The 56,558-nt window shown below is 72.6% G+C and carries 52 protein-coding genes and 1 pseudogene (2 of these 53 only partly in view); 10 read left to right on the top strand and 43 right to left on the bottom strand.

The annotated features are described in order from the left end of the window. The 14 genes from QFZ64_RS25130 to QFZ64_RS25065 form a co-directional block, all read right to left on the bottom strand. Positions 1-807, bottom strand: the 5' end (the start) of a protein-coding gene (locus QFZ64_RS25130) for a YifB family Mg chelatase-like AAA ATPase (RefSeq protein WP_307069377.1). 819 nt of this gene lie to the left of the window's left edge; the window shows 807 of its 1,626 coding nt (coding positions 1-807); the start codon lies at positions 805-807; its stop codon lies off the left edge, out of view. Then, on the bottom strand, positions 807-1,193 hold the full coding sequence (locus QFZ64_RS25125) for a YraN family protein (protein WP_307071855.1): 387 nt from the start codon (positions 1,191-1,193) through the stop codon (positions 807-809). Before QFZ64_RS25125 ends, QFZ64_RS25130 begins: the two co-directional genes overlap by 1 nt. A 268-nt stretch (positions 1,194-1,461) precedes the next feature. Then, positions 1,462-1,770 carry a DUF2469 domain-containing protein gene (locus QFZ64_RS25120; RefSeq protein ID WP_006139554.1) on the bottom strand — a complete coding sequence of 103 codons (309 nt, stop codon included), beginning with the start codon at positions 1,768-1,770 and terminating at the stop codon, positions 1,462-1,464. Between the two features lie 55 nt (positions 1,771-1,825). Next, positions 1,826-2,332, bottom strand: coding sequence for an NUDIX hydrolase (locus QFZ64_RS25115; RefSeq protein ID WP_307069363.1), 507 nt, complete (start codon positions 2,330-2,332; stop codon positions 1,826-1,828). 4 nt (positions 2,333-2,336) lie between these two features. Further along, the gene (gene lepB, locus QFZ64_RS25110; RefSeq protein WP_307069361.1) at positions 2,337-3,080 is read right to left on the bottom strand and encodes a signal peptidase I; all 744 of its coding nucleotides are present in this window, start codon (positions 3,078-3,080) and stop codon (positions 2,337-2,339) included. A 79-nt stretch (positions 3,081-3,159) separates the two neighbouring features. Further along, positions 3,160-4,206 (bottom strand): signal peptidase I, encoded by a 1,047-nt coding sequence (lepB, locus tag QFZ64_RS25105; protein WP_307069360.1) that lies wholly within the window; start codon positions 4,204-4,206, stop codon positions 3,160-3,162. Beyond that, positions 4,091-5,209, bottom strand: a complete 1,119-nt coding sequence (gene lepB / locus QFZ64_RS25100; protein WP_307069358.1) for a signal peptidase I — start codon at positions 5,207-5,209, stop codon at positions 4,091-4,093. Before lepB (QFZ64_RS25100) ends, lepB (QFZ64_RS25105) begins: the two co-directional genes overlap by 116 nt. Further along, positions 5,202-5,918, bottom strand: coding sequence for a signal peptidase I (gene lepB, locus QFZ64_RS25095; RefSeq protein WP_307069357.1), 717 nt, complete (start codon positions 5,916-5,918; stop codon positions 5,202-5,204). Before lepB (QFZ64_RS25095) ends, lepB (QFZ64_RS25100) begins: the two co-directional genes overlap by 8 nt. Positions 5,919-6,014: 96 nt before the next feature. Further along, positions 6,015-6,365: a 50S ribosomal protein L19 gene (gene rplS, locus QFZ64_RS25090; protein ID WP_006139561.1), complete on the bottom strand. Its 351-nt coding sequence runs from the start codon at positions 6,363-6,365 to the stop codon at positions 6,015-6,017. Positions 6,366-6,502: 137 nt separating this feature from the next. Beyond that, positions 6,503-7,336, bottom strand: coding sequence for a tRNA (guanosine(37)-N1)-methyltransferase TrmD (trmD, locus tag QFZ64_RS25085; RefSeq protein WP_307071854.1), 834 nt, complete (start codon positions 7,334-7,336; stop codon positions 6,503-6,505). After that, positions 7,336-7,956 carry a ribosome maturation factor RimM gene (gene rimM, locus QFZ64_RS25080; RefSeq protein WP_307069354.1) on the bottom strand — a complete coding sequence of 207 codons (621 nt, stop codon included), beginning with the start codon at positions 7,954-7,956 and terminating at the stop codon, positions 7,336-7,338. The genes trmD and rimM overlap by 1 nt, the downstream gene beginning before the upstream one ends. A gap of 160 nt (positions 7,957-8,116) precedes the next feature. Further along, entirely contained in the window at positions 8,117-8,356 is a 240-nt protein-coding gene (locus tag QFZ64_RS25075) for an RNA-binding protein (RefSeq protein WP_003973401.1), read from the bottom strand. A 5-nt stretch (positions 8,357-8,361) separates the two neighbouring features. Next, positions 8,362-8,790: a 30S ribosomal protein S16 gene (gene rpsP / locus QFZ64_RS25070; protein WP_307069352.1), complete on the bottom strand. Its 429-nt coding sequence runs from the start codon at positions 8,788-8,790 to the stop codon at positions 8,362-8,364. Between the two features lie 356 nt (positions 8,791-9,146). Continuing rightward, positions 9,147-9,749 (bottom strand): hypothetical protein, encoded by a 603-nt coding sequence (locus tag QFZ64_RS25065; protein WP_307069350.1) that lies wholly within the window; start codon positions 9,747-9,749, stop codon positions 9,147-9,149. A 631-nt stretch (positions 9,750-10,380) separates the two neighbouring features. Here QFZ64_RS25065 and QFZ64_RS25060 point away from each other — a divergent pair. Further along, positions 10,381-11,304, top strand: coding sequence for an SAM-dependent methyltransferase (locus tag QFZ64_RS25060; protein WP_307069348.1), 924 nt, complete (start codon positions 10,381-10,383; stop codon positions 11,302-11,304). Positions 11,305-11,362: 58 nt separating this feature from the next. On the opposite strand, the gene ffh is transcribed toward QFZ64_RS25060, so the two are convergent. The 5 genes from ffh to QFZ64_RS25035 all read right to left on the bottom strand — a co-directional run bounded on the left by ffh (position 11,363) and on the right by QFZ64_RS25035 (position 19,082). After that, positions 11,363-12,928 (bottom strand): signal recognition particle protein, encoded by a 1,566-nt coding sequence (gene ffh / locus QFZ64_RS25055; protein ID WP_307069346.1) that lies wholly within the window; start codon positions 12,926-12,928, stop codon positions 11,363-11,365. A 103-nt stretch (positions 12,929-13,031) separates the two neighbouring features. Then, positions 13,032-15,503, bottom strand: a complete 2,472-nt coding sequence (locus QFZ64_RS25050; RefSeq protein WP_307069344.1) for a [protein-PII] uridylyltransferase — start codon at positions 15,501-15,503, stop codon at positions 13,032-13,034. Positions 15,504-15,694: 191 nt separating this feature from the next. After that, the gene (locus QFZ64_RS25045; protein ID WP_307069342.1) at positions 15,695-16,033 is read right to left on the bottom strand and encodes a P-II family nitrogen regulator; all 339 of its coding nucleotides are present in this window, start codon (positions 16,031-16,033) and stop codon (positions 15,695-15,697) included. Then, positions 16,030-17,376 carry an ammonium transporter gene (locus tag QFZ64_RS25040; RefSeq protein ID WP_307069340.1) on the bottom strand — a complete coding sequence of 449 codons (1,347 nt, stop codon included), beginning with the start codon at positions 17,374-17,376 and terminating at the stop codon, positions 16,030-16,032. The genes QFZ64_RS25045 and QFZ64_RS25040 overlap by 4 nt, the downstream gene beginning before the upstream one ends. A 227-nt stretch (positions 17,377-17,603) precedes the next feature. Next, the gene (locus QFZ64_RS25035) at positions 17,604-19,082 is read right to left on the bottom strand and encodes a hypothetical protein (RefSeq protein WP_307069338.1); all 1,479 of its coding nucleotides are present in this window, start codon (positions 19,080-19,082) and stop codon (positions 17,604-17,606) included. Positions 19,083-19,603: 521 nt separating this feature from the next. On the opposite strand from QFZ64_RS25035, the gene QFZ64_RS25030 reads away from it, so the two are divergent. Next, on the top strand, positions 19,604-20,278 hold the full coding sequence (locus tag QFZ64_RS25030; RefSeq protein WP_307069336.1) for a bifunctional DNA primase/polymerase: 675 nt from the start codon (positions 19,604-19,606) through the stop codon (positions 20,276-20,278). 194 nt (positions 20,279-20,472) lie between these two features. On the opposite strand, the gene ftsY is transcribed toward QFZ64_RS25030, so the two are convergent. From ftsY to QFZ64_RS25005, 5 genes are all read right to left on the bottom strand, one after another. Beyond that, positions 20,473-21,678, bottom strand: coding sequence for a signal recognition particle-docking protein FtsY (gene ftsY, locus QFZ64_RS25025; RefSeq protein ID WP_307069333.1), 1,206 nt, complete (start codon positions 21,676-21,678; stop codon positions 20,473-20,475). Positions 21,679-21,910: 232 nt separating this feature from the next. Next, complete coding sequence (locus QFZ64_RS25020; RefSeq protein ID WP_307069331.1) at positions 21,911-23,329, bottom strand: sugar porter family MFS transporter; 1,419 nt, start codon at positions 23,327-23,329, stop codon at positions 21,911-21,913. Between the two features lie 242 nt (positions 23,330-23,571). Further along, complete coding sequence (smc, locus tag QFZ64_RS25015; protein ID WP_307069329.1) at positions 23,572-27,132, bottom strand: chromosome segregation protein SMC; 3,561 nt, start codon at positions 27,130-27,132, stop codon at positions 23,572-23,574. A gap of 317 nt (positions 27,133-27,449) precedes the next feature. After that, positions 27,450-27,653 carry a hypothetical protein gene (locus QFZ64_RS25010; RefSeq protein WP_006139578.1) on the bottom strand — a complete coding sequence of 68 codons (204 nt, stop codon included), beginning with the start codon at positions 27,651-27,653 and terminating at the stop codon, positions 27,450-27,452. A 376-nt stretch (positions 27,654-28,029) separates the two neighbouring features. Next, positions 28,030-28,311, bottom strand: coding sequence for an acylphosphatase (locus QFZ64_RS25005; protein ID WP_307069326.1), 282 nt, complete (start codon positions 28,309-28,311; stop codon positions 28,030-28,032). 195 nt (positions 28,312-28,506) lie between these two features. On the opposite strand from QFZ64_RS25005, the gene QFZ64_RS25000 reads away from it, so the two are divergent. Both QFZ64_RS25000 and QFZ64_RS24995 read left to right on the top strand, forming a co-directional pair. After that, on the top strand, positions 28,507-29,535 hold the full coding sequence (locus QFZ64_RS25000; protein ID WP_307069324.1) for a CAP domain-containing protein: 1,029 nt from the start codon (positions 28,507-28,509) through the stop codon (positions 29,533-29,535). Between the two features lie 96 nt (positions 29,536-29,631). After that, on the top strand, positions 29,632-30,036 hold the full coding sequence (locus QFZ64_RS24995) for a helix-turn-helix domain-containing protein (protein WP_307069322.1): 405 nt from the start codon (positions 29,632-29,634) through the stop codon (positions 30,034-30,036). Between the two features lie 89 nt (positions 30,037-30,125). Here QFZ64_RS24995 and mutM read toward each other — a convergent pair whose 3' ends face one another. The 9 genes and pseudogenes from mutM to QFZ64_RS24950 form a co-directional block, all read right to left on the bottom strand. Continuing rightward, the gene (mutM, locus tag QFZ64_RS24990) at positions 30,126-30,998 is read right to left on the bottom strand and encodes a bifunctional DNA-formamidopyrimidine glycosylase/DNA-(apurinic or apyrimidinic site) lyase (protein ID WP_307069319.1); all 873 of its coding nucleotides are present in this window, start codon (positions 30,996-30,998) and stop codon (positions 30,126-30,128) included. A 114-nt stretch (positions 30,999-31,112) separates the two neighbouring features. Then, on the bottom strand, positions 31,113-31,904 hold the full coding sequence (gene rnc, locus QFZ64_RS24985) for a ribonuclease III (RefSeq protein WP_307069317.1): 792 nt from the start codon (positions 31,902-31,904) through the stop codon (positions 31,113-31,115). 19 nt (positions 31,905-31,923) lie between these two features. After that, complete coding sequence (gene rpmF, locus QFZ64_RS24980) at positions 31,924-32,097, bottom strand: 50S ribosomal protein L32 (RefSeq protein ID WP_033321093.1); 174 nt, start codon at positions 32,095-32,097, stop codon at positions 31,924-31,926. A 2-nt stretch (positions 32,098-32,099) separates the two neighbouring features. After that, positions 32,100-32,744: a DUF177 domain-containing protein gene (locus QFZ64_RS24975; protein ID WP_307069314.1), complete on the bottom strand. Its 645-nt coding sequence runs from the start codon at positions 32,742-32,744 to the stop codon at positions 32,100-32,102. Between the two features lie 216 nt (positions 32,745-32,960). Further along, complete coding sequence (locus QFZ64_RS24970; RefSeq protein WP_307069312.1) at positions 32,961-34,136, bottom strand: ATP synthase F0 subunit B; 1,176 nt, start codon at positions 34,134-34,136, stop codon at positions 32,961-32,963. Between the two features lie 145 nt (positions 34,137-34,281). Next, on the bottom strand, positions 34,282-34,761 hold the full coding sequence (gene coaD, locus QFZ64_RS24965; protein ID WP_307069310.1) for a pantetheine-phosphate adenylyltransferase: 480 nt from the start codon (positions 34,759-34,761) through the stop codon (positions 34,282-34,284). Between the two features lie 26 nt (positions 34,762-34,787). Further along, positions 34,788-35,375 carry a 16S rRNA (guanine(966)-N(2))-methyltransferase RsmD gene (gene rsmD, locus QFZ64_RS24960; RefSeq protein ID WP_307069309.1) on the bottom strand — a complete coding sequence of 196 codons (588 nt, stop codon included), beginning with the start codon at positions 35,373-35,375 and terminating at the stop codon, positions 34,788-34,790. A 216-nt stretch (positions 35,376-35,591) separates the two neighbouring features. Next, a pseudogene (locus tag QFZ64_RS24955) lies at positions 35,592-38,581 on the bottom strand (tetratricopeptide repeat protein). A 23-nt stretch (positions 38,582-38,604) separates the two neighbouring features. Further along, entirely contained in the window at positions 38,605-40,467 is a 1,863-nt protein-coding gene (locus QFZ64_RS24950; RefSeq protein WP_307069307.1) for an HSP90 family protein, read from the bottom strand. 203 nt (positions 40,468-40,670) lie between these two features. Here QFZ64_RS24950 and QFZ64_RS24945 point away from each other — a divergent pair, with 203 nt between their 5' ends. Continuing rightward, the gene (locus QFZ64_RS24945) at positions 40,671-43,601 is read left to right on the top strand and encodes a helicase-related protein (RefSeq protein ID WP_307069305.1); all 2,931 of its coding nucleotides are present in this window, start codon (positions 40,671-40,673) and stop codon (positions 43,599-43,601) included. Between the two features lie 6 nt (positions 43,602-43,607). Here QFZ64_RS24945 and QFZ64_RS24940 read toward each other — a convergent pair whose 3' ends face one another. Next, positions 43,608-45,203: a DAK2 domain-containing protein gene (locus QFZ64_RS24940; RefSeq protein ID WP_307069302.1), complete on the bottom strand. Its 1,596-nt coding sequence runs from the start codon at positions 45,201-45,203 to the stop codon at positions 43,608-43,610. A gap of 235 nt (positions 45,204-45,438) precedes the next feature. On the opposite strand from QFZ64_RS24940, the gene rpmB reads away from it, so the two are divergent. Beyond that, a complete protein-coding gene (rpmB, locus tag QFZ64_RS24935) occupies positions 45,439-45,624 on the top strand; it encodes a 50S ribosomal protein L28 (protein ID WP_004924906.1) in 186 nt (61 codons plus the stop codon). Between the two features lie 313 nt (positions 45,625-45,937). Here rpmB and thiD read toward each other — a convergent pair whose 3' ends face one another. Both thiD and QFZ64_RS24925 read right to left on the bottom strand, forming a co-directional pair. Beyond that, entirely contained in the window at positions 45,938-46,735 is a 798-nt protein-coding gene (gene thiD, locus QFZ64_RS24930) for a bifunctional hydroxymethylpyrimidine kinase/phosphomethylpyrimidine kinase (RefSeq protein ID WP_307069300.1), read from the bottom strand. Next, positions 46,732-47,697 carry a thiamine-phosphate kinase gene (locus tag QFZ64_RS24925; RefSeq protein WP_307069298.1) on the bottom strand — a complete coding sequence of 322 codons (966 nt, stop codon included), beginning with the start codon at positions 47,695-47,697 and terminating at the stop codon, positions 46,732-46,734. Before QFZ64_RS24925 ends, thiD begins: the two co-directional genes overlap by 4 nt. 209 nt (positions 47,698-47,906) lie before the next feature. Between QFZ64_RS24925 and QFZ64_RS24920 the strand changes: the two genes are divergently transcribed. Both QFZ64_RS24920 and QFZ64_RS24915 read left to right on the top strand, forming a co-directional pair. Continuing rightward, positions 47,907-48,140: an Lrp/AsnC family transcriptional regulator gene (locus QFZ64_RS24920; protein ID WP_006139599.1), complete on the top strand. Its 234-nt coding sequence runs from the start codon at positions 47,907-47,909 to the stop codon at positions 48,138-48,140. A gap of 20 nt (positions 48,141-48,160) precedes the next feature. Next, positions 48,161-48,688 (top strand): DUF3515 domain-containing protein, encoded by a 528-nt coding sequence (locus QFZ64_RS24915; protein WP_307069295.1) that lies wholly within the window; start codon positions 48,161-48,163, stop codon positions 48,686-48,688. A 24-nt stretch (positions 48,689-48,712) separates the two neighbouring features. Here QFZ64_RS24915 and QFZ64_RS24910 read toward each other — a convergent pair whose 3' ends face one another. From QFZ64_RS24910 to QFZ64_RS24900, 3 genes are all read right to left on the bottom strand, one after another. Further along, positions 48,713-49,870: a D-alanine--D-alanine ligase family protein gene (locus QFZ64_RS24910; protein ID WP_307069294.1), complete on the bottom strand. Its 1,158-nt coding sequence runs from the start codon at positions 49,868-49,870 to the stop codon at positions 48,713-48,715. Positions 49,871-50,079: 209 nt separating this feature from the next. Continuing rightward, positions 50,080-51,090 (bottom strand): NAD(P)H-dependent glycerol-3-phosphate dehydrogenase, encoded by a 1,011-nt coding sequence (locus QFZ64_RS24905; protein ID WP_307069292.1) that lies wholly within the window; start codon positions 51,088-51,090, stop codon positions 50,080-50,082. Then, positions 51,087-51,956 carry a 1-acyl-sn-glycerol-3-phosphate acyltransferase gene (locus QFZ64_RS24900; RefSeq protein ID WP_307069291.1) on the bottom strand — a complete coding sequence of 290 codons (870 nt, stop codon included), beginning with the start codon at positions 51,954-51,956 and terminating at the stop codon, positions 51,087-51,089. Before QFZ64_RS24900 ends, QFZ64_RS24905 begins: the two co-directional genes overlap by 4 nt. A gap of 197 nt (positions 51,957-52,153) precedes the next feature. On the opposite strand from QFZ64_RS24900, the gene cofC reads away from it, so the two are divergent. Both cofC and QFZ64_RS24890 read left to right on the top strand, forming a co-directional pair. Next, positions 52,154-52,834 (top strand): 2-phospho-L-lactate guanylyltransferase, encoded by a 681-nt coding sequence (cofC, locus tag QFZ64_RS24895; RefSeq protein ID WP_307069289.1) that lies wholly within the window; start codon positions 52,154-52,156, stop codon positions 52,832-52,834. A 9-nt stretch (positions 52,835-52,843) separates the two neighbouring features. Beyond that, positions 52,844-53,047: a hypothetical protein gene (locus tag QFZ64_RS24890; RefSeq protein ID WP_307069287.1), complete on the top strand. Its 204-nt coding sequence runs from the start codon at positions 52,844-52,846 to the stop codon at positions 53,045-53,047. Positions 53,048-53,383: 336 nt separating this feature from the next. Here the strand turns inward: QFZ64_RS24890 and QFZ64_RS24885 are convergent, their stop codons facing one another. The 4 genes from QFZ64_RS24885 to leuC form a co-directional block, all read right to left on the bottom strand. Next, positions 53,384-54,046 carry an HU family DNA-binding protein gene (locus QFZ64_RS24885; protein ID WP_307069285.1) on the bottom strand — a complete coding sequence of 221 codons (663 nt, stop codon included), beginning with the start codon at positions 54,044-54,046 and terminating at the stop codon, positions 53,384-53,386. 139 nt (positions 54,047-54,185) lie between these two features. Beyond that, positions 54,186-54,416 (bottom strand): hypothetical protein, encoded by a 231-nt coding sequence (locus QFZ64_RS24880; RefSeq protein ID WP_307069284.1) that lies wholly within the window; start codon positions 54,414-54,416, stop codon positions 54,186-54,188. A 411-nt stretch (positions 54,417-54,827) separates the two neighbouring features. Next, positions 54,828-55,421 carry a 3-isopropylmalate dehydratase small subunit gene (gene leuD, locus QFZ64_RS24875; protein WP_307069282.1) on the bottom strand — a complete coding sequence of 198 codons (594 nt, stop codon included), beginning with the start codon at positions 55,419-55,421 and terminating at the stop codon, positions 54,828-54,830. 6 nt (positions 55,422-55,427) lie between these two features. Further along, positions 55,428-56,558 carry the 3' portion of a 3-isopropylmalate dehydratase large subunit gene (gene leuC, locus QFZ64_RS24870; protein ID WP_307069280.1) on the bottom strand. It continues 294 nt past the right edge of the window, so the window shows 1,131 of its 1,425 coding nt (coding positions 295-1,425); its start codon lies beyond the right edge, outside the window — the gene reads right to left on this strand; its stop codon occupies positions 55,428-55,430.

The raw sequence follows: 56,558 nt of genomic DNA, 5'->3' as shown, positions 1-56,558 counted from the left end.
GAGTGATTCCTGGCGGGTGAGCGGGGGCAGGACGGCCGGCAGCCGTTCGGCGAGCATGGTCTTGCCGGCACCGGGCGGTCCTTCGAGGAACAGGTGGTGTCCGCCGGCGGCGGCGACCTCGACGGCGGTGCGGGCCGCGTGCTGGCCGATGACGTCGGCGAGGTCGTGGCCGTTGTCCTGGGCGGCGGCGCCGGTGGTGTGCATGCCGGTGGCGGCTCCGGCGCCGGGCAGGCGGAGTCCGGCAAGGAGCGGGTCGGGCCGGCCGGCGGTGTCGGGGTCCTCGTCGGGTACGGGTTCGTCGGCGAGGACGGCGATGAGCTGCCGGAGGCTGCGGACGCCGAGGACGGAGACGCCGGGCACCAGGGAGGCTTCGGCTGCCGCGCTCTCGGGGACGACGACCTGTTCGTACCCGGCGTCGGCGGCGGCGAGGACCGCGGGCAGGACGCCGCGGACGGGGCGGACGCGGCCGTCGAGGCCGAGTTCGCCGATCATGACGATGTCGGCGAGGACGCGGGGGTCGATCCGTTCGCAGGCGCCGAGGACGGCTGCGGCGACGGCGAGGTCGAAGCCGCTGCCGCTCTTGGGTACGGAGGCGGGGCTGAGACCGACGGTGAGTTTTTTCTGCGGCCAGGCGGAGCCGGAGTTGACGACGGCCGCCCGGACCCGGTCCTTGCTCTCGGTGAGGCTCTTGTCCGGCAGGCCGACGAGGGTGAAGGCGGCGACTCCGGGTTCCAGGTCGGCCTGGACCTCCACGACGACGCCCTCGACGCCGACGAGTGCCACCGAGCACGTGCGGGCGAATCCCATCACGCCACCCCCCGTACGTGTTCCACGACGGGTGCGCCGCGCCGCGGGAGGACGACGCCCACCAGGTCGACGCGGACGCCGCCGGGTGGTGCTCCGCCGTGCTCCTGCACCCAGCGTTGCGCGAGGTCGCGCAGGCGTTCGGCCTTGGCCGGGGTGATCGCGGCCATGGGGTGTTCGAAGGGGCCGGCCCTGCGGGTCTTGACCTCGCAGATCACGAGTGCGTCGCCGTCGCGGGCGACGATGTCGATCTCGCCGGTCCTGCCGCAGCGCCAGTTGCGCCGCAGGACGGTCATGCCGGCTTCCGTCAGCCGGCGGGCCGCGAGCGCCTCCCCGTACCGTCCGAGCGCGCTGCGGGCCGTGCGGGCGCCGAGCGCCTCACGGGGCATCCCGCAGGGCGTCGAGCGGGGCGTTGGGCGTCGCGTCGTTCCGCTCCGGTCACCGTCCCCTGTGGTCGTGCCGTCGTTCTCATACGTCTCTTCGTACGTGTCTGCCATGTCGGCACCTCCTCGGCGCCAACACTGCGGGCAGAACGGCAATAAAGTGGATCTTGGTGGACAACCGGCCGATTGTGGATATCTCCGCCACCCGCAGGGGTTAAGCGCGGCTCACGCGTTGACGTGAGCCGCGCAGCCCGGCCGCTCCAGCCCAGCGCGCTCAGCTCCCCGGCAGTTCGAGGTCACTCTTGTTCAGCTCCTCGATGTTCACGTCCTTGAACGTGAGTACGCGCACCTGCTTGACGAAGCGGGCGGGCCGGTACATGTCCCACACCCACGCGTCCGCCATCGTCACCTCGAAAAACACCTCACCCTGGACGGAGTGCACCTGCATCTCGTAGTCGTTGGTGAGGTAGAAACGCCGCTCGGTCTCGATCACATATTTGAACAGACCGACGACATCGCGGTACTCCCGGTAGAGCTTCAGCTCCATCTCGGTCTCGTACTTCTCGAGGTCCTCGGCGCTCATGGCATGTTCCCCTTCAGCCGTGCGTCCCCCTATTGTGCGCCAGCCCCGCGTGCCCCTAGACGATTTCGGTGTCGAGGGTCTCGGGTTCGGCCGGGGGGCCGTCGTCGAGCAGCCTGCGCAGCAGCCCGGCGAGTCTGGTCGGATACACCGTCTCACGGGTGACGGCCAGTTCCCGGCACGTCCACCACCGTGCACCGAAGACGCTGCGCCGCTCCAGCTCCGTGAGGGCCGTCGGCCCCGTCTCGGTGCGCCGGGTGCGGGCCAGGTAGTACCACTCGTCCTGGTCCCAGCGGTGTCCGGCGAAGGGGAAGGAGCAGCGGCGCCGCCACAGCACCGGGCCGAGCTCGACCTCGGTGATGCCGGTCTCCTCGGCGAGTTCCCGCAGGGCGGCCTCCTCGCGGGTCTCCTCGCCCTCCAGTCCGCCGCCGGGGGTGAACCACCAGTCGTCGGCGGGGTCGTCGGGTTCGTGCCCGTGCAGGAGGAGGATGCGGTCCTGCGGGTCGAGCAGCACCACACGGGCCACCTTGCGCGGCTCCCCCGCGGCCGCCGGCTCAGTGGACACCGGCTCAGTGGACACCGGCCGGCTCCCTGCGGGACGCCGGGCGCCTGCGTCCCAGGAGCTTGGCGAGGGGCCCGTACGCCGCTCCGCCCAGGATCAGCACCACTCCGGCCACGATCGCGGCGAGGACGAGCCGGAGCGGTCCGGGCGAGGAGAGCGGCCCGAGGGCCTCGAACCCGGTCGGGCGGATCAGCATGCCGTCCATCGGCCACGCGACGGCGTCCACGCGGGAGTCCACCGCGCTGCGCGGCACCGTGCCGCTTCCGGCCTCGGTGAGGTGGGCGGTGGAGTCGAGGGAGCCGCTGCGCTCGTCACCGAGGAGGAACAACCGGTCCTCGGGGACGGTGAGCGTGGGGATCTTCTTGGACTCGGCGGACTGTCCCGCGGGCAGGTAGGGCTCGTCGATCTGTTTGCCGTTGACGGTCAGCTTGCCGTGGGTGCAGCAGCCGACGGTGTCGCCGCCGACCGCCACGACCCGCTTGACCAGGGGGGCGTTGCCCCAGCTCTTCTGCCGGAAGACCACGACGTCACCGCGTCGGATGTCGTCGCCGTCGACGCGCTGGGCGAGCACCCGGTCGCCGGCGTGGATGGTGGGCGTCATGGACGAGGTCGGCACCGTGTACGGCTTGTACGCGACGGCGCCCCAGGCGAAACCGCCGAGGAAGAGCACACAGCCGAGGGCCACGGCGATGTTCGACAGCACGCTGCCGAGCCGCCCGCGGTCCCCGCCCGTACGACCTGTCCCGCTCATCCCAGTGCTCCCCCACGTCGGAGATGTGTCCCCCGGCGTCCGGAGGGGACGCGGGGGATCGGAGTGACGGGACGGCACCCTACCCGGCGGTACCGCCGCCGGAAACCCGGGTCTTTCCGCCGGTAACACGCTCGGACCGGCGGCGCCTGCGCCACAGGACCAGCGGGGCGACGCCCACGAGAGCCAGCGCGTCCGGCGCCGCGGCGGCGCTCAGGTTCTGGTCGAAGTCGTCGGGAACGGGCAGCGTGTCCCAGCGGGTGGGGGGCCAGGCGATGACGATGGCACGGCCCACGACGTTGCCGACGGGCACGAAGCCGCCGTTCTTGTCGGAGCGGTGGTAGCGGGAGTCCAGCGAGTTCTGCCGGTGGTCACCCATGACCCAGATTTTGCCCTCGGGTACCGTGACCTTGAACTTCCCGCCCTCCTCGTCGACGCTGCAGGGGGTGTTCCCGGCGTACACGTACGACGTCTCGTCGAGGGGCTTGCCGTTGACCTTCATCGGGCCGGTGCCGTTGCACTCGATGGTGTCGCCGGCGACGCCGATGACCCGCTTGATGAGGTCCTTCTCGTTGGCCGACGGCATCAGGCCGATCCAGCCGAGGACCCGCTGCACCGGGTTCGGGGTGGGCGCGGGTTCACCCGCGAGCCAGTTGGCCGGGTCGTGGAAGACGACGACCTCGCCCCGCTCGGGCTCCGAGCCGAACCATGGCGTGAGCTTGTCGACAAGGACCCGGTCGCCGATCTGGAGGGTGTTCTCCATCGAGGCGGAGGGGATCGAGAATGCCTGCACCAGGAAGGTCTTGATGAGCAGCGCGAGCACCAGCGCGATGCCGACCAGGAGCGGGAGTTCCTTCCAGAAGGAACGCTGTTTCTTCTGGTTCTTCGGGTCGGCCGGCCGCGAGCCGCCGCTCTTCGCGGTGGGGGGGCCGCCGTCCCCCGAGCCGCCGCCCGAACCGTTCCTGGGCTCGTTCGCCGCTTCGGCGGGGCCGCTCTGTTCGCCGTCCCCGGGGTCACTCCCGGGATACGCGGTGTCTTTCATTGCCGGGGACGCCGTTCCGTCGGATCGCTCGGGTTGGTCTTCCGGACCATCCTGTCCGGACCGTGCGCCGACCGCCAAATCCCCCACATCCACTCCTCACCTCGTGCCGCCGCCCACGCCGTCGTCGGCGCAGGCCCACCACTCCCATAACGAGCGGGAGTTCCGCAGGGCTCGGGAGAGGGATCATTCCGTTTCGATCCGCGGACGCCACCCTATGCGACGCGGCGGACACCGAGGCGGTCCCGCTCGGTACCGACGCATAGGTGTGCGGTTCGCGCAGGCGCGTCATGTGCCCGAACGGCCAGACGATGCCGACCGCACGGCCGACGACCGATTTCTCGGAGACCGTGCCGCCGTACTTCTCCGAGCGGTGGTAGCGGGAGTCGGCCGAGTTGCCGCGGTGGTCGCCCATCACCCAGAGCCGGCCCTGCGGGACGGTCAGGGAGAAGGTCAGTTCCGAGGGTTTGTCCCCCGGATGGATGTACGGCTCGTCCAGCGGCATGCCGTTCACCGTCACGCGGCCGTCGCTGTCGCAGCACTTGACGGTGTCGCCGCCGACCGCGACGACCCGTTTGATGAGGTCCCGGTCGTTGTCCGAGGGCAGCAGGCCGATGGCGACGAGGCCCTGCTTGACCTGCTTGACGACGATGGGGTCGTCCTTCTTGGTGGTCTTCTCGCCCGCGAGCCAGTTCCCCGGGTCGCGGAACACCACCACGTCGCCGCGCTGGGGCTCGGAGCCGAACCAGGGCGTGAGCTTGTCGACGGCGACCCGGTCGCCGATCTGGATCGTGTTCTCCATGGAACCCGAAGGGATCACGAACGCCTGTACGAGGAAGGTCTTGAGGACCAGCGCGATCAGGACGGCGACACCGACGAGGAGCGGTATCTCCCGCACCGCGCTGCGTCGTCGTTTGCGCTTGACCTTGCGCTGCAGTTTCCGCCGCTCGGCGCGGCTGCGCCCGGTGGGCCCGCCGGACCCCGCGGACCCGCCGCCGGTCGGCGCGCCGGCCCGGCGCAGCCCGGTGGGCAGCAGGTTCTCGGCGGCGGTCCCACTGGGACCCGTTCCGCGCGGTCGGCCCCGGTTACCCATGGGCACCGTCCGCGGCCGGCACCCGCGCGTAGGCGTCGGGCCGTTCCAGGTGTGTCCAGTGCCCCGCGGGCCACACGATCCAGTCGGCCCGCCCGATCACGTCGCCGACCGGGACCATGCCGCCGCCCGGAGCGCCCAGGCGGTCCCGGGAGTCGCTGGAGTCCGCACGGTGGTCGCCGAGGACGAAAAGCCTGTCCGGGGGCACGACGACGTCGAAGGGGACGTCGGACGGACTGTCACCGGGATGCAGAAACGACGACTCGTCGACCGGCCGGCCGTTCACCTCGAGCCTCCCCTCCCTGCCGCAGCAGACCACGTGGTCGCCGGCCACCGCGGCGACGCGTTTGACGTAGTCCCCGTCTCCGAAGTTTCCCGCTCCGTCGAACACGACGACATCGCCGCGGCGCGGCGGTGCACCGAAACGGTACGCCAACTTATTTACGAGAACGCGGTCCCCGATCCTCAATCCGTTCTCCATGGAACCGCTGGGAATTTCGAACGGCTGGGCGACGAAGGTGCTGAAGAGGAGGAGGGCCGACAGGCAGATCAGCGCGCCGAGGGTGAGGCGTCCGCCCGGGAGCCACCGCGCGGCCCGGTCGACGTACGAGAAACGCGACCGCTCCTCCGGCCTCTCCGTGTCCGAGGGCTGCTCGGAGTCGGGAAGGCGGGAGGAACGGTCGCGTTCTCCGCGCTGTGTTTCGGTGTCCATCGCGGGTCAGATGCTATCCGGCCCGCGATGTGGACCATGTCAGTGTGCTCGGCGGCACACTCGCCGACGCGCCGTCCGGCGCGGCCGACAGCGCGCTCAGTTGTCGCGCTTCTCCTTGATCTTCGCGGCCTTGCCGCGCAGCTCACGGAGGTAGTACAGCTTGGCGCGGCGCACGTCACCGCGGGTGACGAGCTCGATCTTCTCGACGATCGGGGTGTGCACCGGGAAGGTGCGCTCGACGCCGACGGAGAAGGAGACCTTGCGGACCGTGAAGGTCTCGCGGACGCCGGAGCCCTGACGGCGGATGACGACGCCCTTGAACTGCTGCACACGGGAGCGGTTGCCCTCGATGACGCGCACGTGGACGTTGACGGTGTCGCCCGGGCGGAAGTTCGGGACGTCGCTGCGCAGCGACGCGGCGTCGACGGTGTCGAGCAGGTGGGACATGTCGGTCTGCTTTCTTCGCTGATGCCACAGGTCATCAACGGGAACGAGGGCTGAGGAGGATGGTTGCCGTCGGGGTCGGGACGGGCGTCGTCTCCCCCTGTGGCAGGGGCGCGCGCCGGACTCCGGACAACAGCGGCCTATTCTTCCACGTCGGGCGGCCTGCGCCAAAATCGGCCGTGGGGCTCCCCCTCGGGATCGGGGGCCCAGCCGAGGATGGACAGCATCTCGCGGTCCTTCTTGTCGAAGGCGGCGGGCGGGCAGCGTTCGATGAGGTCGGGGCGGTGTGCGCTGGTGCGTCTGAGAGCCTCGTCGCGGCGCCAGCGGGCGATCTTCCCGTGGTGGCCGCTGAGCAGCACCTCGGGGATGCCGTGGCCGCGCCAGTGGGGCGGCTTGGTGTAGACGGGGCCTTCCAGGAGGCACGCCATGGCGCCGGGGGCGAAGGAGTCGTCGCGGTGGGACTCGGCGTTGCCGAGGACGCCGGGCAGCAGCCGGGCGACTGCCTCGGTGATCACCAGGACGGCCGCCTCGCCGCCGGCCAGGACGTAGTCGCCGATGGACACCTCGTAGACGGGCATCCGCCGCGCGTACTCGTCGGTGACCCGGCGGTCGATGCCCTCGTAGCGCGCGGGCGTGAAGATCAGCCAGGGGCGTTCCGACAGCTCGGCGGCGAGTTCCTGGGTGAAGGGCCGGCCGCTGGGCGTGGGGACGACGAGGACGGGTCCGTGGGCTCCGTCGTCGTAGCCGTCGGCGAGGACGGTGTCCAGGGCGTCGCCCCACGGTTCGGTCTTCATGACCATGCCGGGGCCGCCGCCGTAGGGGGTGTCGTCGACGGTGTTGTGGCGGTCGTACGTCCAGGCGCGCAGGTCGTGGACGTGCACGTCGAGCCGTCCGTGCGTGCGGGCCTTGCCGACGAGGGAGACGTCGAGGGGGTCGAGGTACTCGGGGAAGATCGTGACGACGTCGAGCCGCATCACGCCCGCGCTCCCGGGGCCTTGCCGGGGGCGTCGTCGTCCTGGCCGGACGCCGTGCCCTCCTGGTGGTCGGCGGTGTCGGCATCCTCGCGGGCGGAGGCGATCTCCGCGCGGTCGTCGATCAGGCCGGGCGGCGGGTCGATGACGGCCCTCTGCTCCGCCAGGTCGACGTCGGTGACGATCTCCTCGACGAACGGGATCATCACCTCGGTGCCGTCCGGGCGCTCCACGACGAACAGGTCCTGCGAGGGCAGGTGGGCGACCTCGGTGATCCGGCCGACCTCCGTGCCGTCCTCCGTGACGACGTCGAGGTCGATGAGCTGGTGGTCGTAGTACTCGTCCTCGCCCTCGGGCACCTCGTCGGGGTCGACGTCGGCGATCAGGACCGTGTTGCGCAGGGCCTCGGCGGCGGTGCGGTCGCGTACGCCCTCGAAGCGCAGGAGCAGCCGGCCGCTGTGCACGCGGCCGGTCTCGATGGTGAGCGGGCCCGCGGAGGCCGGGTCGGTGGCGAGTACGGCGCCGGGGCCGAGCCGCAGTTCCGGCTCGTCGGTACGGACCTCGACGGTGACCTCGCCCTTGATGCCGTGGGCGCGGCCGATCCGTGCGACTACCAGCTGCACTGTGGAAGATCTCCTGTCGGGAACGTCTGGGACGCATGTCCGGGAGGTGCGGAGACGTCCCGGGCGCGGGGTGGGGTCGTGTGAGGTGGGGGCGGGGAAACGACTGCGGGCCGGGGAGGCCCAGTGGCCCTCCCCGGCCCGAGCCGGTTGCGATGACGCGTCAGCGGACGTGGTCCACGTCGACGAGGTCGACGCGGACACCGCGGCCGCCGATGGCACCCACGACGGTGCGCAGTGCGCGTGCGGTGCGGCCGTTGCGGCCGATCACCTTGCCGAGGTCGTCGGGGTGGACCCGGACCTCGAGCACACGACCGCGGCGCAGGTTGCGCGAGGCCACCTGCACATCGTCAGGGTTGTCGACGATGCCCTTCACGAGGTGCTCGAGCGCCTCTTCGAGCATGCTGCTCAGGCCTCGGTCGACTCGGTCGAAGCGGACTCGGCAGCGGCCTCGTCCTTCTTCTCGGCCTTCTTCTTCGGGGTGATCGCCTCACCCTTGCCCTCGTCGTCGCCGCCGAGGGACTCGAACACCGGACGTGCGCTCTTCTCCTGCGGCTGCAGGAGCGGCGCGGGGGCGGGCTCGCCCTTGTACTTCTGCCAGTCGCCGGTCTTCTTCAGGATGGCGAGCACGGGCTCGGTCGGCTGAGCGCCGACGGAGAGCCAGTACGCGACACGGTCGGCGTCGACCTCGATGCGCGAGGGGTTCTGCACCGGGTGGTACAGACCGATCTCCTCGATGGCCCGGCCGTCACGGCGGGTACGGGAGTCGGCGACGACGATGCGGTAGTGAGGCGAACGGATCTTGCCCAGACGCTTCAGCTTGATCTTGACTGCCACGGGAGTGGGTTCTCCTGAATTTGACGTGATGGGGCACGGCGAGGAAGCCGCGTGGGGTTGCGGTACCCGAGTGCCCGATGGACGCGTCAGCCGGAGGAGAGAGGGGTCCTGTGCGACTGTCGAGTACAGCTAGCCATTGTGCCACACGACGCACGAGGTCTCGGCCCTCGGGGGAAGCCGCCCGTTTTCGGGCAGCCCGCTGCGGCACCCGGCGCGGGCCGCCGTCAAGCGGCCCGGCGCGGGGTGCGGCCGGGACCTGCCCTCCCCGAGCGGGCCCCGGGGTACGAGCCCTGGGCGGGCGTGCGCGGCGGTCGGCGGCGGGCCGGCCCTCCGGCATCCACGAGATGCCGGAAGGGTCAGCCCACGCCCACTCCCGCGCCCACGACCTCGGGGATGCGGAACGGCTTTCCGCACCCGCCGCACATGATCGGCGCCTGGGCCAGGACCGACGGGACGACGCGGACGTTGCGCCCGCAGTCGCACACGGCCTTGACGCGGACGCCGCCGCCGGAGGAGCCGTGGCGGGCGGCGGGGCCGCGGAACGAGCGGGCCGTGTCGGCGGCCGTGGCCGCCGAGTGGGCCTTCAGCGCGCGGTGCAGCCGCTCGATCGTCGGTCGGTACCTCCGCTTGGCCTCGGGGTTGAGCGTGACCAGCGAGAAGCCGCTGCTGGGGTGCGGCTCCTCGGGGTGGTCGAGGCCCAACTCCTCGGCGATCGCGAGGAATCGGCGGTTGTGGTAGCGGCCTGCGCGTGAGGTGTCACGGATGCCACGGGCGGCGGCGATGCCGTGGACCGCCTCGTGCAGCAGTCGCTCGAAGGAGAGTTCGTGTCCGCAGGCGGACGACGACTCTCCGATCAGGGATTCGGGTGCGGCAAGGTCGGGCAGCTCGGGGTGGTGCCGTTGAATGTCGGCCCACGCCTGCGCCAGCTCTGCGGCGAGAACAGTTGGTGTCGTGCTCACGTAATGACAACGAGCCGGAGTGCTCCCGTGTTCCTATTCCGGGGCATCCCAAATAATTTGCACGTACCCGTCAGTTGCGGTTGATGCGTCGCGACGAGGGCGGGTGCGTCGATGTGCGGAGAAGTCTCACAGCTCGTACCAAGCTGGTGCGTAGCCACCCGTACGGACGGACGCCCGGCCGGAGAGCCGGGACCACGAGGCGGCTCCTGTCGGGCCGGTGCGCGCGGGGCTCGGGAACCCCGGCCGCCCAGACGTTACCGGGTGCCCGACGCCCTCACGGCACCGGCCCCCCGCTCCCCCGTTCCCCCCACCTCCCTCATGACACCCGGCCCCGTCCTCCGAGCACCACCCCCGGCTGCCGCCTTGCGCGCCGTCGTGGCAGAGGCGCACGGAAGGCGCACGGAAGACGCGCGGGGAGGTGCACAGGGCGCGGGCGGGGAGTGGCGCCGACGGCGTACTCCGTCGCGCGTGCGCCCCCCTGAGTAACCGGGGAGTGACAAAGAGTGTGCCGCCAGCACTGGACGCCACGACGAGTGCGGAGTTACCTGGCATACGGGGGAGAGCGAGCGCACGTCACGGGGGCCACGGAATCGGGCACAGGGCAACTCTGGGCTGATTGGGGCGCTTTTTGATGACACCGACGCTCGTGCGACAGCAGCCGTCACACGCCGTTTCCCCGCACCGCACGGCGCCGCCCGCACGCGCGCGGGACTGGGTCGAGATACAGGAGCGGATGCTGGTGCCGCTCTACGAGGCGGTGTACGAGCGACTCGGCGTGGGCACCGGCACCCGACTGCTCGGGCTCGGCTGCGGTTCCGGGCTCGCGCTGCTGCTGGCGGCTTCGCGCGGCGCGGCGGTGACCGGAGTGGACACCGGGCGCGCCGAGCTGCTGGCGCTCGCGCGAGAACGGCTGCTGCCGGGCGGCGCGCGGGACCCGCATCCGGGGGCGCCGGCGCGGGAGCCCGGACCGGGGTGCGCGCGACTCGTGGACGGGACGCCGGGTGACGCGGCCGCGGCGTCCGGGCGCCCCGGGTACGACGTCGTGACCGTGTTCGACCCGTTGGGCCCTTCGGCCGACGGCGCGGACGGGCCGGCCGGGAGGCTGGAGGAGGCGGTGCCTCTCACGGAGCACGGCGGCGCGGTGGTGCTCGCCGGGTGGGGCCCGGCGGAGCGGTGCGCGACGGTGTCCGTGCTGCGGATGGCCGCGAAGTCGGCGGATCCGGTGCGCGGCGGGGGCGCCGACACGGGCGTCGCCGACCCGCCGGGAACGGAGGGCCGGTGGCCGGCCGGCCGGGACGAGCTGGAGGAGGCCGCGCGGCGGGCGGGGCTGCGCCCGGACGGGTCGGGGCGGGTCGCCTGCCCGTTCGGATACGCGGACATCGGGAGCGCGGTACGCGGGCTGCTGTCCACCGGAGCGTTCGACCCGGCCCTCGCGGTGACGGACGAGGAGCAGGTGAAGAAGGAACTGACGGAGGCGCTGCACCCGCACGTGCGGCAGGACGGCACGGTGTGGATGCCGAACGTCTTCCGCTATCTGGTCGCCCGGAGGGGGTGAGCGGGCCCGGGGGCCGGTCGGCTCATGACGACGCCGTCCGGCCCGTGGGCCCGTCCGCTCAGCCCATGAACTTCTTGAACTCGTCCGGCAGCTCGAAGTCCTGACCGGCGCCCTGCTGCGGCAGCCCGAACGCGTTGCCGTCCTGGCCGCCCTGCGCGGCGGCGGCGGCGCGGCGGGCCGCGGCCTCCTGCTCCTGCTGCTTGCGCTTCATCGGGTTGCCCGAGCGCTGCTTGCCCTTGGACTTCTTCTGCTGCTTCTTCTGCCGGCCGGGGCCGCCGCCCATGCCGGGCATCCCCGGCATGCCGGGCATTCCGCCACCCTGCGCCATGCGCGACATCATCTTCCGCGCCTCGAAGAACCGTTCGACCAGGTTCTTCACGGCGCTGACCTCGACGCCGGAGCCGCGCGCGATACGGGCGCGGCGCGAGCCGTTGATGATCGTCGGTTCCTGGCGCTCGGCCGGGGTCATCGATTTGATGATGGCCGCCGTGCGGTCGACGTCCCGCTCGTCGATGTTGTTGATCTGGTCCTTGATCTGCCCCATGCCCGGCAGCATGCCGAGCAGCTTGGAGATCGAGCCCATCTTCCTGACCTGCTCCATCTGGGCCAGGAAGTCGTCGAGCGTGAAGTCCTGGCCCTTCTTGGAAGCCAGCTTGGAGGCCATCTTCTCGGCCTCGGCCTGGCTGAAGGTCTTCTCCGCCTGCTCGATCAGGGTGAGCAGGTCACCCATGTCGAGGATGCGGGAGGCCATCCGGTCCGGGTGGAAGGCGTCGAACTCGTCGAGCTTCTCGCCGTTCGACGCGAACATGATCGGCTTGCCGGTCACCGAGGCGATCGACAGGGCCGCGCCGCCGCGGGCGTCACCGTCGAGCTTGGAGAGGACGACGCCGTCGAAGCCGACGCCGTCGCGGAAGGCCTCCGCGGTGTTGACGGCGTCCTGGCCGATCATCGCGTCGACGACGAAGAGGATCTCGTCGGGGCTGACGGCGTCGCGGATGTCCGCGGCCTGCCGCATCAGTTCCTGGTCGATGCCGAGGCGGCCGGCGGTGTCCACGATCACGATGTCGTGGACCTTGGTCTTCGCGAACTCGATGGAGTCCTCGGCGACCTTGACCGGGTCGCCGACGCCGTTGCCCGGCTCGGGCGCGTAGACCGCGACGCCGGCGCGCTCGGCGACGACGCTGAGCTGGTTGACGGCGTTGGGGCGCTGCAGGTCGCACGCGACGAGCAGCGGGGAGTGGCCCTGCTCCTTGAGCCAGCGGCCGAGCTTGCCGGCGAGGGTGGTCTTGCCTGCACCCTGCAGGCCCGCGAGCATCAGCACGGTGGGCGGCTGCTTGGCGAACCGCAGGCGGCGGGTCTCTCCGCCCAGGATGGTGACGAGTTCCTCGTTGACGATCTTGAGGACCTGCTGGGCGGGGTTCAGCGCGCGGGAGACCTCGGAGCCGAGGGCCCGCTCCTTGACGTTCTTGATGAACGTGCGGACGACCGGCAGGGCCACGTCCGCTTCCAGGAGCGCGATGCGGATCTCGCGGGCCGTGGCGTCGATGTCCGCTTCGGACAGCCTGCCCTTGCCCCTGAGGGATTTGAAAGTGGCTGAGAGGCGGTCGGAGAGAGTATCGAACACGGCGGCGTAGGTCCTCGCGTCGGCAGCGGTCTGGGTCGCCCTCCAGGGTATCCGGCCCGGCGAGCAAATCGCCCCTGCCCGCTGCGGGGAGCGGACAGGGGGGTCAGGCCCGCAGCGCGGACTCCAGGTCCCGGGCCACGGCCAATGCCTTGTCGTCCGGCAACGGCACCCCGTCCCCCTGCGTCACGTAGAAGGCGTCCAGGGCGTTCGCGCCCAGCGTGCTGACATGCGCGCTCCGCACCCGCGCCCCCGCCGCCTCCAACGCCCGTCCGATGCGGAACAGCAGCCCCGGTGCGTCCTGGGCGCGGACCTCGATCACGGTGGCCAGCCGGGAGGCGGCCGGAGCGACGGTGACGCGGGGCGGGGGCGGTTCCACACCCCGGCGCCGCGGGTACGCGGCGTCGCGTTCGGCGAGGCGGGAGGCGATGTCGAAGGTGCCGTCCAGGGCCCGTACGAGGTCGGCGCGCAGCCGGGCGCCCTGGGGCAGGGAGCCGTACTCGGCGGCCACCCGCCAGTCGAGCAGCAGTACGGATCCGGCTGCCTCGACGCCCTCGGGCGGGTCGAGGGCACGCAGTTCCGCGGTGCGGACGGTCAGCCGGTGCAGGGCGAGGACGCCGGCGACGGCGGGCAGGACGCCGGTCTGCTCGGGTACGGCGATCAGCAGTTCGACGCCGAGCGGCTCGGGCAGGTCGTGGGCGGGGTCGTCGTGGGCCAGTGTTTCGGCCCGGGCGTGCAGGGCGAGGACCGGGCCGCCGGTGCGCAGGGCCTCGACGGCGAGGCGTTCCTGTTCGGCGGTGGGTGCGCCGGTGTCGGGTTCGGCGGGGGTGTCCCCGGCGAGCCGGGCGGCGACGCGGGCGACCAGGTCGGCGACGAGGGAGCCGCGCCAGGCGGACCAGGCGGCGGGGCCGGTGGCGAGGGCGTCGGCCTCGGTGAGGGCGTGCAGCAGTTCGAGGGTGCCCTGGGAGCCGACGGCGTCGGCGACCGACCGGACGGTGGCGGGGTCGTCCAGGTCGCGCCGGGTGGCGGTGTCCACGAGGAGCAGGTGGTGGCGGACGAGGGTGGCGAGAACGGCGGTGTCCGTGCGGTCGAAGCCGATGCGGGTGGCGACGTCGCGGGCGATGGTCTCGCCGGCGACGCTGTGGTCGCCGGGCCAGCCCTTGCCGATGTCGTGCAGGAGGGCGGCGACCAGGAGGAGGTCGGGGCGGTGGACGCGGCGGGTGAGCGCGGAGGCGCGGACTGCGGTCTCGATCAGGTGCCGGTCGACGGTCCACAGGTGGACGGCGTTGCGCTGCGGGCGGCAGCGGACGCGCTCCCAGTCGGGCAGCAGCCGGGTGATCAGCTCCTCGGCCTCCAGCGCCTCCCAGACGTCGACGGTGGGGCGGCCGGCGCCGAGCAGGGTGACGAGCTGTTCGCGGGCCTCGGCGGGCCAGGGCGTGGGCAGGGGTCGCGTGGTGGCGGCGAGGCGTCGTACGGCGTGCGGGGAGAGCGGGAGTCCGGCCTGTGCGGCGGCGGCCGCAGCGCGCAGGGGGAGTACGGGGTCGCGTTCGGGGCGTGCGGTGCGGGCGAGCACCGCTTCGCCGTCCTGCTCGACGACGCCCTCGGCGAGCGGGGAGCGTTCGGCGGGCTGTTTTCCGCCGCTCAGCATGGCGCGCAGGCGTGGGCGTACGGCGCGGGAGCGCAGTACGCGCCCCACTTCGCGCCAGGTGACGTCGGCGGCGTAGGCGATGACGCGTGCCGCCTCGTAGACCTGGCGCAGCAGGGCGTCGGCGTCCAGCAGGCCGAGGGCGGCGGCGACCTGGTCCTGTTCCTGGAGGGCGAGGCGGTCGGTGGCGCGGCCGGTGGTGAGGTGGAGGGCGTCGCGGACGTCGAGGAGGCGGCGGCGGGCGTCGTCGAGTCCCTCGCGCGGGGCGTCGGCGAGCCAGGAGGCGGCGACGGCGCGCAGGGCGGTGGCGTCGCGCAGTCCACCGCGGGCCTCCTTGAGGTCGGGTTCGAGGAGGTAGCGCAGTTCGCCCTGGCGGGTGGCGCGTGCGGCGCACAGTTCCTGGAGCTCGGGGAGGCGTTTGGGGGCCTGGTTGCGCCAGTCGGCGAGGACGGTGGTGCGGGTGGCGGTGGTGAGGCCGAGGTCGCCGGCGAGGTGGCGGGCGTCGAGGAGGCCGAGCTGGGCCTTGAGGTCGTCGGCGGCGGTCCTGCGGGCCTCGGCGGGAGTGCGGACTGAGTGGTCGAGGGCGAGGCCGAGGTCCCAGACGGGGTACCAGAGGCGGTCGGCGAGGGCGGCGACGCGGTGGGGGTCGGTGCCGTCGTGGAGGAGGACGAGGTCGAGGTCGCTGCGGGGGGAGAGTTCACCGCGGCCGTAGCCGCCGACGGCGACCAGGGAGATGCCGCGGAGGCCGGCCGGTTCGCCACCGGTGCCGGTGGCGGCGGTGGTGAAGAGGCCGGCGAGCCAGTCGTCGGTGAGGCGGGAGAGGGCGGCGCGGCGCGGGGGGCCGGAGTGGGCGTCCTCGGTGAGGAGGCGCAGCCGGGCGGCCGCGTAGCCGGCCGGGTCGTCCGGGGGGTGGCTCGCGTGGGGGTGGTGCACGGACGGCTCCTTTGTGCGGAGGGGTGAGGGGACCTGGACCCTGACGGGGCGCGCTCCGGCGCGACGGCGAGCCGGAGCCAGGGGCGCGGGGAACCGCGCGCACCACCCCCACCGGCCCGCGGCCGACAGCGCCCCGAAGACACCGGCCGCTCAGGTGCCCCGCGCCCCTGCCGGGCGCGGGGCACCGGGCGTCACAGCGCGTCCGGACCGCGCTCCCCGGTGCGGACGCGTACGGCCGTGTCGACGGGGAGGGACCAGACCTTGCCGTCGCCGATCTTGCCGGTGCGGGCGGCCTTGACGACGACGTCGATCACCTGTTCGGCGTCTGAGTCCTCGACGAGAACCTCGATGCGGATCTTGGGAACGAGGTCGACCGTGTACTCGGCGCCGCGGTAGACCTCGGTGTGGCCGCGCTGGCGTCCGTACCCGCTGGCTTCGGTGACGGTCAGGCCGTGGACGCCGAAGGCCTGCAGCGCTTCCTTGATCTCGTCGAGCCGGTGCGGCTTGACGACGGCGGTGATGAGCTTCATGCGTCCACCTTCTTGGACGGGGCGGAGGCCGCGGCGAGCGTGGTCGGTGTCGTCGAGCCGATCGTGCCGCCGCCGGCGCCGGTGTGGTCGTACGCGGTCTCGGCGTGTTCGGCCTGGTCGATGCCGGACATCTCGTCGTCCTCGGGGACCCGCATGCCGAGCGTCCTGTCGATCAGGAAGGCGAGGATCGCGGAGGCGACCAGCGAGTAGGCGAGGACGGCGAAGACACCGGCGCACTGCTTCCAGAACTGGTCGAGGCCGCCCCCGTAGAACAGGCCCTTGACGTCGGACTGGCCGCCGCCGCTGGCGAAGAGGCCGACGAGCAGGGAGCCGGCGATGCCGCCGACCATGTGGACGCCGACGACGTCGAGGGAGTCGTCGTAGCCGAAGCGGTACTTCAGGCCGACGGCCATGGCGCACAGCACGCCGGCGATGGCGCCGACGGCGATCGCGCCGAGCGGGGAGACCGCGCCGCCGGAGGGCGTGATGGCGACCAGGCCGGCGACGGCGCCGGAGGCGGCGCCCAGCGTGGTGAACGCGCCGTGGCGGATCTTCTCGTAGGCGAGCCAGGCGAGCATCGCGGCGGCGGTGGCGACCTGGGTGTTGACGAACATCAGCGGGCCGACGCCGTCGTCGTTGCCGAGCCAGGACCCGGCGTTGAAGCCGAACCAGCCGAACCACAGGAGTCCGGCACCGAGCATGACGAGCGGCAGGCTGTGCGGGCGCATCGGGTCCCGCTTGAAGCCGACGCGCTTGCCGATGACGAGGATCACGCCGAGCGCCGCCGCACCGGCGTTGATGTGGACGGCGGTGCCGCCGGCGAAGTCGATGACGCCGAGGTCGAAGGCCCAGCCGCCGGTGCCCCAGACCCAGTGGGCGACCGGGAAGTACACGATCGTGACCCACAGGGTGAGGAAGAGCGCCCAGGCGCTGAACTTGACGCGGTCCGCGAGGGCGCCGCTGATCAGGGCGGGTGTGATGATCGCGAACATGAGCTGGAAGACGGCGAAGACGTAGACCGGGATGGTGTAACCGCTCCACAGTTCCATCTTGCCGATGCCGGTGAATCCGACGAAGTCGGAGGACCAGCCGATGACGGAGCCCTTGTCGGTGCCGAAGGCGAGGGAGAAGCCGTAGAGCACCCAGAGGATGGTGACGATGCCCAGACTGATGAAGCTCATCATCAGCATGTTCAGGGTGCTCTTGACGCGGACCATGCCTCCGTAGAAGAAGGCCAGGCCTGGGGTCATGAGCATCACCAGGGCGGAACAGATGAGCATGAAGCCTGTGTTGGCGGACGAAAACTGCGGTGCGTCCGCCGCAAGCGTGATGGCTGGTGCCATCGGCGTCTCCTCGTCGTGTGATGCGGCCCCGTACGGCCCCGTGGGGGTGAAGCCTGAGCCGGGAGGATGGGAGGGGTGGGCCGGTTATGCGCCAAGAGAGTCGCGCGGCGCGGTTTCGGTCGGTGCCCCTCGGTGTTTCACCGCCGTGACGAAGGCAGCCCGTGTGTTACGCGTCGGTGAACTGTCCGGGTGGACCGTCTGGCCCCCCGGGGTTCCCGCTGTCGGCCTCAGACCGCCTCTGCGGTCTCGGGCAGGTGGGTGGCGAGCTGCTCGGTGAGGTCGACGACGTCGGCGAGGCCGCCGAAATCGCGTACGGCCGCGTCGACCGTTTTGCGGATACGGATATTGACGCGTTCGGAGCGGACCTTGCGGGCCACTTCCAGGGCCTGACAGGTGCGGGCGACGCCCTCCTCGGGCTCGCGCTGGAGGAGGTGCACGGTGGCCAGGCCGATGAGGTTGAGGGCGTACGACCGCTGGTGTTCGGTGTCCTGGGCGAACAGGTCGACGGCCTCGCGCATCACGGGTTCGGCGAGGCCGGCGTAGGCGGGGCTGCGGCCGGCGACGTAGGCGAGATCCCGGTAGGAGTGGGAGTTCTCTCCGTGGAGTTCGGCGGCGGAGAAGAAGCGGATCCAGTCGGGGTCCGGCTCGTCCCAGTCGTCGGCGTCGGCGAACGTGTCCTCGGCCAGGCGGACGGCCCGCTTGCACCGGCCGGGCTGGCCCATGTTGGCGTAGGCGCGGGCCTCCATCGCATACAGCATGGCCTGGGTGCGCGGGCTCGCGCAGTCACGGCTGCCGTACTGGGCGAGGTGGAGCAGTTCGAGCGCGTCCTCGGGGCGGCCCAGGTGGATCATCTGCCGGCTCATGCTGGAGAGCACGTACGAGCCGAGGGGGCGGTCACCGGCCTCCTTGGCGGCGTGCAGCGCGAGGACGAAGTATTTCTGGGCGGTGGGCTGGAGCCCCACGTCGTAGCTCATCCAGCCGGCCAGTTCGGCAAGTTCGGCGGCGACCTTGAACAGGCGCCGGGCGGTGGCGGCGGGCTGGGGTTCCTGGAGGAGGTCGGTGACCTCGTGGAGCTGGCCGACGACGGCCTTGCGGCGCAGGCCGCCGCCGCACTGGGCGTCCCACTGCCGGAACATCACCGTGGTGGCCTCCAGCAGTTCCAGCTCGGGCCGGGAGAGCCGGCCCCGGCCGCGCGAGGAGGCGGCGGAGGCGGATTTCTCGCGCGGCGGGGCGGGCGGCCCGGGGACCAGCCAGCGCTGCATGGGCTCGATGAGGGACGGGCCCGCGGCCAGGCCCAGCGAGGTCCCGAGGAAGCCGCGCCGTGCCAGCATCAGGTCGCTGCGCGAGAACTCGCTGATCAGGGCGACGGTTCCGGGGCCCGTCCACGGCAGGTCGACCCCCGAGACGGAGGGGGTGCGGTGGGCGGCGCGCAGGCCCAGGTCCTCCACGGCGACGACACAGCCGAAGCGCTCGGAGAACAGTTCGGACAGGATGCGCGGGATCGGCTCGCGGGGGTTCTCGCCGTCGAGCCAGCGGCGCACGCGGGAGGTGTCGGTGGAGATGTGGTTGGCGCCGAGCTGGCGGGCCCGGCGGTTGACCTGGCGGGCGAGCTCGCCCTTGGACCAGCCGCTGCGCACGAACCATGACGTCAACAACTCGTTCGGGCGCTTCTCAGCGTTCGTCCCGCTTCCGTCGTTGCCGCCCACTGGAACGCCCCCATTCCTTCACACCACGTGTGCGCCGATGCGCCGAACGCCCCCTCAGGATGCCGGTCCGCGTCACCGCCGTCCTCCGGTTCCCACCGATCGAACGGAAACCCGCCTTGCCTCCGGCATAACCACACCTGCATGCACCCCGGGACTTGTGCACTCACAGTAGTCCCCTGATCACCCTCCCAACCACGGCGGTTTCAGAAACGCCACCATTCGCCACCCCTTCGAATGAACTCACGGTGCCGGGTGCGCGATTCACTTGACACATGACGGCCGAGGAGGGCGGACGGATGCGCAGGGGAGCGCGCGGTCGGCGCCGCACCACCCCGCGGCGTCGTCCGGGCCGTGGTGGGTCACACGAACCACCGGTCCCGCCCGGGCCGGCCGTCAGGGCCGGCCGGGGGCGTCAGGGCCGGCCGGGGGCGTCAGGGCCGGCCGTCACGCGCGGCCGGAACAGACGGTCACGCTTCGCTGCGGTGCGTAACCGGCCGCGCGCCGGTCCCGTTGGAGGGGGCATGGGCTTCACGATCGGCTCCACACGGACCAGGACCATCCGCGACCTCAGGTCCGTGGCCCGGCGCCGCGGCCGGTCACCGGAGTGCGCCGCCGTCGCCGAGTACACCGGCCTGTGGGGCTGGGACGTGGTGCCCGGGGCGCGGACCGCGGCGGGGGCCTGCTCGTGCGGCCGGGCCGGCTGCCCGGAGCCGGGGGCACATCCGCTGGACTTCGCCGCCCCGGTGCGGGCCGGGGTCACGCTGGACGAGGCGTACCGGGCGTGGGCCGCGTATCCGGGTGCCGCGGTGATGCTGCCGGTCGGGCGGGCGTTCGACGTGATCGAGGTCGGCGAGGCGGCGGGGCGGTCGGCCCTGGTGCGGATGGAGCGGATGGGGCTGCCGGTGGGGCCGGTGACGGTGACGCCGGAGGGGCGGGCGCAGTTCTTCGTGGCGGCGGGGGGCGCGGCGGAGCTGCCACGGCTGCTGTACCGGATGGCGTGGGAGGACACCGCGCTCGATCTGCGGGGGCTGGGGATCGGGGCCTGCGTCACGGCTCCGCCGTCGGACCGGGCGGGTCGGGGGGTGGTGCGGTGGTTGCGGGCACCGGGGCTGGATGCGGGGGGTGCGGTGCCGGCGGCGCGGCTTCTCGTCGGGACGTTGGCGTATGTGGCGCATCGGGCGCGGGCGGGGATCTAGGGCCTGTGGGAGGGGGTGACCTCGGTTTTTTCGCCCCCGCCGTCCTTGCCCTTCCCGTCCCTCATGGGGCTTCGCCCCTTGGACCCCAGAGGCGCGTTGTCGGCCGGCTGCCGGTGTGGACTTCTCGCGCCCGCGCGGCGGCAGCCGCGTATGGACACAGCCCCGCGCCCCCCAGGGGCGCGGGGGAAAGCCTGCTAGTCGCCGATCAAGGCGTCCACGAACGCTTCCGGTTCGAAGGGGGCCAGGTCGTCGGCTCCCTCGCCGAGGCCGACGAGTTTCACGGGGACGCCCAGTTCGCGCTGGACCGCGATGACGATGCCGCCCTTGGCGGTGCCGTCCAGCTTGGTCAGGACGATGCCGCTGATGTCCACGACCTCGGCGAAGACGCGGGCCTGGACGAGGCCGTTCTGGCCGGTCGTGGCGTCGAGGACGAGCAGTACCTCGTCGAGCGGGGCGTGCTTCTCCACGACCCGCTTGACCTTGCCCAGCTCGTCCATCAGACCGGTCTTGGTGTGCAGCCGGCCGGCGGTGTCGATGAGCACGACGTCGGCGCCGGACTCGGTGCCCTCCTTGACCGCGTCGAAGGCGACGGACGCCGGGTCGCCGCCCTCGGGGCCGCGCACGGTGCGGGCGCCGACCCGCTCGCCCCAGGTCTGGAGCTGGTCGGCGGCGGCCGCGCGGAAGGTGTCGGCGGCGCCGAGCACGACGGTGCGGCCGTCGGCGACGAGCACGCGCGCGAGCTTGCCGGTGGTGGTGGTCTTGCCGGTGCCGTTGACGCCGACCACCATCACGATGCCGGGGGTGTCGAGGTTCGAGTCGGTCTTGACCGTACGGTCGAACTCGGGGACCAGGATCGTCAGCAGTTCCTCGCGCAGCAGGGTGCGCAGCTCCTGCGGGGTGCGGGTGCCGAGGACCCTCACGCGCTCGCGCAGTCGTTCGACCAGATCCTGGGTGGGCTGGACGCCGACGTCGGCGGTGAGGAGGGTGTCCTCGATCTCCTCCCAGGTGTCCTCGTCGAGGTGCTCACGGGAGAGAAGGGTGAGCAGGCCCTTGCCGAGCGCGTTCTGCGAGCGGGAGAGCCGGGCGCGCAGGCGGACCAGCCGGCCGGCGGTGGGCTCCGGGATCTCGATCGCCGGGACGGGCGCGGCGGTCGGTTCCTCGACGACGACGGGGGCGGTGCCGCCGCCGGGTAGGTCGACCTCCTCGATGGTCCGGCGCGGTTCCTCGCGCGGCGTCTCGGCCTCGTCGCCGACGTGCGGCTCGGCCGGGGGGGCGGTGATGTCGGGCGTCGTGGGGGGCGCCGGGGGCAGCGGCTTCTTTCGGCGGCTGCCGACCACGAGCCCGCCGAGCGCGCCGATCACGACCACGGCGATGACTACAGCAAGGATGACGATTTCCATAACCCGTCCAGTATGCGCGAAGGGGTCCGCGCGAGAAGGGTGCCGCCCCCGCCGCCCTTGTTCCTCGCGTCCGTCCCTTCAGGGGTGTGGGGAACTGCGCGGTCTTTCGTGCGGGAGGACTCGTGGCGCACCGACGCACACCGCCGCCCCGCCCCCGTAGGGGCGGGGCGGCGGACGGGCGAGGAGAGGGGCAGCGGGGACTTGGCCCGTCTCCTCGGTCTCGGGAGGGGTGTCAGCCCATTTCCTCCAGGGCCTTGCCCTTGGTCTCCTTGACGTACCGCAGCACGAACGGGATGGAGAGCGCGGCGAACACCGTGTAGATCACGTACGTCCCGGACAGGTTCCAGTCGGCCAGCGAGGGGAAGCTCGCGGTGATGGCCCAGTTGGCGATCCACTGCGCGGAGGCGGCCACGCCGAGGGCGGCGGCACGGATCCGGTTGGGGAACATCTCGCCGAGGAAGACCCAGACGACCACACCCCACGACAGGGCGAAGAAGAGGACGAAGACGTGGGCGGCGACCAGGGCCACCCAGCCCTGCGTGGCGGGCAGCTTGCCGTCGACGAGGTGGGCGGAGAAGGCCCAGGCCTCCAGGGCGAGGCCGATGACCATGCCGACGGAGCCGATGAGCGCGAGCGGCTTGCGGCCGATCCGGTCGACGAAGATCATCGCGATCACGGTGCCGATGATGTTGATGATCGACGTGGTGAACGAGTAGAGGAACGAGGCCGAGGGGTCGATGCCCACCGACTGCCACAGTGTCGAGGAGTAGTAGAACGCGACGTTGATGCCGACGAACTGCTGGAACACCGACAGGCCGATGCCGATCCAGACGATCTTCTTGAAGAAGAAGCCGCCGCCGAGCAGGTCGCGGAAGCTGGACTTCTCCTCGGTGTGCATCGCGTGTTCGATCTCGGCGATGCGGGCGTCGAAGTCGATGTCCTTGCCCTCGACCTCGGCGAGGATCTCGCGGGCGCGCTCGCGGCGGCCGACGGAGACCAGGAAGCGCGGCGACTCGGGGATCGCGAAGGAGAGCAGGCCGTAGAGGACGGCCGGGACGACCATGACGCCGAGCATGACCTGCCAGGCCTCCAGGCCGACCAGCTTGCCGCGCTGGTCGCCGTCGGCGGCGTTGAGGATGCCCCAGTTGACGAGCTGGGACACGGCGATGCCGACGACGATCGCGGCCTGCTGGAAGGACCCGAGGCGGCCGCGGTAGGCGGGCGGGGCGACCTCGGCGATGTAGGCGGGGCCGATCACAGAGGCCATGCCGATGGCGAAGCCGCCGATGACGCGCCAGAAGGCCAGGTCCCACAGGGCGAAGGGCAGGGCGGAGCCGACGGCGCTGATGGTGAACAGGACGGCGGCGATCTGCATGCAGCGGATGCGGCCGATGCGGTCGGCTATCCGGCCGGCGGTGGCGGCGCCGATGGCGCAGCCGATCAGCGCGATCGCGATGACCTGGGCCAGCGCGGCGGAGCCGACGTCGTAGCGGTCGCGGATGGCCTCGACGGCGCCGTTGATCACGGAACTGTCGTAGCCGAAGAGGAAACCGCCCATCGCGGCCGCCGCCGCGATGAAGATGACGTGCCCGAGATGTTCGGGGTGAGCCGCTCCGGCTCCGGGTCGGGGTGCCTGCGTTGTGCTGGTCACGTGTACAACTCCTCGGGCCACCGGCGTCGCTGCCGGCGTGGGGTCAGCCCTCCCGGCTGCCGCTCATGGCGACACCTGAAGGTAAAAACAACACGAAGAAGACTATGCGTTCAAGTCCCGAAGTGGATAGGGCGACGGATGTGAGATTTTCGAGGAATTGACGAGGTACGGGCATGCATGCTGCGGACCGTTCGTTCATTGCTTGAAGAAATGAAGCGTCGGCGCGGCGCCCGGCCGGTGCGTCAGCGCAGCCGCTGGCTGATGACCTTGGACACGCCGTCGCCCTGCATCGACACGCCGTACAGCGCGTCGGCGACCTCCATGGTCCGCTTCTGGTGCGTGATCACGATCAGCTGCGACGCCTCCTGCAGCTCCTGCATGATCCGGATGAGCCGCTGGAGGTTGGTGTCGTCGAGCGCCGCCTCGACCTCGTCCATCACGTAGAACGGGCTCGGCCGGGCCTTGAAGATCGACACCAGCAGCGCCACCGCCGTCAGCGACCGCTCGCCGCCGGAGAGCAGGGAGAGCCGCTTGACCTTCTTGCCCGGGGGCCGCGCCTCGACGTCCACGCCCGTGGTGAGCATGTGGTCGGGGTCGGTGAGGACCAGCCGTCCCTCCCCGCCCGGGAAGAGCCGCCCGAACACGCCCTCGAACTCCCGTGCGGTGTCCCGGTAGGCGTCGGTGAAGACCTGTTGGACGCGCTCGTCGACCTCCTTGACGACCTGCAGCAGATCGGTCCGGGTCTTCTTGAGGTCCTCGAGCTGTTCACTGAGGAACTGGTGCCGTTCCTCCAGGGCCGCGAACTCCTCCAGGGCCAGCGGGTTGACCTTGCCGAGCCGCTGGTACGCCCGCTCCGCCGCCTTCAGCCGTTTCTCCTGCTCGGCGCGGACATAGGGCCGGGGCAGGTTGCGGGGGTCGTCGGGGTCGTCGGGCAGCTGTTCGCCCTCGGCGGGGGGCGAGGGCGGCACCAGTTGGCCCGGGCCGTACTCGGCGACCAGACCTTCCGGTTCGACACCGAACTCCTCCAGGGCCTTGGTCTCCAGCTGCTCGACGCGCAGCCGCTTCTCAGCTCCTAGTACCTCGCCGCGGTGAACTGAATCAGTGAGCTTGTCGAGTTCCGCCTTCAGATCGCGGCCCTCGGTGCGGGCGCGGGCCAGTTCCTGCTCCCGCCGGACCCGTGCGGACTCGGCGGCGGCGCGCTCGACCTCGGCCCGGCCCACGGAGACCTCGACATGGGCGAGGAGCTGCCGGGCGGCGGAGGCGACGGCCCGGGCGACGGCGGCCTCGTGCCGCAGCCGGGCCCGCCGTTGTTCCGCCCGCGCGCGGGCCTCGCGCTCCGCGCGGGCGGCCCGGTCCAGCGAGTCGGCCCGTCCGGCCAGCGCCTTCACGCGCTCCTCGTGCGTACGGGCCTGGAGGCGGGCCTCCATCTCGGTCTGCCGGGCGTTGGCACCGTCGGCGGCGAGCCGGTCGCGCGCGGAGGTGTCGGGTTCCTCCTCGACGGGCATCTCCTCGGCCACGGCGAGCCGCTCGGCGAGTTCCTCGGCCTCCTCCCGGGCCGCCTCCAGCGCCTCCTGGGCGCGGGCCGCCGCGGCGGTGGAGCGCTCGGCCTCCCCGGCGGCGGCGCGTGCCTGCCCGGCGAGCCGGCCGAGCTGCTGGGCGACGCCGGACTTCTCCCGCTCGGCCGCCCGGCGCCGCTCCCCCAGTTCCTCGACGAGGGCGGCGCACTCGGTGCGGCGCACGGCGGCGGCCTGCTGGGCGTCGGTCAGCTCCGCGCACCGTACGGCCAGCTCCTCCAGCTCGGCGGCGGCCTCGTCGACGGCGGCCTGCACCTCCAGCAGACTCGGCGCCCCGGCGGAGCCGCCGTACGCGAAGTGCGCGCCGAGGACGTCGCCCTCGGCGGTGACGGCGGTCAGCGCGGGCCGGGCGCGGACCAGTTCCTCGGCGTCCTGGAGGGTGTCGACGACGACATGGCCGCGCAGCAGCCGGCGTACGGCGGGCATGAGTTCCGCGGGCCCGCGGACCAGCCCGGCGGCGCGGGTCACCCCGGCTGTGTCCTCCGGGTCCTCCGGCGGCGTGTCGTCGGGGGCGCCGGTGAGGAGGAGGGCGGCGCGGCCGGCGTCCTGCTTGCGCAGCAGGCGCAGGGCCTCGGCCGCGGCGGCCGGGCCGGTGACGGCGACGGCGTCCGCGGCGGTGCCGAGGGCGGCAGCGACGGGGATCTCGTGCCCGGGCGCGGGGGTGAGCAGCTCGGCGGCGGGGCCGAGCAGCCCGGTGAGGCGGTCGCGGGCGGCGAGCAGGGCGCCGGTGCCGTCCTTGCGGCGCAGCCCGGTGGCGAGGGCGTCGTGGCGGGCGCGGGTGGCGGCGCGTTCGCGTTCGGCGGTCGTGGCGGCGTCGCGGGCGGCGGTCAGGGCGGCCTCCGCCTCGGTCAGGGCGCGGCGGGCGTCCTCGTGGCGTTCGGCAAGGCCGGCGTCGTCGGCGTCCAGGTCGTCGACCTCGGCCTGGAGCGCCTCGTACTCCTCCTGGGCGGCGACAGCGCGTTCCTGTGCCTCGTCGCGGGTGGCGGCCAGGCGTTCGATCTCGGCCTGGGCCGAGGCGGCTCGGGAGCGGGCGGCGTTGACCTGGCCGCCGAGCCGGGCCAGTCCCTCGCGGCGGTCGGCGAGGGCGCGGGCGAGGTCCTTGAGGCGGCGTTCCTCCTGTGCGAGCGCGCGCTCGAGCTCGGCGCGGTGGGCGACGGTGTCCTCCAGGGCGCGCTGGGCGGCCTCCACAGAGGCCTCGAGTTCGGCCTCCTGCTCGCGGACGCGGGCGGCCTCGCGCTCCATCTCCTCCGGATCGCGGCCGCGCCGCTCCTCCTGGGGTGCGGAGGCGGCGCTCTGCTCGCGGGCGTCGGCGAGCGAGACGGTGCCGCGTACGCGTTCGGCGAGCTGGGACAGCTCGTACCAGGTCTGCTGGGCGCGCTGCAGCCGGGGAGTGAGCCGGCGCACCTCCTCCTCGAGGGCGGCCTCCCGCCGCAGGGCCTCGCGCAGTGCCCCTTCGACGGTCTCCTTGCGCTCCTTGAGCGCGGCCTCGTCGGCGATCTCGGCGTCGAGCGCCTCCCGCAGCCGTACGAGGTCGTCGGCGAGGAGGCGGAGCCGGGCGTCGCGCAGGTCGGCCTGGATGACGGCGGCGCGACGGGCGACGGCGGCCTGCCGGCCGAGCGGCTTGAGCTGCCGTCGCAGTTCGTCGGTCAGGTCCTGCACCCGGGCGAGGTTGGCCTGCATCGCGTCGAGTTTGCGGAGCGCCTTCTCCTTGCGCTTGCGGTGCTTGAGGACGCCGGCGGCCTCCTCGATGAAGGCGCGGCGGCCCATGGGGTCGGCGTGCAGGACGGAGTCGAGCTGGCCCTGGCCGACGATGACGTGCATCTCTCGGCCGATGCCGGAGTCGGAGAGCAGTTCCTGGATGTCGAGGAGGCGGCAGGTGTCGCCGTTGATCTGGTATTCGCTGCCGCCGTTGCGGAACATGATCCGCGTGATGGTGACCTCGGCGTACTCGATGGGCAGGGCGCCGTCGGAGTTGTCGATGGTCAGGGACACCTCGGCGCGGCCCAGCGGGGGGCGGCCGGTGGTGCCGGCGAAGATGACGTCCTCCATCTTCCCGCCGCGCAGTGATTTGGCGCCCTGCTCGCCCATGACCCAGCTCAGCGCGTCCACGACATTGGACTTGCCCGAACCGTTCGGTCCGACGACGCACGTGATGCCGGGTTCGAACCGGAGCGTGGTCGCCGAGGCGAACGATTTGAACCCGCGGAGGGTCAGGGCCTTGAGGTGCACGCCGTCGGACTCTACCCGCCGCCCTCCCCGCTCTCCATGAACGCGGCAGGCTCGCGGTTTCACGCAGGAACGTGCAGGGCACACCATCCGTGAAGGAAGTGAAAGGGTGCGGGGGCAACAACCGAACGGCGACGACTGCACGGCGACGGACCGAACAGCGGTGAACCGAACGGCGACAACCGAACAGGAAAAGAACGAAGGGACGCCGAGGCGGCGTCCCTTGCAACTGCGGTGCGATGTGTTCGGTGCGACGGCGACAACTCAGCGGTGAATACGGGGGCCCCGTCATCGCCGCGTTGTCGGGAGCGAGACCGTGATCAGGTGAGCGCAGGCTCCGCCTGGTGTGCGTCTACGTGCTCCATGATCCTGTCGTGAGAGGCGGCAGCCGCGAGCGCGTCGTTCTCGGCCTGGATCCGTACGAGTTCGGTTTCCAGGTCCTGTACGCGCTGCTGGAGCCGTCGCATCTCGGCGAGGAGTCGAGGGTCGGAGCCACCGACGTAACCGAGAAGCGCCTTTGCCATGATGGATGGTCCTCCACAATGAGTGACCGACCGAAGCGGTGTGGGTCGTGAGGGATTCGGATCCGCGGTGCCTGGCACGACTGCTGTGGTGCTGCCGTTCCGCCATGCCAAACAGCTGGGGTGCGCGGGGCTTTCAGCGTCTCACCAAAAAGTTTGACGGTCAACACGATCACGACGTGGCGGAGGGCGGCCGTGTGCGCGCGGCCCGGCGGGGGCGGCGCCGCGGCGGTCGGCGGGGACCTCGGACGCATAGGCCGGTGTCAGGTGCGGAGCCTGCCACGGCAGCGGCTCCTTGGCAACCACCAGGGCTTTTCCGTGGGTGACGGGCGCTCGTGCGCCTCCCGCGCCGGGACGGGGACGGCGGGCGCGGCGGGGGTCAGCGGATGGCGAAGCCGTCGTAGCCGCCGCGGGGTGTGTCCCAGATCTCGGTGACGCCGTCCACCCTCCCGGGCGTGTCCTTCCCGTGCAGCCACTGGAGCAGTCCCTCGCAGTGCTCGCGGGGCCCCTCGGCGACCACCTGGACCCGTCCGTCCTCCAGATTGAGAGCAAAGCCACTCAGGCCGCCGAGTTCGAGCGCCCTGGCCCGGGTGAACCAGCGGAAACCCACCCCTTGCACCCGTCCCCGGACCCAGGCCACGAGCCGTGCTTCGTCGTTCATGGGCGCACGCTAGCCGGTCGATGTGCGTTCGGGCACTTCCCTCTTCCGCGCCATGGGGTACCGTCCCCACCCAATGAATCTCATGTGAAACCCACACGATCGTGTGAACCGATGGTGTGCTGATCACGTAAAGAGACTGAGCGGGTGTGCCCCGGGTGCACACGACCGCACGCGCATGGAGGAAGAGGCCAGAAGATGGGACGCCACCGACGCTCCGACGCCGGCCGCGCCGCCACCGGCCCGGTCGGCCACGCGGGCCGGGTGAGCCAGGCGCAGCAGATGCCCGCCGAGCACTACGGCCCGGAGAATCTCTACGGTTTCGCCGCGGTGCTGGAGGCCGAGGAGCGGGCGACCCGCTCGCACCGCAGGAAGAAGGCCGCCACCCCGGTGCGCACCGGCCTGCTCGGCGTCTCGGCCGCCGTGGCGCTCGGCACCGCCGCCGTCGCCACCGGGGTACTGCCCGGCAGCGGCCAGTTCACGATCGGCGGTGGCGGCTCGGACAACGTCCAGGCCGGCGGCGCCCCGACCGGCTTCGAGTCCCAGCAGGGCGGTGCCGGCAGCACCGTGGAGGACGCGCCCGGGGCCACCGTGCCGGGCCAGGGAACGAGCAGTGCGGGCTCGCCGTCCGCCCCCGAGAAGTCGGCGAAGCCCTCCACCGAGCCGTCACAGAAGACCAAGGAGCCGGCGAAGAAGAAGCCCGCCCCCTCGGCGACCGAGGCGGAGGCCGGTTCGGGCTCCGGTTCCGGCTCCGGCTCCGGCTCCGGCTCCGGCGACGCCACGACGGTCCCCCCGCAGCGCAAGGCCACCAAGGAGCCGTCGAGCAGCGCCCGGGTCGCCACGTCCGCCCAGGCCGCGGCCGAGGCACAGGTGCTCGCCCTCGTCAACGACGAGCGCGCGAAGGCGGGCTGCCAGCCGGTGGCCGCGAACAGCGCGCTGCGCAATCTGGCGACGGCGTTCAGCGACGACATGGCCGCGCGGAGCTTCTTCGACCACACCGACCCCAGCGGGAACGACCCGTGGGACCGGGCCAAGGCGGCCGGCGTCAGCGGCCTCGGCGGCGAGAACATAGCCATGGGCCAGGCGACCGCCGAGTCCGTCATGGAGGCGTGGATGAACAGCCCCGGTCACCGGGCCAACATCCTCAACTGCGACTTCAAGACGCTCGGCGTGGGGGTCCATCTCGGCTCCGGCGGCCCCTGGTGGACGCAGGACTTCGGGTACTGAGAACGCCTCGCCGGGGATCGGTCCGGCGTCCGCCACGCGCTTTCTTGTGGTGAGCGCTGTCTGGGAGGGGGCGCTGTGGCGCAGTACAGTGCTGCTATGGCGACGCTTTCTGCCGGTACGGCCTCTTCCAGCACTCCCCCGTTCGATGTGTTCGCGCGGGGATGCCCGTCCCGGAGCACCCTCGAACACGTGACCGGGCGCTGGGGTGCGCTGACGCTCGGGGCGCTGTACGACGGCACGTTCCGCTTCAACGAGCTGCGGCGGCGGGTGGACGGGGTCAGCGAGAAAATGCTTTCGCAGACCCTGCACGCGCTGGAGCGGGACGGGCTGGTCGTCAGGGACGCCCGGCCGACCAATCCGCCCCGGGTCGACTACTCCCTCACTCCCCTGGGCCGTGAGGTGGCCGAGCGGCTGAGGGCTCTGATCTCCTACCTGGAGGGCAGCATGGACGACGTCCTGGCCGCCCGTGCGCAGTACGACGCGCGCGAGTGCGCAGGCTGAATGCATCGATCACGCCCCGTCGGGCTCCATACCGCCCGATCAAGCTCCATTCCGCCCGATCCCGGTCCGTCGCGACAGGTCGTGCCTGATCACGCTCCCTGTGCCCGCCGCACCCTCGGCGCCCGCTGGCACTTCGGGCAGAAGTAGCTCGACCTGTTCATCCACGGGCGCCGCCGCATCGGCGTGGCGCAGCGCCGGCACGGCAGGTCCTCGCGGCCGTAGGCGTCGAGGGAGCGGTCGAAGTAGCCGGACTCCCCGTTGACGTTGACGTAGAGGCTGTCGAAGCTGGTGCCGCCCACCGCGAGGGCCGCGTTCATCACGTCCCTGACGTGACCGAGGAGTTCGGCGGTGGCGGCGCGGGTGAGGGTCGCCGTGGGGCGTTCGTAGTGGAGCCGGGAGCGCCACAGCGCCTCGTCGGCGTAGATGTTGCCGACGCCGCTGATCAGGGACTGGTCGAGCAGGGCCCGTTTGATCGTGGTGCGTCTGCGGCGCAGGGCGAGGTGGAACGCCGCGTCGTCGAAGAGCGGGTCGAGCGGGTCGCGGGCGATGTGCGCGATGACGTCGGGCAGCCCGTCGGGGGTGGTGTCGTGCAGTGACAGTCCACCGAAGGTGCGCTGGTCGACGAAGCGCAGCTCGGTGCCGAGGGCGTCGTCGAAGCGGACGCGGATACGCAGGTGCTTCTCGGCGGGGGCCTCGTGCGGCTGGACCAGGAGCTGGCCGCTCATGCCGAGGTGGGCGAGGACCGCCTCGTCACTGTCGTCCAGGGGCAGCCACAGGTACTTGCCGCGGCGGGCCGGGGTGCCGACGCGGTGGCCCTTCAGCCGCTGCGCGAAGTCCTCACCGCCGGCCAGGTGCCGTCGTACCGCGCGGGGATGCAGCACCTCGACGTCGGCGACGGTGCGGTGGGCGACCCACTTCCGCAGTCCACGCCGGACGACTTCGACCTCGGGCAACTCGGGCATGGCGGGCTTCCGTTGCTTGTCGTGACCTTGACCGTGAGCATGACCGTCGGCACGGTCCGAGCGCCCGCCCCTGGGGCGGGGCGGGCGCTCGGGGTGTCGCGGAGCGGCACTGTCTCAGGCGGAGGCGGCCGCCTCCCCGGTGTCCGCGGCGGCCTCGGCGCGTTCGTCCGCGGCGGCCCGGATGGAGCGCCAGGCCGACTCCGCGGCCTGCTGCTCCGCCTCCTTCTTGCTGCGGCCGGTGCCGGTGCCGTACGAGACGCCTCCGACGCGGGCGGCAGCAGTGAAGGTCTTCTCATGGTCGGGGCCGGTCTCCGAGACCAGGTACTCGGGGACGCCGAGCCCTTCGGTCGCGGTGAGTTCCTGGAGGCTGGTCTTCCAGTCCAGGCCGGCACCGAGGTTGGAGGACTTCTCGATCAGCGGGTCGAACAGGCGGTGCACCAGTTCGGAGGCCGCGTCGAGACCCTGGTCGAGGTAGACCGCGCCGATCACCGCTTCGAGGGTGTCGGCGAGGATGGACGCCTTGTCCCGGCCGCCCGTGCCCTCTTCGCCCCGGCCGAGCCGGATGAAGGAGCCCAGTTCGAGCCCGCGCCCGACCTCCGCCAGCGCACGCGAATTGACCACCGCGGCCCGCAACTTGGCCAGCTGGCCCTCGGGCAGGTCAGGGTGGGTGCGGTACAGCGTGTCGGTGACGACGAGACCGAGCACGGAGTCCCCGAGGAACTCCAGCCGCTCGTTCGTCGGCAGACCGCCGTTCTCGTACGCGTACGAACGGTGGGTCAGCGCGCGCACCAGAAGGGCGGTCTCGAGCCGGTAGCCGAGCCGCCCTTCCAGAAGCGTGTGGGACGAGGCCGCGTTGTCCGCCGAGCCGGCCCCGCCGCGGCGGGAACCACTTGTGGCGTCAGACATCGAACCTGTCACCGGCCGATCAGACCTCGAGGACCTGACGCTTGTTGTACGTGCCGCAGGCCGGGCACGCGATGTGCTGCAGCTTGGGCTCGTGGCAGCGCTCGCACGCGACCAGGTTGGGGACCGCAGCCTTCCACTGCGACCGGCGGTGGCGCGTGTTGCTGCGCGACATCTTCCGCTTCGGAACAGCCACGGCTACTTCTCCTGCTTCTCGTCGGCGCCCGAATCGGTGCCGCTCGTGTCGTCCTTGTCACCGGATTCGAGTGAACCGGTGAGTCCCTGCAATGCCGCCCAACGGATGTCGACGGCGTCGTGGTGGTGGTCCGGGTCGTCCGCGAGCCGCACTCCGCATTCGGAGCACAGGCCCGGGCAGTCGTCCCGGCACACCGGCTGCATCGGCAGTGCGAGCACCACCGCATCACGCAGCACGGGTTCGAGGTCGATCAGATCGTCCTCGACGTAGTACCTGTCCTCGTCGTCCTCGGCGTCGTCGCCCGGGTCCGCGCTGGCGCGGCGCCGGTCGTCGGCGTCAGGGTACGAGAACAGTTCCTGGAAGTCCGCCTCGATCTCCTGCTGAAGCGGCTCCAGACACCTTACGCACTCCCCCTCGGCCGTGGCACCGGCGGTACCCGTGACGAGTACGCCCTCCATGACCGACTCCAGGCGGAGGTCGAGTGCGACCGGGGCGCCCTCGGGCACTCCGATCACCCCCCGGACACCGAAGTCCTTGGGGGCGTCGACCGTGCGGGTCAGCCGTCGCAGCGCGCCAGGACGCCGCCCCAGCTCGTGTGTGTCGATCACGAGGGGGTTGCGGTGGTCGAGGCGGGCGTTCAGGGCCATTCCTGCTTTCGGTCTTCGGAACTCGGGTCTTCCCACGAGGGGAGGTCGCCGCCGGGGATGTTCCGGGCAGCGTGGATCGCGGATGCACGCGCGACCGAAGGGCCAGGATACTGGACCATTCGCGACGGCCCAAACCGCGTCCTGTCGGCTGCCCGGTCCGGAGCCCGCGCCGGCCTCCGGACCCCGGCCCGCGGCGGCCGACCCCGCCGGGCGGCCTCAGCGGCCGCCGCGTCCCTCCTCGTAGGCGCGCAGCTGCTCCGCGCTGATCATGCTGGTGTCGAACAGGCTGGTCTCGTCCAGGGTGCTGTGCGCCTGGGCCGGCACCTGGCCGTAGACCTGTGCCTGGGCCTGGGCCTGGGCCTGGGCCTGCTGGTCGTAGGCGGCCTGCGGGTCGTAGCCCTGCTGCTGGTAGGCGGCCGCGTACGGATCGGCCTGGCCGTAGCCGTACGGGTCCTGCTGGGCGTACGCCTGCTGCGGGTAGCCGTAGGCGTCGGTTCCCTGACCGTCGGCATAGACATCGGTGCCCTGACCGTCCGCGTACGCGTCCCTCGCCTGCCCGTCGCCGTAGACGTCGGTGCCCTGGCCGTACCCGTAGGGGTCCTGCTGCTGGGCGGCGACGGCCTGCTGTTCGGCCGGGGCGGGCGGCGCGCTGCGCTGCTGCGGGGAGGCCGAGGGGGCGGCGAGGTCGGCGAGATAGTCGGCGTCGCTGGTGTGCTGCGTGGGGGCGCCGTCGTCGTTCTGGGCGAGGGCACCGAGCTCGTCGGTGGCGATCCGGCCGTGCAGTTTCTGCCTGCCGCGGCCGACCGCGTCCAGGGTCTTGGCGAGGACGGCCTCGAAGGCGCCGAGCTTGACGTCCACGTAGGTGTCGGCGTCGCGGCGCAGGGCCTCGGGGTCGTGGCTGCGCTCGGGGGCGTCCTCGTCCTCGTAGCCGTTCTCGTCGAGGCCGGGGCCGGTGCCGAGCAGTTTCTCGCGGCCGCGGCCGACGGAGCCGAGGGTCTTGGTGAGGACGACCTCGAAGTTGGCGAGCTTGGAGTCGACGTAGTCGTCGGCCTCGGCGCGGATCTCCTCGGCCTCCCTGCGGGCCTCGTCGAGGATGCGGTCGGCCTCGGCCTGGGCCCGGCGGGCGATCTCGGTGTCGGAGATGAGGGAGCCGCGTTCGGCGTGCGCGGTCTCGATGATCCGGTCGGCCTCCTGACGGGCCCGTTCCACCAGGTGCTCGCGGTCGCCGATGAGTTCCTCGGCCTGGGCGAGGGAGCCGGGCAGCGCCGCGCGCACCTCCTCGAGCTGGGAGAGCAGTTCCGCGCGGTTGACCACGCACGAGGCCGACATGGGCATCGACCGGGCGCCGGAGACCGCGGCGACGATCTCGTCGAGCTTCTTCTGCACGTCCACCGTGTGCTCGCCACTCTCTACAGGGGTGTTGGAGACGGACGCTCCGACTGTACGGCCCCCGGACGTGCGCCGGACAGCGGGTGAGGCGGGCGCACCCGGCGGGCGTGCGGCCGGCCCCCGCGGGCGACCTCCCGCACGGCTGCGGTCAGTTGTCGCGCAGCCGCTCCCCCAGTGCGGCGAGGACGGCCGGCGGCACCAGGTGGGAGACGTCGCCGCCCCAGGCCGCGACCTCCTTGACCAGCGAGGACGACAGGAAGCTGTAGGTGGGATTGGTGGGCACGAAGAGGGTTTCCACGCCCGAGAGGCCGTTGTTCATCTGGGCCATCTGCAGTTCGTAGTCGAAGTCGCTGACGGCACGCAGTCCCTTGACGATGGCGGGGATCTCGCGCTGCTTGCAGAAGTCGACGAGGAGGCCGTGGAAGGCCTCCACCCGTACGTTGCCGAACTCGGCGGTCTCCTGGCGGATCAGGTCGATCCGTTCCTCGACCTCGAAGAGGCCCTTCTTGGATTTGTTGATCATCACCGCGACGTAGACCTCGTCGTACAGCCTGGAGGCCCGGGCGATGATGTCGAGGTGTCCGTTGGTGATCGGGTCGAACGACCCGGGACAGACTGCGCGGCGCAACTGTGATCCCTCGCTCTCCGGTCCGGTCATCGTGCGTCGTCGCACGTAGAGGCGGCGCGACCGTACCAAAACGTTCCCTCGCCGTAGCGACGGGACCGGAGCGCGTCGAAGCCGTCCGGCCACCGGAACTCGCCGCCCCTGGTGCCCCGCTCCACGGTGACGAGCGCGTCGGGCGCGAGCCAGCCCCCGGCGCGGAGTGTGAGCAGGATCTCCCGCAGATCGTCGTCGGCGACGGCGTACGGCGGGTCCAGGAACACCAGGTCGTAGGGGTCGGACGGGGGCGCGGTGCGGACGGTCTGCTCGGCCTTGCCGGCCCTGACCTCGGCGCCGGGCAGTCCGAGGCGGCGGACGTTCTCGCGGACGGTGCGGGCGGCGCGGGCGTCGGCCTCGACGAGCAGGACGTGCCCGGCACCGCGCGAGAGCGCCTCCAGGCCGACGGCGCCGGAACCGGCGTAGAGGTCGAGGACGCGTTCGCCGTCCAGGGGGCCGCCGAGGAGGGACTGCCAGGTGGAGAACAGCCCTTCCCGGGCCCGGTCGGAGGTGGGCCGGGTGCCGTTGCCCGGCGGGACGGAGAGACGCCGTCCCCCGGCCCGGCCGGCAATCACGCGGGTCATGTCTGGTGCGCTTCCTCGAGGGTGGACGGCCGCAGGGTCTGCGCACAGTGTCGCAGCCCGGGGGCGCGGGGCGCGCCCCGCGAGGGGGTGCGGGGGCGCCCAGCCCGTCGGCCCTCCGCCCGGCCCTCCGCCCGGCCCTCCGCCCGGCCGGCCGCCCCGCCCGCCGGCCGCGGATGTGCGCGTCCGGGCCAGGCAGGGCCGTACGACGGGGCCCCGTCAGGCCTCGGCCCCGGCGTCGATGTCGGCCTCGGCCGCCAGCTCCCGTACGCGCCTCGCCTCCGCCCGACGGCCGGACGCGGTGCCGGAGTCCGGGTCCGTGCCGTCCGGCGCGTTCTCCCCGTACACCGCCAGCACCCGTCGCGCACGCGCCCCGGCCGCCTCGCCGCGCCCGAGGTCGAGCTCCAGCCACGCCGCCGCGAGTTCCGCGCCCGTCCGCAGGTCGACGGCCCCGTCGCCGAGGCAGGCGTAGGCGGCGACGGCCTGGTCGAGGTGCCCGACCGCCTCCTCCAGCACGTCGTCGTCGGGCTCCCCGCCGCGTGCGAGGAGGTCGCCGAACTGCCGGTGGGTGTGGCCCCGTTCGGCGATCAGCCGCTCGCGCGCCCCGTCGTCGTCCGCCGCCGCGGGCGCCTCGCGGCACTCCCGGACCGCCTCCTCCATCAGTTCCCGCGCCCGGTCCGGTCCCCCGTCGGTGCTCTCCTCGTTCGCGGCGAGCCACGCGCGGGCGCGCAGCGAGCGGACCACGCCGTGGGGGTTGCCCATGGTCCGCCACAGTTCCGCCGCCCGCCGGTAGGCCCGGTCGGCCTCGTCGGGCAGCCCGGCCCGTCCCAGCGCCTCGGCGGCCAGGTGCGCGAGCATCGCGTGGTCCTGCTGCTCGGGCCAGTGCCGCGCGGTCTCGGCGGCCTGGAGCCACCGCTCCGCGGCCTGCCGGTGTTCGCCGAGTTCGGTGTGGCAGTCGCCGAGCCACCACCGGGTCTGTACGAGGGCCCCGTCGCCGTGGGTCTCGGCGTCGAGGTCGGGCAGTGCCGACTCCAGTACCTCGGCGGCCTCGGCGAACCGTTCCTGGCGCAGCAGGAAGCCGCCCAGCAGGTGACGTGCCCAGGCGCCCAGGGTGCGGGTCTCGCCCGCCTCGTCGGCCCAGTGCGCCGCCTTCAGGGCGTGCTCGGCGGCCTCGGGGAACTCCCCTTTCTCGCCGAGGACTTCGGCGAGCCGGAGGTGCGACTGGGCCTGTCCGAGCGGGTCCAGGTGGTCCGCACCGTGCTTGAGGGCGGCGCGCGCGGCCCGTTCGGCGCCGGCGGTGTCGTCGAGCGCGCGGGCGAGGCCGACGAGGAGGGCCTCGCGGTCCGCCGCGAACCACGGCAGTCCCGCCGCCACGTACTGGGCGGCCGCCGAGGTGAGCAGTCCGGCGGCGCCCCTGAGGTCGCCGGTGTGCGCGGCGAGTTCGCCGAGCGTCGCCTGTGCCTCGGCGGCCCGTGCGGCGATCAGCGTGTCGCCGTCGTCGGTGTGCGGGCCGGTGAGGTCCAGCAGTTCCGCCGCCGCCTCCCCGGCGGCCCGCACGGCCGCGCTCCCGGGGCCACCGGAGTCGTCGTGCCGCTCCTGGAGCGCCAGGTGCAGCAGGACGCGGACCCGGCAGACGAGGACGGACGCGGCCTGCGCGACCCCCGTGCCGCCCTCGGCGTGCAGCGCGAGAGCGGTGCGGCGCAGTTCCTCCGCGGTCGCCAGGGGTTCCGCGCCGCCGACGGTCAGTGCCCGTACGTAGGCGGCACGGGCGCGGGCGGCGAGGGCCTCGCCGGGGTCGCCGGCCTCCTCGTAGTGGGCGGCGGCCCGCTCGAAGAGTGCGGCGCCCTCGGGGCCGGCGGCGATCGCCTCGTGGTCGGCGATCTCGGCGCGGGTCGCGGGCGGCCAGTTCGTGCTGCCCCTCGGCGGCCCGCGCCACCGCCGCCCAGGCCCGCACGGACTGCGGGTGCAGCGCCTCGGACCGCCGGCGCGCCTGGGCGAGCAGCGTCTCCAGGGTCGGTTCCGCGTCCGGTGTGTCCGACGACCGGGTCACCGTCGACCGGGGCGTCGGCAGGGTGTGCTCGGTGCGCTCGGTGCGCGGGGAGCGCACGCCGAGCGGCAGCCGGTCCAGCAGGGGCCGTCGGTCCATGCGGCCACGGACGTGCTCCCCGATGTGCGGGGTGCCGTTGCGGGCGTCGAAGCGGTCGGCCAGGGCGAGCGCCTCCGCGCGCGCGTGGCGGGCGAGGGCGTCGGCCGTCCAGTCCCGGCCGGCGGGCCCCGGCACGGTCCGCCCGGCGTGGCCGAGCTCCACGAGGCGGTCGGTCAGCAGGGCGACGACGGCCAGGAAGTCCATGTGGCTGCGCGGCTCGCCGGTGTCGGTGAAGTACGCCGGGCGGCTCGGCGAGCAGTTCCAGGCCGCGGGCCTCGTTGCCGGTGAGGGCGCAGAACTCGACGTGGGCGGCGTAGGAGCCGCGCATGCTCTCCATGGGGCGCACCAGGCGCAGGCCCCGCAGATGGTGGGCCCTGGCCTCGTCGACGCGGCCGAGGCGCAGCAGCGGCAGGAGGGAGGAGGCGAGCACGGCGTGCGGTTCGTGGGCGCAGGCGTGGGTGCCGTCGAGCACGGGCGCCCACAGCGCGAGCGCCTCCGCGTCGTTGCCCCTGTGCGCCTGCCACCAGCCCTGGTCGTGGAGTTCGCAGGCGTGGCAGTCGGCCATGGAGTCGCGGTCGGCGGCCAGCCAGGCGGTGTACGCGCGGTCGGCGCGGTCCAGGTCGCCGATGTGCGAGGCGACGCTGAACTCGCAGTTGCGCACGGCCCGTTCGGAGTGCCCGGCGAGCCGGTAGCGGTGTTCCATCTCACCGAGCCACTTCTCCACGGCGGCGAGCGGGATGTGCGGCTGGCCGAGCATGCCGGCCGTCATCCACTTGAACACCCAGTGCAGGGTGTGGATCTCGTACTCGTCGAAGTCCTCCGGGTGTTCGTCCCACAGGCGCAGCAGGCGCGCGAAGGGGACGAACATCTTGTCCTTCTCGGAGCTGTAGTTGTAGACCTTGAGCTGGTGTCCGAGCGCCTCGATGACGGCGAGGGGTGTGCCGAGTCTCTCCGCCTCGGCGAGCAGGACCTCGGCGCGCGCGTTGCGGGCGGGGCCCTCCGGCTGTTCGTGGTTGTCCGCCATCGCCCGGCGGAGCGTGTCGAAGTCCATGACCGGTTTCATGGGGTCCATCGAGTCCATCGGGTTCATCGGGGGCCGCCCTCCGGGGAGTCGGTGTGGGTGGCCCACTCCAGCAGGCCGAGGAACGCGCGGTTGAGCAGGGCGGAGTCGGCGGGGCGCAGGGGGCGCTGGGCCCGCAGCAGCGCCTGCCCGTACAGGGATTCCACGGCGGTGCCGATGAGTTCGGGCGCGCCGAGGCCGGCGATGCGGCGGACCAGCGGGTTGAGGTGGTTGAGGACCAGGCGGGCGCGGGGTGCGCTGCCGCGCAGGGAGCCGAGGATGCCCGCCCACAGGTCGTCGGCCCGCTCCTCGGCCTCGGCGCGGGCCTGCTCGTGGCGGGCGGCCCGGTCGTCGAGGTGCAGGGCGGGCACCGAGAGGGGGTGGAAGGCGCGCAGGGCGACGTCGCAGCCCAGCGGGTCGAGAGCGGTGCGTGCGGCGGCGAGGAAGCCGGAGAGGGCGAGTTCCTCGGCCGGGTCGACGGTGTCCAGGTGCGCGGTGACCGTGTCGGAGTCGAGTTCGGCGACGACCGTGCCGGGCCGCACCGAGGGCAGCGCCTCCACGAGGTCGCTGTCGTAGGTGTAGCCGCCGTTGACGACGCCTATGCCCTGTGCGGAGGCGATGGGCGCGACCTGGCGGTACTCCTCGACCGTGCGCGTGAAGTGCACCACGGGGTGGCGCTGGGCGAACTCCTCCAGGGAGAGGCGGCCGTCGGTCGTCTCGAACGGCAGCCACGGCAGCATCGTGCGCAGCATCTCGGTGTCGTGCCGGGCCAGCGACTTGACGCCGAGGTGGTGCACGGCGAGGAAGGCGGTGAGCCGTTCGGGGTCCTGTGCGGCGAGGCCGGTCAGCCAGGAGCGGATGCGTTCCCCGAGGGCGTCGCGGACCCCGGCCAGGGTCTCGTCCTCGTACAGGGACTCGCGGGAGGCGGTGGGCCGCAGACTGTCCGTGTCGAGGACGCAGCGTACGAAGAACGCCCAGTCGGGCAGGAGCTGTTCGGCCCGCTCCGTGAGGAGCATGCCCTTCAGGTGGACGCGGTGGCTCGCCCGCTGGGCCGGGCTGACGGCGGTGGGCAGGACGTAGGCCACACCCCGTACGCCGGCCAGGGGCACGTCGAGGGTGAGGGAGTCCAGCGGGGTGAAGCCGAACAGGTCGTGACAGTGCCGGGCCAGGGCGACCCGGCGGGCGGCGGGCGAGGTGTAGGGGCGGTCCCAGACGGCGGGCAGTTCGGTGACCGCCCTGCCGTCCACGCGGACGTCGTACGGGAGCAGCGCGCCGAAGTCGCGGGCCAGGGACAGCACCCGCTCCCCGGTCAGCCACTCGGCGGCACCGGCCCGCGCCACCAGGTGCACGGTGGTGCCGGGTTCCGGGTGCGCCTCCACGGGGAGCGTGCGCACGGTGTAGGAGCCGTCGTCGGTGGCGGTCCATTCCACGGGGGCCGCGTCGGGCGTGCGGGCGCTGCGGCTGACGACCCGGATGCGTTCCGCGACGACGAAGCAGGCCAGCAGTCCGATGCCGAACTGGCCGAGGAAGTCGGCGCGGGCCGCCCGCAGTCCGTCGTCGCGCTTGGAGCTGCGGCCGATGGTGGCCAGGAGCTGGTGCACGTCCGGTTCGGTGAGTCCGATGCCGGAGTCCACGACGCGCAGTTCGCCGTCCCCGGTGTGCAGCCGCACGGTGGCCGGGGTGTCCGGCTGCTCGGCGCGCCGGGCGGTGATCGCGTCCACGGCGTTCTGCAGCAGTTCGCGCAGGTAGACGCGGGGGCTGGAGTAGAGGTGATGGGAGAGGAGGTCGACGAGACCGCGCAGGTCGACCTGGAACGTGTGGGGCGAGGAGGCGGCCGGGGGTACGGAGGGCCGCGAGGACGGTGTGGGCTGTGAGGTCTGGGAATCCATCGTCGCAGCGCCGAGGGTGCCGAGGTGTGGGGAGGCGGCGACGGCGCGGGGTAGGGCGGTCCCGGTGAGGCGGTGACCGCGGGTCGGGCAGCCGGAGCGCGTCATGCTATTCCCCGGGGGACCGGCCTGACCAGCGGTTTCCGGCAATGTTCGGGGCAGCGCGCCGCATGCCGGGTACGCCGTTGTCAGTGCCGTGGTGTGCAATGGATCTCGTGCCCGCACTGGACGACCCCCTGAAGAAGGTGCTCGGCCCCGCCACCGCGAAGGTGATGGCCGAGCACCTCGGCCTGCACACCGTCGGCGATCTGCTGCACCACTACCCGCGCAGATACGAGGAGCGCGGGCAGCTCACGCACCTGGCCGACCTGCCGATGGACGAGCACGTCACGGTGGTGGCGCAGGTGGCCGACGCCCGGCTGCACACCTTCGCCTCCTCCCGGGCGCCGCGCGGCAAGGGGCAGCGCCTGGAGGTCACGATCACGGACGGCAGTGGCCGGCTGCAGCTGGTCTTCTTCGGCAACGGCGTGCACAAGCCGCACAAGGACCTGCTGCCGGGCACCCGCGCGATGTTCTCCGGCAAGGTGTCCGTCTTCAACCGCCGTCTCCAACTCGCCCATCCCGCCTATGAGTTGCTGCGGGGCGAGGGCGCGGAGGAGGCCGTGGACAGCTGGGCGGGCGCGCTCATCCCGCTGTACCCGGCCACGGCGAAGATGGAGTCCTGGAAGCTCGCCAAGGCGGTGCAGACGGTGCTGCCCAGCGCCCAGGAGGCCCTGGACCCGCTGCCGGAGTCACTGCGCGCGGGCCGTGGCCTGGCCACCCTGCCGGAGGCCCTGGTCAAGATCCACCGCCCGCGCACCCGGGCCGACGTGGAGGAGGCCCGCGCCCGGCTGAAGTGGGACGAGGCCTTCGTCCTCCAGGTCGCCCTGGCCCGCCGCCGGTACGACGACGCCCACCTGCGCGCCCAGCCGCGCAGGCCCAGGCCGGACGGCCTGCTCACGGCGTTCGACGACCGGCTCCCCTTCACCCTCACCGAGGGCCAGCTGTCGGTCTCCCGGGAGATCTTCGACGACCTCGCCACCGACCACCCCATGCACCGGCTGCTCCAGGGCGAGGTCGGCTCCGGCAAGGCGCAGCCGCTGGACGCGCTCGTGCTCACGCCCACGGGCTTCCGGCCCATGGGCGAGATCCGCGTCGGCGACGAGGTCGTAGTGCCCAGCGGCGAGGTGGCCCCGGTCGCCGGCGTCTTCCCCCAGGGCGAACGGGACGTGTGGCGGCTGGTGCTCAGCGACGGCTCCACCGTCGAGTGCGACGACGAACACCTGTGGATCGTCGGTGAAGGACCCGCCGCGCCCCCCAGGGTGCGCACGGCCCGGGACATCCGTCTGGACACCACCGCCCCGGACGGCACCCCGAAGTGGCACATCCCCCCGATCACCCCGGCCGACCTGGGCCCCGACATCTCCCTGCCCGAGGACCCGTACGCACTGGGCGCCTCCCTGACCGGCCCCGAGGCCCCGGCGCACCTCCCGGACAGGTACAGGAACACCACGGTCAAGAACCGCCTGGCCCTCCTGAGGGGCCTGCTGGACGCGGGCGACGGCACCGGGCTGCGCACCCCTTCCCGGCGGCTCGCCGAGGACGTGGCCTGGCTGGCGCGCTCCCTGGGCGGCCTGGCACGCGTGGGTGACGAGGGCGTGTCCCTCACCCTGCCGCGCGAGTTCGATCCCGGCGCCGGCGTCGACACCGGGGCGTTCCACCGCGCGATCCGTGCCGTCGAGTACGCGGGCCGCGCGCCCGTCCAGTGCATCAGCGTCGCCCATCCCGACCACGCCTATGTGACCGACCACTTCACCGTCACCCACAACACCATGGTCGCGTTGCGCGCGATGCTCGCCGTCGTCGACTCCGGCGGGCAGGCCGCCCTGCTGGCGCCCACCGAGGTCCTGGCCCAGCAGCACCACCGGTCGATCACGGAGATGATGGGGGACCTCGCCCAGGGCGGCATGCTGGGCGGCGCCGAGCACGCCACCAAGGTGGTCCTGCTCACCGGTTCGATGGGCGCGGCGGCCCGTCGGCAGGCCCTGCTGGACCTCGTCATGGGAGAGGCCGGCATCGTCATCGGCACGCACGCGCTGATCGAGGACGCGGTGCGCTTCCACGACCTGGGCCTGGTCGTCGTCGACGAACAGCACCGGTTCGGGGTGGAGCAGCGGGACGCCCTGCGCGGCAAGGGCGAACAGCCGCCGCACCTGCTGGTGATGACGGCCACACCGATCCCCCGCACGGTCGCCATGACCGTGTTCGGCGATCTGGAGACGTCCGTCCTGGACCAGCTCCCGGCCGGCCGCTCACCGATCGCCAGCCATGTCGTCCCGGCCGCCGACAAGCCCCACTTCCTGGCCCGCGCCTGGGAGCGGGTGCGCGAGGAGGTGGGCAACGGCCACCAGGCGTACGTGGTCTGTCCCCGGATCGGCGACGAGGAGGAGGGGACGAAGAAGGCGGCCGCGGACGCCGACAAGCGCCCCCCGCTCGCCGTCCTGGACATCGCGGACCAGCTCGCCGAGGGGCCGCTGCACGGGCTCCGGGTCGAGGTGCTGCACGGCCGTATGCAGCCCGACGACAAGGACGCCGTGATGCGGCGCTTCGCCGCCGGGGAGACGGACGTGCTGGTCGCCACCACCGTCATCGAGGTCGGCGTCAACGTCCCCAACGCCACCGCGATGGTGGTCATGGACGCCGACCGGTTCGGCGTCTCCCAGCTCCACCAGTTGCGCGGCCGGGTGGGCCGCGGCTCGGCACCCGGACTGTGTCTGCTGGTCACGGAGATGCCGGAGGCGAGCCCGGCCCGGCAGCGGCTCGACGCGGTCGCCGCCACCCTGGACGGCTTCGAGCTCTCCCGCATCGACCTCGAACAGCGCCGCGAGGGCGACGTGCTGGGCCAGGCGCAGTCCGGGGCCCGCTCCAGCCTGCGGGTGCTCGCCGTCATCGACGACGAGGAGATCATCGCCGAGGCGAGAGCGGAGGCGACGGAACTGGTGGCGGCGGACCCGGCGCTGGAGGGCACCCCGGCCCTGCGCACGGCGCTGGACGCGCTCCTCGACGAGGACAGGGAGCGCTACCTGGACAAGGGCTGAGCCCGGCTACTCGACGCCGATCAGCAGCAGGGAGCCCTGCCCACCCCCGTCGTGCACGACGGTGTCCACCGCCAGGTAGGACTCCCTCACATACGTCTCCAGGCGGGCCACGAGCCCCTCGGGCACCCCCGCGCCCACCACCAGGGTGACCAGCTCACCCCCCGCCGACAGCATTCGCGCGAGCACGCCCTCGGCGGTCCCGGCGACGTCCGCCCCGATCACCGCCACGTCCCCCTCGATCAGTCCGAGCACGTCACCGGCCTGGCAGATCCCCGCCATGGTCCAGGACTGCCGCTCGGCGACGGCCACCTCGGCGTAGCGCGTGGCCCCTGCCGCCGAGGTCATCGCGACCACGTCCTCGTCGAACCGCCGCTCCGGCTGGTGCACGGCGAGTGCCGCGATGCCCTGCACCGCGGACCGTGTCGGGATGACCGCGACCCGTACGCCCTCCGTGCGCGCCTGTTCGGCGGCAGCGGCGGCCGTGTGGCGCAGTTCCGCGTCGTTGGGCAGCAGCACCACCTCGTGGGCGTGCGCCCGCCGCACCGCGTCCACGAGTTCCCCGCTGGCGGGCGGCTCCCCGGCCCGCGCCAGGACCGTCGTGGCCCCCGCCCCTTCGCACAGCGTGGCCAGACCCTCCCCCGGCACCACGGCGACGACGGCCCGCGGGGCCCGCTCCCGGGCGGGCCGGCCGGTCCCGAAGTGGGTGATCCGGATGCGGTACGGCCGCCCGGCCTCGACCCCGGCCTCGACGGCGGCCCCGGCGTCGTCGACATGCACGTGGACGTTCCACAGGCCGTCCCCGCCGACCACGACCAGCGAGTCGCCGAGCCCGTCCAGCCGCTCCCGCAGCCGGGCGACGGCCGCGTCCCCGGCCTCCAGCAGGTAGATCACCTCGAACGCGGGCCCCGGCTCCGCGCACCCGCCCTCGAACACGGGGTGCGTCTCCGCCCCGACCCGGGCCGGCGACTGCCCCGTCAGCGTCTCCACCAGGGCTCCGAGCACCGCCACCAGTCCGCGCCCGCCGGCGTCCACGACACCCGCCCGCCGCAGCACTTCGAGCTGCCCCGGTGTCGCCGCCAGGGCGGCCCGCGCCCCCTCGTACGCCGCCAGGGCGACGGCCGCGCAGTCGCCCTCCACCGCCTCCACCGCGTCGGCGGCCGCGGAAGCGACCGACAGCACCGTGCCCTCCACGGGGTGCGCGACGGCCTCCCGCGCCAGGTCGGCGGCCCGCCGCAGCGCCAGCCGCAGCTCCGGCCCGCCCACCCGGGCGCCGTCCAGCCGCTGTGCCATGCCGCGCAGGAGCTGGGCGAGGATCGTCCCGGAGTTGCCGCGTGCGCCCAGCAGCGCCCCGTGCGCCATGGCGCCGGCCGCGTCGGCGAGCCCGGGCCGCCCGCCGGCCTCGCCGTATCCGGCGAACACCGCCTCGACGGCCGTCGCCGCCGACTCCATGGTCAGGTAGAGGTTGGTTCCGGTGTCCCCGTCGGCCACCGGGTAGACGTTGATCGCGTCGATCTCCTCGCGCGCCCTCCCGAGCGCCTCGAGCGCGAGACCGCACCATGTGCGCACCGCGAGAGCATCGAACGTCTGCGGCACCTGCGGCACCTGCGCCTCCCTGGGCCCTGTCGCTTCCCTGCCTGGCAGGGTAGACCGCGTCAGGTGCCGGTCGGGGGCCGGTGACGGACATGGTAGTTTCGTTGTACGGAAGCAGCCGTTGTATGCTGCTCCGGTTGCCCGATCCAGGTCGGGCCTTCCCTGGCAGAGCCACCCGGATCCTCACAGATTCCCGGCGTGCCGGGATTTCCCAATGTACGTGCATCTGAAGTCTTTGGAGTGACCGGTGGCTGCCAACTGCGACGTCTGCGGCAAGGGGCCGGGCTTCGGCAACAACATTTCCCACTCGCACCGCCGTACACCCCGTCGCTGGAACCCGAACATCCAGCGCGTGCGTACCGTGGTCGGTGGGACGCCGAAGCGCGTGAACGCTTGCACCTCGTGCATCAAGGCCGGCAAGGTCTCGCGCTGACGTTCCAAGCGCGCGGCCACGCCGGTTCGGTGCGGAGCCGGTCCACCCACGGGTGGACCGGTTTTTTGCGTTGCGCCCAGAAGACGCGCCCTTTTCTCCTCGCCCCCGCGCCCCTGAATAACCGCTCCCCTGTCGGGGCACTCAGCGGCAGTCGCCGTACGACGGGAGCGGGCCGTGGGGGTGCGTCGCAGTCCGTCGCGCAGCTCTGCCCAGCAGACACCCACCACTCCCGGGATACGGCAGTACGCCCGGCGGCGACGGACTCGACGCACCCCCACGGCCCCGACCCCACCACACACACGTAGGCGCGCGCTCAGCCCCGTAGCCGCCAGCCGTGGTCCACCGGGCCGATCCCCGAGCCCAGCGGGAATCCCGCCGCGATCGCCCCCGTCACGTACGCCTTCGCCGCCCTCGCCGCCTCGGGGACGGAGTCGCCGAGCGCCAGGCGGGCCGCCAGCGCGGAGGCCAGCGTGCAGCCCGTGCCATGGGTGTGCCGGTTGTCGTGGCGCGGCGCCCGCAACCAGTGCTCCTCCACCCCGTCCGTCAGCAGATCCACCGCGTCCCCGGCCAGGTGCCCGCCCTTGACCAGCACCCACCGCGGCCCGAACGCCAGCACCGCCTCGGCCGCCGGCCGCAGTCGCTCCTCCGAATCCACCCGCACCCCCGTGAGCTGCGCCACCTCGTCCAGGTTCGGCGTCGCCACCGTCGCCACCGGCAGCAGCCGCGTCCGCACGGAGTCGAGCGCGGACTCGGCGAGCAGCGGATCCCCGTGTTTGGAGACCCCCACCGGGTCGACGACGACCGGGGCGTCCGTCCCGGCCAGCAGTTCCGCCACCGTCCGCACCAGTTCGGCCGACGCGAGCATCCCCGTCTTGACCGCCCGCACCCCGATGTCGTCGACGACGCTGCGGTACTGCGCCCGCACCGCCTCCACCGGCAGCGGCCACGCGCCCTGCACGCCCACGGAGTTCTGCGCGGTCACCGCGGTGAGCACGCTCATCCCGTGCACACCCAGCGCCAGCATCGTCTTCAGGTCGGCCTGGATCCCCGCACCCCCGCCGGAGTCGGAGCCGGCCACGGTCAGCACCGTGGGCGGGGCGGCGGCGCTCACGACTCGATGTCCCCGAAGTGGTCCCAGCCGCCCTTGCGGGTCCACGGCGCCCCGTCCACCGTGACCTGCGGCAGGGCCGAGGGGTTCAGCACCTCGCCGATCACCTTCCACCGCGCCGGCAGTTTCACGTCGGGCGGGAAGGTCGCGACGATCGCGTGGTCCTCGCCGCCGGTCAGCACCCACTGCAGCGGGTCGACCCCGACCGCCTGTCCGATGTCGTTCATCTGCGAGGGGACGTCCAGCGCCCCGGACCGCACGTCGATGCGCACCTTGCTCGCCTCGGCGATGTGCCCGAGGTCGGCGATGAGCCCGTCGCTCACGTCGCACATCGCGGTCGCGCCCAGTCCGGCCGCGGCCGGCCCGGCGTGGTACGGGGGTTCGGGCCGCCGGTGCGCCTCGACGAAGGCCCGCGGCGAGCGGAAGCCCCGCGAGAGCACCGCGTACCCGGCCGCCGACCACCCCAGCCACCCGGTGACGGCGACCACGTCGCCGGGCTGCGCCCCGCCCCGGGTCACCGGCTCGTGGTTGCGCAGGTCCCCCAGGGCCGTGATGGCCACGGTGATGGTGTCGCCCCGCACCACGTCGCCGCCCACCACCGCCGCACCGGCGACCTGGCACTCGTCGCGCAGCCCGTCCATCAGCTCCGTCGGCCAGGTGACCGGCAGTTCCGCCGGGACGACGAGGCCGAGCAGCAGCGCGGTCGGCACCGCCCCCATCGCGGCGATGTCCGCGAGGTTCTGCGCGGCGGCCTTGCGGCCGACGTCGTACGCCGTGGACCAGTCGCGCCGGAAGTGCCGTCCCTCCAGGAGCACATCGGTGCTCGCCACCACCCTGCGGTCGGGCGCGGAGACCACCGCGGCGTCGTCGCCGGGGCCGATCCGGACTGCCGGGGTGGTGGTGAGCCGGGAGGTGAGCTCCCTGATGAGCCCGAACTCCCCCAACTCGCCAACGGTGCCCTTCATCGTCGTATCGCCCCTTCTGTGCCTGTCCGCGCCACGTGCCCGGCACCGGACCGGGCCTCGCTCACGACCGTCGCTTCCCGCTCCGCGCCCGCCCCGGCCCCCACCCGCGCCGCACCACGGCGTGCGCGGGTCTCCCCGCGGCCGAGGGCGACGCGATACCGTGGCGTCCCTTCCCCCCACATGATCCTCGTGGCCGCCCTGGAGGTTCCGTGGTACAGGCATACATCCTGATCCAGACCGAGGTCGGCAAGGCGTCGACCGTCGCCGAGACGATCGGCAAGCTCCCTGGGATCATCCAGGCCGAGGACGTGACCGGTCCCTACGACGTCATCGTGCGCGCGCAGGCCGACACTGTCGACGAACTCGGTCGCATGGTGGTCGCCAGAGTCCAGCAAGTGGACGGCATCACCCGCACGCTGACCTGCCCGGTGGTGCACCTGTAGCCCCCGTCTACCCTTGGCCGGTGAACTTCTCCCGCCACCGACTCCTCGGCCTGCCCGTCGCTCCCGTCGCCGCGCTGCTGCTGGCGGCGACGGGCTGTTCCTCGGCAGACGGCGGCACCGCCCTCGCGGTTCCCTCCCCCGACGCGAAGACGGCGAAGGTGTGCCGGGCACTGCACCGGGTGCTGCCCGAGAAGCTGGACGGGCACCGCCGCAACGACCCCGGGCCCCGGTCCGCCTACACGGCGGGCTGGGGAAGCCCAGCGATCATACTGCGCTGCGGTGTCGTACGGCCGCCGAAGATGATCGACCCGAAGGTGGCCGAGGGCGGCGACGCGGACGCCCTGGCCGGCGGCGTGAACGGCGTGGACTGGCTCATGGAGAAGCAGGACGACGGCACCTGGCGGTTCACCACGGCCAACCGCGTGGCCTACGTACAGGTGAGCCTGCCGAAGGGGATGTCCGGGCAGGACGAGGGCGCCGGCGTCCTCACCGGCCTCGCCTCCGCCGTCAAGAAGGCGGTTCCCGAGGGAACCGCCTCCATGACCTGACACGACCCGGCGCGACGCCGTCGCTCAGCGCAGTCCGGTGGACCGCCGCAGCGCCGCCTCGATCAGCCGGTCCACCAGTTCCCCGTAGGAGACACCGGTCGCCTGCCACATCTGCGGGAACATCGAGATCGGGGTGAAGCCCGGCATCGTGTTGATCTCGTTGATGACGAACTCCCCGTCCTCGGTGCGGAAGAAGTCCGCCCGCACCAGCCCCTCGCAGGAGGCCGCCTCGAACGCCTCGACAGCGAGGCGCCGCACCTCGGCGGTCTCCTCCGGCGTCAGCGGGGCGGGGACGAGACCGGGGGTGGAGTCGATGTACTTGGCCTCGAAGTCGTAGTACGCGTGGGTGTCGGGCGGCGGGATCTCGGCGGGCACCGAGGCACGCGGCCCGTCCTCGAACTCCAGCACCCCGCACTCGATCTCGCGCCCGCGCAGCTCCGCCTCGATCAGGATCTTCGGGTCGTGCCGCTGCGCCTCCTCGACCGCCTCGTCCAGACCGGCGAGGTCGTCGACCTTGGTGATGCCGATGGACGAGCCCGCGCGCGCGGGCTTCACGAACAGCGGCCAGCCGTGCTCGCCGGCGAAGTCGACGATCTTCTTGCGGGCGGCCGCCCGGTCGCGCTCCCACTCGCGCGGCCGGATCACCACGTAGGGGCCGACCTTCAGCCCGAACGAGGTGAACACCCGCTTCATGTACTCCTTGTCCTGGCCGACGGCCGAGGCGAGCACGCCCGAGCCGACGTACGGCACCCCGGACAGCTCCAGCAGCCCCTGGAGGGTGCCGTCCTCACCGTAGGGGCCGTGCAGCACGGGGAAGACGACGTCGACCTCGCCGAGCGCCTTGGGCACGGAACCGGGTTCGGTGTAGACGACCTCGCGGTTGGCGGGGTCGACGGGGAGCACCACGCCGCCCTCGGCCGCGTCGGCGAGTTCGTCGACGTCCGGCGGCCTGCGGTCGACGATCGCCATGCGGGCCGGCTCGTCGGCCGTGAGCGCCCAGCGGCCCTCCCGTGTGATGCCGATCGGCAGGACGTCGTACTTGGTCCGGTCGATGGCGTTCAGTACGGCGCCGGCGGTGACCACGGAGATCCCGTGTTCTGAGCTGCGGCCGCCGAACACGACGGCCACACGCGGCTTGCGGGGCGGCTGCCCGGAAGTCTGGGGGAGGTTCTCGGTGCTCATATCGCGATGAGGGTACCCGCCCGCATGCTCGGCGTCAGCGCCCGCCACCGGCCGTCGCCGCGCGTCGCACGGACGGTCGCTCACCGTCGTACGAACGGTCGCTCAGCGTGGCACCGGCGGTCGCCCGGCGGGGCGTCGGCGACCGGCGGACCGGGTGTGCGGGCGGCGGGCGGCGGGCCGGGACCGCCCGGGACCAGTGGCGTTCGGGGTCAGTGCCGTTCGGACTTGGCGCTGCGCCCCATCAGCTCCTTGACCGCGGTCACCGGCGACTTGCCCTCGTGGACGATGCCGACGACGGTCTCGGTCAGCGGCATCTCGACGCCGTGCCGTCGGCCCAGGTCCCGTACGGACTCGCAGGACTTGACGCCCTCCGCGGTCTGCTTGGTGACCGCGATGGTCTCCTCGACGGTCATGCCCTTGCCGAGGTTGGTGCCGAAGGTGTGGTTGCGCGACAGCGGCGAGGAGCAGGTGGCGACCAGGTCACCGAGACCCGCGAGACCGGAGAAGGTCAGCGGGTCGGCGCCCATGGCGAGGCCGAGCCGGGTGGTCTCGGCGAGCCCCCGGGTGATGAGCGAGCCCTTGGCGTTGTCGCCGAGCCCCATGCCGTCGGCGATGCCGACCGCCAGCCCGATGACGTTCTTGATCGCGCCGCCCAGTTCGCAGCCGACCACGTCGGTGTTGGTGTACGGGCGGAAGTACCGCGTGTGGCAGGCGGTCTGGAGCCGTCGGGCGACGGTCTCGTCGGTGCAGGCGACCACGGCGGCGGCCGGCATCCGGGCGGCGATCTCCCGGGCGAGATTGGGGCCGGTGACCACCGCGATGCGCTCGGGTCCGACCTTGGCGACGTCCTCGACGACCTCGCTCATCCGCATCGCGGAGCCGAGTTCGACGCCCTTCATCAGGGAGACCAGGACGGTGCCGGGGGCGAGCAGCGGCCCCCACTCCGCGAGGTTGGCGCGCAGCGTCTGGGAGGGCACGGCGAGCACGGTGAAGTCGGCGTCGCGGGCGGCCTCGGCGGGGTCGGCGGTCGCCCGCAGACGGGCCGGGAGTTCGATGCCCGGCAGGTAGTCGGGGTTGGTCCGGGTGGAGTTGACCGCCTCGGCCAGCTCCGGGCGCCGCGCCCACAGGGTGACCTCGCACCCGGCGTCGGCGAGCACCATGCCGAAGGCCGTGCCCCACGATCCCGTGCCGAAGACGGCGGCCCTGACCGGCTCGCTCACGTGCCCTGCCCCTCTTGCTGTGCCTGCTCGGCGTGCTCTTGGTGCTCTTGGTGCTCTGCGTGCTCTTGCTGCTCGCGGTGCTGATCGTCCCGTTGCCCGGGCTCCTGGTGTGTCTTGCGCTTCGCGGCGGTGGCCGCGGCGGTGCGGCGGCGCTGCTCGATACGGACCTCGCGCGGGTCGTACCGCTTGTCGGGCGCCTTCTCGCCGCGGATCTCCTCGAGCAGGCGGGTGATGGCGGCCATGATGACCTCCGTCGCCTCCTTGAGCAGGTCGGGCGTCATCTCACGGCCGTAGAAGTCGCTGAGGTCCACCGGCGGGCCCGCGACGACGCGGTGCGTCTTGCGCGGGAAGAGGACCGGCTTCTTCGCATAGGGCGGCAGCAGTTCGTTGGCGCCCCACTGGGCGACGGGGATCACCGGGCACCGGGTCTGCAGGGCGACGCGCGCGGCACCGGTCTTGCCGGTCATGGGCCACAGGCCGGGGTCGCGGGTCAGGGTGCCCTCGGGGTAGAACGCCACGCACTCGCCGCTCTCCACGGCGTGGATCGCGGCTCGGAAGGCGCTGAGCGCGTCCGTCGTCTCGCGGTAGACGGGGATCTGGCCGGTGCCGCGCATGGCGGCGCCGACGAATCCCTTGCGGAAAAGTCCGCTCTTCGCGAGAAAACGCGGAACACGCCCGGTGTTGTACTGGTAGTGCGCGTACGCGAAGGGGTCCACATGCGAATTGTGGTTCACCGCGGTGATGAATCCGCCGTCGGCCGGCATGTTCTCCATTCCGCGCCAATCCCGCTTCAGCAGAACCACCAGCGGAGGTTTGCAGAGCACCGCGGCGAAGCGGTACCAGAAGCCGATTCTCCGGCGGGGCACACGGACACCTTCCTCTAGGGGCTTGGGGCCTCACGGGTCTGGAACCCGGGCCCGGGGAGCCGCACAAGTGTGGCCCCGGGCCGCCTGTCTGTCGAGAACACCGTACGCCCCGGTGTGTGAACAGCCAGGTGGGACGTGGGCGGGCCGTGTGCGGTCCGGGTGACAATGGGCGCGACGGGTCGGCGGACGGAGCGCGCGTGCAGTGGTCGTTGGTCATCCCGGTGAAAGCCCTGGCGCGAGCCAAGAGCCGCCTGACGGACACCACCGGGGACGAGGTGCGCCCGGGGCTCGCCCTGGCGTTCGCGCAGGACACGGTGGCAGCGACGCTGGCCTGTCCCGAGGTGCGCGATGTGGCGGTCGTCACGGACGACCCGCTCGCCGGGCGGGAACTGTCCGTGCTCGGCGCGGTGATCGTCCCCGACGAGCCGGCGGGCGGCCTGAACGCGGCACTGGCGCACGGGGCGGGGGTCGTACGGTCCCGGCGGCCGGGGGCGGCGGTCGCCGCGCTCAACGCCGATCTCCCGGCGCTGCGGCCCGCCGAATTGGGGCGGGTGCTGCGGGCGGCCACCGCATTTCCGCGTTCTTTCCTCGCGGACGCGGCGGGAATCGGCACGACGTTGCTGGCGGCGGGGCCGGGGCGGGAATTGCGGCCGGCCTTCGGAGTGGATTCCCGGCGGCGGCATCTGGCCTCGGGGGCGGTGGAACTCGCGACGCGCTCGGTGGACTCGGTGCGCCAGGACGTCGACACGGGTGACGATCTGCGGGCGGCGCTGGCGCTGGGGGCGGGGGCGCGGACGGTGGCCGCCGTGGAGGCTTCGGCCTGGGGGGCGCCGGCCCCGGGGGCATCGCCCTCCATGTGCGGGAATCGCGGGTATTAGGCTGCGGGTATGCAGGCGACCGCGTACACGTACGACTCCGGGACCCGCAGTGGCCAGGTGCTGCTGGACGACGGGACGCCGGTGGCGTTCGACGCGGCGGCGTTCGACGCGGGGGGTCTGCGGCTGCTGCGGCCGGGCCAGCGCGTGCGCGTCGAGACGGCCGGCGAGGGCGAAGCCCTCCGCATCACCCTGGTGACCTTGCAGACGTTCTGACGTACCGGGTTCCGAGGGCCGGGGGTTCGCCCGCCCGGGATCTTCTCTCGTCCCCGCCGCCCCTGTCCTTCCCGTCCCTTGGGGGCTGCGCCCCTTGGACCCCCCAGGGGTGCGTTGTCGGGTGCGGGTGGGTGGTTGCTCGCGCGGACCCCGCGCCCATGAAAGCGGGCAGCGCCCCCGCTTCCAAGGGGTACGGGGAACCGCGCGACGAGCCACGACGTACCGCGACTGCCTCACGACCCGCACCCCCTCGCCATGAGGCGCCCGAACACCGCGGGCCGGACCCCTGGGGGTCCGGCCCGTCCCGGCACGTGTCAATCACTCCCGGTGCACGACTCACTGCCGCGCGCTGCTCGCCCGCTTCGCGGTGGTCGTCTTGCGTGCCGGCGACTTGCGTGCCGGGGCCTTCTTCGCGGTGGCCTTCTTCGCCGGGGCCTTCTTGGCCGTCGCCTTCGTGGCCGTCTTCTTCGCCGCCGACGTGGACTTCTTGGCCGCGGCCGTCTTCGCCGTGCCGGTCGTCTTCTTGGCGGCGGCCTTCTTCGCCGTCGCCGTGGTCTTCTTGGCGGCCGCCTTCTTCGTCGCCGCCGCGGCCGTCTTCCGCGCGCCCGCCGCCTTCTTGGTGGCGGCCTTCTTGCCCGCGGCCTTGGCGATGGTGGGCGGCGGACCCGAAAGGCTGCCCTTGGGCGCCTTCTTGACCGCGACCTCGCCGCCCTTGGGCAGCTTCTTGGACCCGCTCACCAGGTCCTTGAACCCCTGGCCGGCACGGAAGCGCGGCACGGAGGTCTTCTTGACCCGCACCCGCTCCCCGGTCTGCGGGTTCCGGGCATAGCGGGCCGGGCGGTCCACCTTCTCGAAGGAACCGAAGCCGGTGACGGAGACCCGGTCCCCGGCGACGACCGCGCGGACGATGGCGTCCAGTACGGCGTCGACCGCGTCGGCGGCCTGCTGACGCCCGCCCATCTTGTCGGCAATCGCTTCTACGAGCTGCGCCTTGTTCACGTCTTCCCCTTCGGAGACATTGCCCGAACGAAACTGTTCAAGCCTTTTCGCACGTTAGGCAGATATATACCGCAAATCAAACACGAAACGGGCTAATCACCCTTGTGCCGCAACGGAACTCGGCTGCGGGGAAGTTCCCTCAGCCGTCGACCCCGGGAAGGCGGCCCTCGTCGAGGTCCTCCGAGAACCGCTCCAGGCGCCGTGCCGCACCGGCGAGATCGTGTTTGGCCGCGGCCGTAATGACCAGCAGCTTCCGGTTCAGCGCCATCCGTACGCCCTCCGGGACTTGCAGTGCGCGCACTCGGGAGTGCGCTTCCTTGAGCTGGTTCGCGACCGCCGTATAGAGCTCGAGTTGGCCGTCGTGTTCCATGCACAGATTGTGCCATCTGGGGCGAGTTGTCGCCCCCGCAGGGGGCAACTGCCGCCTCGGACAATCGTCCGGGCGGAAGCGGCGATCACCCCGTAGGGGGTCGCGTACCCAGGCAAACACCGTTCTAACCTGGGCAGTTGGCTTCGGGCGCGGTGGCGCACCGGGGAGGTGCGAGGCCGGCACCGCCGTACCGCCGACCGCCCCCGATTGGGGGTACGCGCCCGATGGCGGTGGCCGAAACCCGACGGGTCGCTTCCGGCCGACCGGCCGGAAGGCGTCACCGGGCCGGTGACCGGGCACCGGCCGGCACTCCCCGCACGCGGAAACGGCGAACGCCCGCCGTCCTTGAGGACGGCGGGCGTTCGCCGAGCGGAGAGTGCCGGTGCGGGGCCGGCGGGGCCGTGCGGCCGGTCAGACCGGGAGCGTGCGCGGCTTGAACGAGGGGCGCTTCGCCTCGTAGGTCGCGATGTCCACCTCGTTCTGCAGCGTGAGGGAGATGTCGTCGAGGCCGTTCAGCAGCCGCCAGCGGGCGTTCTCGTCCAGCTCGAAGGCGGCGGTGATGCCCTCGGCGCGCACCTCGCGGGCCTCGAGGTCGACCGTGATCTCCGCCTTGGGGTCCTTCTCCGTGAGTTCCTGCAGCGTCTCCACGACCTTCTGGTCCAGGACGACGGTGAGCAGGCCGTTCTTCAGCGAGTTGCCGCGGAAGATGTCGGCGAAGCGGGCGGAGATCACGGCCTTGAAGCCGTAGTTCTGCAGCGCCCACACGGCGTGCTCGCGCGAGGAGCCGGTGCCGAAGTCGGGGCCGGCCACCAGGACCGTGGCGCCCTGCCGCTCGGGCTGGTTGAGGATGAACGACGGGTCCTTGCGCCAGGCCTCGAACAGCCCGTCCTCGAACCCGTCCCGCGTCACCTTCTTGAGCCAGTGGGCGGGGATGATCTGGTCGGTGTCGACGTTGCCGCGGCGCAGCGGAACGGCCCGGCCGGTGTGGGTGGTGAATGCTTCCATGAGTGTTCAGACTCCAGCGGGCACGGGGGCGTCGGACAGGTCGGCGGGGGACGCGAGGTGCCCCGTGACCGCGGTGGCGGCGGCGACCTGCGGGGAGACCAGGTGGGTGCGTCCGCCCTTGCCCTGCCGGCCCTCGAAGTTGCGGTTGGAGGTGGACGCCGAGCGCTCACCGGGGGCGAGCTGGTCGGGGTTCATGCCCAGGCACATCGAGCAGCCCGCGTGCCGCCATTCGGCGCCGGCCTCCTTGAAGACGGCGTCCAGGCCCTCGGAGACGGCCTGCAGGCCGACCCGCGCGGAGCCGGGGACGACCAGCATCCGTACGCCGTCGGCGACTTTGCGGCCCTTGACGATCTCGGCGGCGGCGCGCAGGTCCTCGATGCGGCCGTTGGTGCACGACCCCACGAAGACGGTGTCCACCTTGATCTCGCGGAGCGGCTGCCCGGCTGCCAACCCCATGTACTCCAGGGCCTTTTCGGCGGCGAGGCGCTCCGAGGCGTCCTCGTAGGAGGCCGGGTCGGGGACGGCGGCGGAGAGCGGTGCGCCCTGACCGGGGTTGGTGCCCCAGGTGACGAACGGCGACAGCGCGGCGGCGTCGATGACGACCTCGGCGTCGAAGACCGCGTCGTCGTCGGTGCGCAGCGTCTGCCAGTACGCGACGGCGGCGTCCCAGTCGGCGCCCTCGGGGGCGTGCGGGCGCCCCTTGAGGTACGCGAAGGTCGTCTCGTCGGGGGCGATCATGCCCGCGCGGGCGCCGGCCTCGATCGACATGTTGCAGATGGTCATGCGGGCCTCCATCGAGAGCTTCTCGATGGCGGAGCCGCGGTACTCCAGGATGTAGCCCTGGCCGCCGCCCGTGCCGATCTTCGCGATGATCGCGAGGATCAGGTCCTTGGCGGTGACGCCCTCGGGCAGTTCGCCGTCGACCGTGATGGCCATGGTCCTGGGGCGGGCCATCGGCAGCGTCTGGGTGGCCAGCACGTGCTCGACCTGGGAGGTGCCGATGCCGAACGCCAGCGCGCCGAACGCGCCGTGCGTGGAGGTGTGCGAGTCGCCGCAGACGACGGTGGTGCCGGGCTGGGTCAGACCGAGCTGGGGGCCGACGACGTGCACGACGCCCTGCTCGACGTCGCCCAGCGA

It is taken from the genome of Streptomyces sp. B3I8 (assembly GCF_030816915.1).
Taxonomy (GTDB): domain Bacteria; phylum Actinomycetota; class Actinomycetes; order Streptomycetales; family Streptomycetaceae; genus Streptomyces.
This window is presented reverse-complemented; position numbering and strand designations above follow the sequence as displayed.

Coding starts and splice junctions, on each gene's coding strand:
- QFZ64_RS25125 (WP_307071855.1), bottom strand. CDS start 1,193: ATGCCCCGTGAGGCGCTCGGCGCCCGCACGGCCCGCAGCGCGCTCGGA.
- QFZ64_RS25120 (WP_006139554.1), bottom strand. CDS start 1,770: ATGAGCGCCGAGGACCTCGAGAAGTACGAGACCGAGATGGAGCTGAAG.
- lepB (WP_307069361.1), bottom strand. CDS start 3,080: ATGAGCGGGACAGGTCGTACGGGCGGGGACCGCGGGCGGCTCGGCAGC.
- lepB (WP_307069358.1), bottom strand. CDS start 5,209: ATGGGTAACCGGGGCCGACCGCGCGGAACGGGTCCCAGTGGGACCGCC.
- lepB (WP_307069357.1), bottom strand. CDS start 5,918: ATGGACACCGAAACACAGCGCGGAGAACGCGACCGTTCCTCCCGCCTT.
- rplS (WP_006139561.1), bottom strand. CDS start 6,365: ATGTCCCACCTGCTCGACACCGTCGACGCCGCGTCGCTGCGCAGCGAC.
- trmD (WP_307071854.1), bottom strand. CDS start 7,336: ATGCGGCTCGACGTCGTCACGATCTTCCCCGAGTACCTCGACCCCCTC.
- QFZ64_RS25075 (WP_003973401.1), bottom strand. CDS start 8,356: ATGCTCGAAGAGGCGCTCGAGCACCTCGTGAAGGGCATCGTCGACAAC.
- QFZ64_RS25060 (WP_307069348.1), top strand. CDS start 10,381: ATGACACCGACGCTCGTGCGACAGCAGCCGTCACACGCCGTTTCCCCG.
- QFZ64_RS25045 (WP_307069342.1), bottom strand. CDS start 16,033: ATGAAGCTCATCACCGCCGTCGTCAAGCCGCACCGGCTCGACGAGATC.
- QFZ64_RS25040 (WP_307069340.1), bottom strand. CDS start 17,376: ATGGCACCAGCCATCACGCTTGCGGCGGACGCACCGCAGTTTTCGTCC.
- QFZ64_RS25030 (WP_307069336.1), top strand. CDS start 19,604: ATGGGCTTCACGATCGGCTCCACACGGACCAGGACCATCCGCGACCTC.
- ftsY (WP_307069333.1), bottom strand. CDS start 21,678: ATGGAAATCGTCATCCTTGCTGTAGTCATCGCCGTGGTCGTGATCGGC.
- QFZ64_RS25010 (WP_006139578.1), bottom strand. CDS start 27,653: ATGGCAAAGGCGCTTCTCGGTTACGTCGGTGGCTCCGACCCTCGACTC.
- QFZ64_RS25005 (WP_307069326.1), bottom strand. CDS start 28,311: ATGAACGACGAAGCACGGCTCGTGGCCTGGGTCCGGGGACGGGTGCAA.
- QFZ64_RS25000 (WP_307069324.1), top strand. CDS start 28,507: ATGGGACGCCACCGACGCTCCGACGCCGGCCGCGCCGCCACCGGCCCG.
- QFZ64_RS24995 (WP_307069322.1), top strand. CDS start 29,632: ATGGCGACGCTTTCTGCCGGTACGGCCTCTTCCAGCACTCCCCCGTTC.
- mutM (WP_307069319.1), bottom strand. CDS start 30,998: ATGCCCGAGTTGCCCGAGGTCGAAGTCGTCCGGCGTGGACTGCGGAAG.
- rnc (WP_307069317.1), bottom strand. CDS start 31,904: ATGTCTGACGCCACAAGTGGTTCCCGCCGCGGCGGGGCCGGCTCGGCG.
- QFZ64_RS24975 (WP_307069314.1), bottom strand. CDS start 32,744: ATGGCCCTGAACGCCCGCCTCGACCACCGCAACCCCCTCGTGATCGAC.
- rsmD (WP_307069309.1), bottom strand. CDS start 35,375: ATGACCCGCGTGATTGCCGGCCGGGCCGGGGGACGGCGTCTCTCCGTC.
- QFZ64_RS24950 (WP_307069307.1), bottom strand. CDS start 40,467: ATGGATTCCCAGACCTCACAGCCCACACCGTCCTCGCGGCCCTCCGTA.
- QFZ64_RS24945 (WP_307069305.1), top strand. CDS start 40,671: ATGGATCTCGTGCCCGCACTGGACGACCCCCTGAAGAAGGTGCTCGGC.
- QFZ64_RS24925 (WP_307069298.1), bottom strand. CDS start 47,697: ATGAAGGGCACCGTTGGCGAGTTGGGGGAGTTCGGGCTCATCAGGGAG.
- QFZ64_RS24910 (WP_307069294.1), bottom strand. CDS start 49,870: ATGAGCACCGAGAACCTCCCCCAGACTTCCGGGCAGCCGCCCCGCAAG.
- QFZ64_RS24890 (WP_307069287.1), top strand. CDS start 52,844: ATGCAGGCGACCGCGTACACGTACGACTCCGGGACCCGCAGTGGCCAG.
- QFZ64_RS24880 (WP_307069284.1), bottom strand. CDS start 54,416: ATGGAACACGACGGCCAACTCGAGCTCTATACGGCGGTCGCGAACCAG.
- leuD (WP_307069282.1), bottom strand. CDS start 55,421: ATGGAAGCATTCACCACCCACACCGGCCGGGCCGTTCCGCTGCGCCGC.